Raw genomic sequence first — 57,671 nt, forward strand, 5'->3', positions numbered from 1 at the left:
GATAATTTATGTGTAATAGCATTTAATAAAGTATCAGGTTTCGTAAATAAGTCGAACCAGCTTAACCCTAATTTGTCCGCTTTTTTGGCTTGTTTTTCTGTATTTAAAAGTACCGAATTTCGAACCAAAAGTATAGGAAAAGTAATATTTACGGCTTCAAAGAAAGATTTTAATTCTAACCAATACGCAATTTCTCCGCCTCCGCCAATGTAGCATAAATTAGGAAGAATAATTTCCTGATACAAAGGTCGCATAATTACATTTGGACTAAATTTCTCTGGATTATTTTCTAACACTTTTAGAATTTCTTCTTTTGAAAAGGAGATTTTTGTGTTGTTGACCAAGTATTTATCATTTTCGAAAACGATTCTTTCTCTTAAATCATTTTCAATATAAAACAAATTGATTTCACGCGGATTTACCTGAACGGTATAATTTCCAAAATTTGCTATTGTTTCCTGAACCGCTTTAAATGAGGTTTGCTGCTCTAATTCTTCTTTTACAAAAGGAATAAAAGCACGTTTTAAATCCGCATCATCGGCATCCAAAATAACCAGACCATAATTTGCAAATAAGCTATTGGCCAGAAAACGAGTTGCATCGGCCAGGTTTTCATGTTTTAAATACGCTTCTTCAAAAAGCTTTTTAAGAACATTCGCATTCGTACTTGATCCTAATTCGGCAGCATAAATTTCTAAGAATTCGGCTAAACCTTCAGTTGAAAGTCTTCCAACCGGACCCGTACTTTCTTTATTCCATCTGAATTTTTTTCCTTTAAAATTAAAATAATTGATCTCTTCAAAATCATGATCTTCGGTCGCCATCCAATAAATGGGAACAAAATTATGAGATGGATATTTTAATTTTAATTCTTTGGTAAGATTAATGGTCGAGATGATTTTGTATAAAAAATACAACGGACCGCTAAATAAATTTAACTGGTGTCCTGTAGTAATCGTAAAAGTATTTGAAAGTGCTAAAAGCTCGATATTTTGTTTGGTCGAATCCGAAATATCGATGTTTTGATATTGCGTTTTTAGCGTTTCAACCAATGGAATTCGGTTTGCATGATCAAAATTCGCCTGCTTTTCGTTTATTTGTTTTTCGAAGTTTTCTATGGTGGGAAAATGATTGTACAGCGGTTTTAATTCTGATTTTTGATCTAAATAATCTTGCATTAACTTAGAAAAATATCCTGAGGTTTGGTAGCTGATACAGTCGGTAGGCATAATTTTGGAATTTATTTTTGATAGCTGTAAATTTAATCAAAATAAGTAGTTAAAAACGATTTTAACGATTGCTTATGATTTGATTTTTGTTCTTATATTTAAAATCTTTATAATCAAGTTTTTAATTTTTTTGATTGTAATGATGTATTAAATTGAAAATTTACAGAATTTGTTAAAAAGTATAACTGTTCGAAAACTAATTATTGTAAAACTGAATTATTAATAATGAAATTCTATTTTTGTAAACAAAAAAGTTATATCTATTTTACATGAAAACTAAATCTAGCAAGGAGAATTCTCTAAAACATGTTCTTTTTGGTTCCTTAATTGGTACCACAATCGAATTTTTTGACTTTTATATTTATGCTAATGCGGCGGTATTGGTTTTTCCGCAATTATTTTTTCCGGGAGCAAATAGCACCAATTCTACACTGGAATCATTGGCGACATTTTCTATAGCCTTTTTAGCCAGGCCTTTGGGATCTGCTGTTTTTGGACATTACGGAGATAAAATCGGACGTAAAGTTACCTTAGTTGTAGCCTTATTAACAATGGGATTATCGACAATAGCAATTGGTTTTTTACCGGGTTACGCCAGCATCGGAATTGCTGCGCCAATTTTATTAATGTTATGCCGATTTGGTCAGGGTGTAGGTTTAGGAGGCGAATGGGGCGGCGCTGTTTTATTAGCAATTGAAAATGCACCTCCAAATAAACGCGCCTGGTACGGAATGTTCCCGCAATTGGGAGCGCCTATAGGTTTGTTACTTTCTGGTGGAACTTTTTTGATTTTAACGGATAGTATGAGCAGCGAAGCTTTTATGGATTATGGTTGGAGAATTCCGTTTATAGCCAGTTCTCTTTTAGTAATTGTTGGGTTTTATATTCGTTTAAAAATTAGCGAAACGCCTGCATTTGAAAATTCTAAAGAAGAACAAAAAGAAGTTAAAATTCCATTTTTAACCTTAATAAAATCATATAAAAATCAGTTGATTTTTGGAACCTTATCTGCGGTTACGACCTTTTTGGTTTTTTATTTAATGACTGTTTTTACACTTAGCTGGGCAACTTCTGATTTAGGTTTTAGCAAAAGAGATGCTTTATTGATTCAACTGCTTTCAGTATTGTTTTTTGCATTTTTTATCCCTGTTTCTGCTTTGGTTGCTGATAAAATTGGACGTCGTAAAATATTAATTATAACCACATCTGCTATTGCTGTTTTTGGATTTTTCTTTTCTTACTTTCTAAATTCAGGAAATGCTGTGCTTGTAACAACTTTTGTCTGCATTGGAATGTCTTTGATGGGCTTTACATATGGACCGTTAGGAACTTTTTTATCCGAATTATTTCCTACTACAGTTCGTTATTCAGGTGCCTCATTGACTTTTAATATGGCAGGAATCCTTGGTGCTGCATTTGCGCCAATGATCGCTATTTGGCTTGCAAGTACGTATGGTTTGAGCCATGTAGGTTTTTATTTAACCGGAGCTGCATTAATATCTCTGGTTTCATTTTTAGTAATTTCTAAAAAGGTGCATCAATTTTAATTTTTAAAAAATAGAAAAAGGGCGTCTAAATTTTAGACACTTTTTTTTTATCGTTTTAAACTGAAATGTCCTCTAAATTCTGTTCCGTTTAATCGAATAACGGTAAACCAATAATCTGAAGAAGGTTCTTGTTTGCCCAAATAATTTCCGTCCCAAACGCCATTTTCATACAGTTGTTTAATGAATTTTCCGTAACGATCAAATATTTTTATTCCTGTTCTTGGTGCTAAATAAGCAAAATCAATAGTCCAGGTATCATTATAACCATCGTTGTTTGGTGTAAAGAATTTTGGATAAGGAAGCTCATCAACAAAATTAATACAATCGACAGTTGTAGCTTCAAAAACTTTTATAGTTACAGGAATTCGGTCACTTTCGCAATTATTAATAGTTTGTGAGGCATAATAAGTGATTCCGTTTTGAAGTTGAGTTGATTCTGATAAAATAATATTTGAAGCATTATTTTCAAACCATTTTATGTTTTCTCCTGATATTTTAATATCACTAATTGAGGCATTTTCTTGTACACAAAAATTTTGAGGAGTCTGAGCTAACGGGTTTTGTGTGTCTTGTATTTTTACAGTAACAGCAAGTCTTTCGCTTTCGCAATTATTTAGTGTTTGCGAAGCATAATAAATACCATTTTGTAATAAATCAGTTTCTGATAAACTATTTCCATTTACTGCTGTGTCGTACCACTTAAGAGATGTTCCCTGAATAGAAAGATTTTCAATTGTTGCAATCGCATCGATACAAAACTGTTGATTACTATTTCCAATTGGCAAAGCAGTATCATAAACGTGAATTAAAACTGGAGTCCTGTCACCTTCACATCCAATAGTTTGTGAAGCATAATATGTTTTATTATTTTCTAATAAAGTGGTATTTGGCAAAACAGTGGCGGCGAAGTTAGTATCGTACCATTTTATATTTTGTCCTGAAATTTGGACTTCGTTTAAGGTTGCATTTTCGCTTTTACAAAATGACTGAGTTGCATTTGCTGTTGGAACAGAAGGTGTATTTACAATCGAAACAGTAACTGCAAATCTAGGACTTTCACAATTATTGACAGTTTGTGATACATAATAGGTTTTTCCATCTTGTAGATTAGTCGTTTCTGCTAATAAAGCCCCATTATTTAAAGTATCGTACCATTTTAGCAAACTTCCTGTAACTTCAATATTAGCAATTGTTGGATTTTGACCAGAACAAATTGGCTGGTTTGTATTTCCTGTTGGAGGTAAAGTATTTTGAATCGTAATTGTTACAGCGACTCTTTCGCTTTCGCAACCGTTGATAGTTTGAGATGCATAATAAGTTATTCCGTTTTGAAGTAAGGTTGTATTTATTAAAAGCGTTCCGGCCGTTTGGGCGTTGTACCATTTTATGTTTTGTCCGTTAATGGCAACATCTGCAAGAGTTGGATTTTGAAGACTGCAGAAGTTTTGCGGGGTATTAGCAACAGGAAGAGGTTGACTTGTGATAATAACGGTTTGTTCTTGACTTGAATGATTTCCGTTTCCATCATTATAATTCCACACGATTGTATAAGTTCCCGGTAAACTATAATTTAAAGCATTTATAGTAGTTGCAATAATAGATCCTGCACAAACATCATTTGCGGTAGGAATTGTATTAATTACAGTATGACAATCACCAGTTATAGTTGGCAAATTGGTAATTTCAGGAACTGGAGCTTCGATATCTCCAACAACTACGTTAATTTTTTTAGTATCATCACAACCGCCAGTTCCTGTTATTAAGCAGCTGTACTCTCCACTATTAAGTGCTGCTGCATTTATAATAGTTGGGTTTTGATCAGTTGAAGTAAAACCGTTTGGTCCAGTCCATAAATAATTGGTTCCTCCGGATGCTTTAAGTTCTAAAGAGTTTCCACTACAAATAGGGGAATTACTTGTTACTAGGGCGCTTGATTCACAATCTTTAAATTTTATTAGAAAACTATCGAATGTGCCATTCAATTCTTTCTGGAAAGCATCTTGTGTCGCTATATCATTTATACTATAAGTCCAGCCAGAAATATAAAAATTCCCATTTTTATCGCATGAAATATCACCAGCATAATCTGATTTTAGTCCTCCATAATAAGTTCCCCAGATTTTTTCTCCAGAGGATTTAAATTTAATTATATATAAATCACTGGAACCAATGAAATTTTCCTGATAAGCATCAACGGTACTAATATTATTTGTACTTAGCCCACTGCTTAAAAAATAAATTGAGTTATTTTTATCTATATCAATTGAGTTCTTTCCTACCATTCCATCCTGTTCCTGACCTCCAAGAAATGTACTCCAAATTAGAGTTCCATTATTAGTAAATTTAGCCATATATGAATCCCAATCACCTGCGTTATTTGGCTGGAAAGAATTTGCTTTGCCGATACCATCAATACTTCTTGTACAACCAGTAATTATAAAATTATCTTCGTTATCGATTTTAATAGTATAATTAAAGTCATAATCTTTACCACCATAATATGTTCCAAATAATCTTTGACCATTTGTATTGAACTTCACAACAAAAGAATCATCCCAAATTACTGAATCGCTATTGAATACTTCATTATAAGCACCAACTGTTGAAATTCCATTAAAACTTTCGGTTATTCCTGAGCAAAAAATATTATTATTTGAATCAACATCAATAGAGGCAATGGAATCGTTTCCATCTCCTCCATAAAAAGTTGCCCAAATCCTTTGACCTTGTGATGTAAATTTAGCTAAGAAACCTTCTTGAGCGTTATTAAAATTTGCTCTATCTTTAAAGCTATTCGGAGTACTAATATCTTTCATGCTCTGGGAATATCCTCCAATAAGTATATTCTGATTATGATCGATCTTGATACAAAGTATTGAATCAAAACCTTCTCCTCCATAATAAGTTCCCCAAATTCTTTGGCCGTTAACATCAAATTTCACTATCATTCCATCAAACCAATCATTATAAGATTCCTGATGTATACCTGGACTGGAAATATTAGTTTTACTAGTGGTATCTCCAGCTAAATAAATATTATTATTTAAGTCAAAATCTATTGTTCTAAAAACATCGCTACCATCTCCTCCATAATAAGTACTCCAAACCCTTTGTCCTTTTGAATCGAATTTAGCAATGAAAGCATCATTAGAGGAATTAAAAGTTGATTGGTAACTGTCAGTAGTAGCGATATTTGTTGAGCTAGTAGTATAGCCTCCTAAATAGACAAATTGATCGTTTGTTTTGACTATTCCATTAAAATAATTCTCATCTCCTTCACCCCCATAATATGTTCCCCACAGTCGTATGGGTACAGGATCAATAATTAAAGTTTTATCAGAAACAATATTTGGATTTGTAAATCCATAAACGTTTTTCTTAATTTTTATATACTCAACAGCTATTTCTTTTTTGTTTGCATTTTCTTCTGTCCAGCTTGCGGGAAGTGTTTCTTCCATTTTTCCAAAACGTACATTCATCTGGATTTTGTTATCGACTAAATCCGTTTCAGCACCATTAAACTTTAATTGAATATCAGAGATTTTTCCTTTTGGATGAATCACAAAATTATATTCAACGGTTTTTTGAGGATTATTCGGAATTGAAAATACAACATCAATATTTGGGTAAATGTTTTTATACGTAATTTGTTTGTATTGATAAACGCCAATGATTCCATCAGGTTTATTAGGAACATTGTAGTAATTATCGAAATCTTTCGATTTTTCTTCTGCTATCAATTCAACTTTTGAATTTGAGTTTACAAAGTCAATATCAATTCGATGAAAAGTATATTTAAGATTGTAATCTGTTTGTTTTATATTTCTATTTGGTAGAGCAGGAAAATTTCTTTCATCTCTGGAAGGAGGAACAGGAATTTTCTTTACTTCATAAACATCATAAGAAAATCCATTTTTCTTAAGCTGAATATTTAGTCCATTAGTATTTAATAGATATTTTACAGTAGGATTTGATTTTCCTTTTTGGTCAATAATTTGCCCTTTATTTTCTTTGAATCCAATAGATTGAATTTTATTTTGAGAGAATAATTGGCACGTAATTATTAAAAAATATAAAAGTAATTTGTATTTCATCTGAATGATTGCGTTTTGGCAAATAGCAACTAAATTTAAGTTTTAAATATAATTTTGATATTGGACTTGTTCTTTTCTTACCTTTTCAGACTAAAATGTCCTCTAAACTCTGTTCCGTTTAATCGGATAACAGTAAACCAATAATCTGAACCAGGTTCCTGATTGCCAAGATAATTTCCATCCCAGGCACTACTACTATACAGTTCTTTAATGAATTTTCCGTAACGATCAAATATTTTTATTCCGGTTCCTGGTGCTAAATAAGCAAAATCAATAGTCCAGGTATCATTATAACCATCATTGTTTGGTGTAAATAATTTTGGATAAGGAAGCTCATCAACAAAATTAATACAATCGGCAGTTGTAGCTTCAAAAACTTTTATAGTTACAGGAATTCGGTCACTTTCGCAATTATTAATAGTTTGTGAGGCATAATAAGTGATTCCGTTTTGAAGTTGAGTTGATTCTGATAAAATAATATTTGAAGCATTATTTTCAAACCATTTTATGTTTTCTCCTGATATTTTAATATCACTAATTGAGGCATTTTCTTGTACACAAAAATTTTGAGGAGTCTGAGCTAACGGGTTTTGTGTGTCTTGTATTTTTACAGTAACAGCAAGTCTTTCGCTTTCGCAATTATTTAGTGTTTGCGAAGCATAATAAATACCATTTTGTAATAAATCAGTTTCTGATAAACTATTTCCATTTACTGCTGCATCATACCATTTTATCGCTGTTCCTTGAATAGAAAGACTTTCAATTGTTTCAATTGCATCGATACAAAATTGTTGATTACTATTTCCAATTGGCAAAGCAGTATCATAAACGTGAATTAAAACTGGAGTCCTGTCACCTTCACATCCAATAGTTTGAGAGGCATAATATGTTTTATTATTTTCTAATAAAGTAGTATTTGGCAAAACAGTGGCGGCGAAGTTAGTATCGTACCATTTTATATTTTGTCCTGAAATTTGGACTTCGTTTAAGGTTGCATTTTCGCTTTTACAAAATGACTGAGTTGCATTTGCTGTTGGAACAGAAGGTGTATTTACAATCGAAACAGTAACTCCAAATCTAGGACTTTCACAATTATTGACAGTTTGTGATACATAATAGGTTTTTCCATCTTGTAGATTAGTCGTTTCTGCTAATAAAGTCCCATTATTTAAAGCATCATACCATTTTAGCAAACTTCCTGTAACTTCAATATTAGCAATTGTTGGACTTTGACCAGAACAAAATGGCTGGTTTGTATTTCCTGTTGGAGGTAAAGTATTTTGAATCGTAATTGTTACAGCGACTCTTTCACTTTCGCAACCGCTAACAGTTTGTGAAGCATAATAGACAGCGTTATTTTGAAGTAAGGTTGTATTTGGTAAAAGTGTTCCGGTCGTTTGGGCGTTGTACCATTTTATGTTTTGACCGTTGATTGCAATATTGGCTAAAGTTGCATTTTGCTGGATACAGAAGATTTTAGAATTTACATTTTCAGGAGCTGGGATAGAACTAACAAAAGGGATTATTGTTGCTTTCATAGCTTCAGAAATACATCCTTTCGAATTTTTTGTTTTTAGATAATATTCACCTGGATTTAGAAATAATGATGTTGCGTTATTAGTCCAGTTTATACCATTATCAAAACTGTATTCTGATGCCGGAGAAGTTATAGTTATTTTTCCCTGACTATTAGTACAGTTTGGCTGAATAATGCTGTATGTGGGAACAGTTGGGTAATCTGTAGGCGTATTTATTTGAATTAAAACTGCTTCAGATTCACAACTAGCTGCATTTTGAATCTTAATCTTATAATTTCCAGCTGCTAAATTTCCAGAATCTGAATTTGTTTTCCAGGTTATACCATTATCAAAACTATATTTTGAAGCTATAGTTGTAATTGTAATAGTTCCAAAAGGATTCGTACAGCTAACAGGTTGAGAAACTATATAATTTGGCGTCATTACAGCGTCTAAAGGAGGATTAATTGTTGTTTTGACAGAAAGTGAAGGACAACCAGTAGCACTATTTTTAATTTTAATAAAATAAGTACCTGAAATCAAATTAGTTGCTATAGGATTTGTAGTCCAGGTAAGCCCGTCATCAAAGCTATATTGATAAGCATTTGTTGATACTGTAATAGTTCCTTTTGCAGCCGTACAACTACTTGGCTGTTGAACTGAAATAATAGGTTTTTCAGGTAATGGGTTTAAATTATTAAGAGAAATGTATTTGGAATTAGATTCGCATCCCAATTCGTTTTTTATTTTTAAATTATAATTTCCAGGTTTTAAATCTGAAAATGTAGAATTTAAAAACCAGGTAATTCCATTATCGATGCTATATTCTGAGGCAGAACTTGTTACTTTAATACTTCCTAAAACGTCACAATTAGGTTGAGTAACGGTAAATAAAGGATCATCAAGATAAAATTTAGGGATGTAAACAGCTACCGGATATGATTGACAGCCTAATTCATTTTTCCAAATTATAAAATAATTTCCTTCGTCTAAATCAGTAGCAGTTGGATTTGTACTCCACGTCATTCCGTTATCAAAACTATATTCAGCTCCAATTGTATTGATAGTAATACTGCCTCCTAGTCCGCATATAGGCTTTGTTGTTGTATAATCAGGAGGATCCAGATAAACGGCATAAATAGTTGCAATTGCCTGATAGGACTCACAACCTGATTCGTCTTTTATCATTATTCCATAGTTATTCGAATTAATTGATGCAGGTATGTTTAAAACCTTATTTGAAGTACTCCATGTTCTTCCTCCGTCAAAACTGTATTGTGTTGCAGGTGTATCAATTATAATACTTCCGGGACTTCCACATTTGGGTTGTGTTATACGATAACTGGGATAACTTAATTTAGGTTCATTAAAACGTATACTTGAAGATACCGAAATACAGCCAAATTCATTTCTTATTGTTGGGGCATAAAAACCCATAGGTAAATTTAAAGCTGTAGGGTTAGTGCCCCATGTTTCTCCACCATCAAAACTATAAAAAGGTGCGGGAGTTGTAATGGTAATGCTGCCACCTTTATCACAAGTTGGGTCAATGTATGTATATTCGGTATTTTTTAATTCAAAAGGTATAAAATTCACATAAATACTTTCTGAGACACATCCGCTACTGTTTTTTATTTTTAGACGATATTCAGAACCTACAGGTAAATTTGTGGCTGTTGGATTTGTACTCCATGTTGCTCCATCATTAAAACTATAAAATGCAGCTGGAGTGATTATTGTAATACTGCCAGTTGCGTTATCACCACAAACAGTTGGCTGGACAATACTGTAGTATGGATATTGGAAAAAAGTAGAATTAATATGAACATTCAAGGGTATACTCGTGCATCCTGCTGCATTTTTTAAAATAATTTCGTAATTGCCCTCTTCCAAATTAGATTTAATTGAGTTTGTTTCCCATGTCGCTCCACCATCAAAACTGTAAAAATCTGCTACGGTTTTAATGGTAATACTTCCTTTAGTATTACAGTCAGGCTGAATGACGGAATAAGTTGGGAAATCTAAATAAGGATAAAAAAGATAAATCCTTTTTGAATCAGTAAAACATCCATTGGCAGTTCTTGATTTTAAGTCATAAGCATTTGGTTCCAGATTTCCTGCAGTTGGATTTGCAGACCAGGTTTTACCATCATCAAAACTAAATTCGGACCCAGGCGATGTAATGGTTACACTGGCTCCAGAATCACACGTTACATTTTTATTTATTGTGTATGTCGTTTGTGCTCCTGAATAAAGGTTAGCATTTATATATGCATATTGATATTCTGATTTACAGCCAAATTCATTTTTGAGCACAATGTAAAACTGAGTAAAAACATTTGGAAATGTTACAGTTGGGTTTTTAGTCCAGGTCACACCATTATCAAAACTATATTCATACGCAGGTGTTGTAATCGTAAGACTTCCATTACTGCTACAGGAAGAAGGCTGAACAATTGTAAACTCAGCCGGCTGAAGGTAATAAGGATGTATAAAGACATAATTGGGCTCAGATTCACAGCCCAGCTCATTTTTTGTTTTTACAATATAATAACCTGATTCCAGATTAACAGCATTCGGATTAGTAGTCCACGTTGCCCCGCCATCAAAACTATATTGATCAGCAACTGTCACGATACGTATTGAACCTAATTTCTCGCAAGTAGGATCAACCTTTTTTACTTTAGGATAAGGAACATAAAAATTTTTCAAATAAACATATTCTAATGGTGTGTTAGATTCACATCCCGATTCGCTTTTAATTTTTATCGAGTAGTAACCAGGATCTAAATCCGTTGCAGTAGGATTTGTAGTCCAGGTTACCCCATTATCAAAACTATATTCAGATGCCGGTGTTGTAATAGTTATAGTTCCTCCTGAATTACAAGTAGGAATTGTGAAGGTATATGAAGGATAATCTAAATGAGGAGCAAAAAGAAAAATGCTGCGTGAATAAGATTCGCATCCTAAATTATTTTTAATTTTGATGTTATAATTTCCCGCAGGTAAATTATTTTTTGTTGAAGTCGTACTCCAGGTTAATCCATTGTCAAAACTATATTCTGATGCAGAGGATGTAATTGTAATACTGCCATTAGCACTACATGTTGGCTGTACAATTGAAAATAATGGCCTGTCTAATAATACAGGATCAATAATTGTTATAATAGCCGGGGTTGAAATACATCCTGAAGCAGATTTTGTTTTAACATAATATTTCCCTGGTCCTGCAGGAATATAAACAGGAGTAGTCTGCCATGATTTACCATTATCAAAACTATAATTTAGCCCTGTTTCCTTAACCGTTATGCTGCCTTTCGTTTCACTACAGCTAGGTTGAATTACAATGGTTTCCGGACTTGAAAGCGAATTGTTTATGGTTAAGTTTGAACTGACAAAACAATCATTTCCATTGGTAATTTTAACCGAATACGATCCTACATTTGATGGTATTGATGTTACCTTATACGTTTTATTTGTTGCGCCATTTATTGCAATTCCATCCTTATACCATTGATAAGTAGTACTTGAATTTAGGGTTTTTGTTAGATTAGCGGTTAACTCTAAATTACCATTACAAAAAGATCCGGTTTGAGAAATAGTTACGCCAAAATTCTCAACTGTGTTCAAAATTAATTTGTCATAAAGAAATGAAGGCGATTCCAGCGTATCAAATGAGGGAGGCAATTTTCCAGATGGAGCACCAAGCATAATTGAATTGATATCTACGCTTGGAGTAAAACTAATTGTTATTTCTCCCCACACAGATTGCGGCTGGTACGTAACATGACCTATTTCAATCCACGTTGGATCAAATGTATCCGGGCTCGAATTAGTATATAAGGGTAAATTATCACGATTATTGCACCCAAAAAGCGTAATGTTAACAGGCTCTAAATAATCAAAATCATATTCTGTATTACTGCTTTGAGAAATATCAATACTTGTTAAAGTAGCAATGTTTAATTTTAATTGATACTTTGTACCTGTAACCAAAGGAGTTGGTAGTTTAGTAGCAAGGTATTCTTTTTGGCTATTTTTACATACAGCTCTAATTATCCCATCACCATCAGGAAAATTCTCAAGTTTTTTATCATAGATCGCATAATTATTTTCACAACTCATATAGTCAGGTGAGGGCTGTGTACCTTTGACCCAAGAGAGTACCATACTTAAATCATCTGCACTATATGGACAATGCGTTTTTTCTTCAAAAGAAAAATTGGGTAAAATTGATGCAGTATTATTACAAATGCAATCACTATCATTTAAATCTATTTTTCCGTCGCCATCATCATCTATACCATTATTACAAATTTCCTGAGAATAACAAAATGAAGAAAATATAAAAAAAAGGAAGAGTAAAGTATGTTTCATAGATTGAATTAGTGGCAGCTAAATGTAATTAAAATTCTATTAAATAAGATTAAAATAAAACCTGAAAAAAGTATTTTACAGAGATTTAGAATTGAAAACTTAGAATCAAAATCTTTTCATAAAAAGTCCCTAAATATCCCTTATTTTTGCAAAAACATTTCTTTTGAAAACCAAACTTTTCGTCATTACGCCTCCTTTTACACAACTGAATACTCCGTATCCGGCGACGGCATATATAAAAGGATTTCTGCATACCAAAAATATCGAATCGGTTCAGGCTGATTTGGGTATTGATGTGATATTGGAATTGTTTTCGAAAAAGGGTTTAGTTAATTTGTTTCAGGTTTCAGGTTTCAGGTTTGAAACTCCAAATCAAGACGTTTCAGATAATTCAAAGCGTATTTTTGCTTTACAGGATGAATACATAAAAACAATTGATGCTGTAATTCAGTTTTTACAGGGAAAAAATCCAACATTGGCATTACAAATCTGTCAGGAAGATTTTCTGCCGGAAGCTTCTCGTTTTGCACAATTAGAAGAACTCGATTGGGCTTTCGGGACAATGGGAACACAGGATAAGGCCAAACATTTAGCAACTTTATATCTTGAGGATATCTCCGATTTTATTGTAGAATGTGTCGATGAAAATTTTGGCTTTAGCCGATATGCCGAACGTTTAGGCCGAAGTGCCAATTCTTTCGATGAATTATATGAAGCCTTACAGCAAGAACCAACGTATATAGATTCCATTTTAATTTCGCTTTTAAAAGTTAAAATAGAAATAATTCAACCCACTTTATTTCTAATTTCGGTTCCCTTTCCAGGGAATTTATACAGCGCTTTTCGATGCGCACAATGGGTAAAACAAAATCATCCCGAAATTAAAATTTCGATGGGAGGCGGTTTTCCAAATACAGAATTACGTTCACTTTCTGATGCTCGTGTTTTTGAATTCTTCGATTTTATTACTTTAGATGATGGAGAAGTGCCAATTGAAGAACTTGTTGAAAATTTGTCATCCCAAGCGGAGTCGAGGGACGAGAAGCGATACAAAAGAACTTTTTTATTAGAAGAAGGAAAAGTAGTTTATAAAAACAATTCATTAAAACACGATTACAAACAAGCTTACGTAGGAACGCCTGATTATTCAGATTTGCCTTTGGATAAATATATTTCGGTTATCGAAATTGTAAATCCAATGCACAGAATGTGGAGCGACGGACGTTGGAATAAACTCACAATGGCGCACGGATGTTATTGGGGAAAATGTACTTTCTGTGACATTTCACTCGATTATATAAAAGTGTATGAACCTGTTGCAGCCAATTTGTTATGTGACAGAATGGAAGATATGATGCTGCAAACCGGTCAAAATGGTTTTCATTTTGTCGATGAAGCAGCACCGCCAGCCTTAATGCGCGCTTTAGCCCTTGAAATTTTACGCCGAAAATTAGCCGTAACCTGGTGGACAAATATTCGATTCGAAAAAAGTTTTTCTAAAGATTTATGTTTGTTACTAAAAGCTTCTGGTTGTATTGCCGTTTCCGGAGGTTTAGAAGTGGCTTCTGACCGATTATTAAAATTAATTGACAAAGGTGTAACCGTTGAACAAGTAGCAAAAGTGACCCGAAATTTTACTGAAGCCGGAATTATGGTTCATGCGTATTTAATGTACGGATATCCCACACAAACCATTCAGGAAACAATTGATAGCCTCGAAATGGTGCGCCAATTGTTTGAAGCCGGAATCCTGCAATCCGGATTTTGGCATCAATTTGCCATGACAGCACATAGTCCGGTGGGTTTATATCCGGAGAAATTTGGCGTTACGAAAACAACAGAAGTTATTGGAACTTTTGCGAATAACGATATCGATTATACAGATGCTACGGGAATCAATCATGATAAATTTAGTTTTGGATTAAAGAAATCGCTCTTTAATTTCATGCACGGAATTTGCCTGGATTATGAACTTCAGGATTGGTTCGATTTTAAAATTCCAAAAACTAAAATTGATCCCTACTTTATATTTAATGCCCTCGAAGAAGAAAACGACTTTAATACAAAACCAAATGCAAAAGTGGTTTGGCTTGGAGGAAAACCTTCAACAGAGCATTTTACAAAGTCTAAAAAAGGACAAAGCTGGGAAATGATGACTTTTACTTTTCATGATAAAAAAGAAAGTTTCAACATTCAAACCAATAAAAATGAAGGCGAATGGTTAGTCGAAATCCTGCAGAAAATAGCCATTTCGAATACAAAAAACTATACTTTCCAAGAAGTAAAAGCCGATTTTGAAACTCAATTAGATGATTTCGAATTATTTTGGTATTCAAAACCTGTTAATACATTACGTGAATTTGGGTTATTGGTTTTGTAATCAATATTCCACAAAAGTTCCATCAGCAGGAATGGCAACTTTAGACAAAAGATCATTTTCTGATAATGCTTTTCTTAATTGCTCTCTGGTGGTCGGGCAATGATTTAAGGCTTCTAAATGATTGGCGAAAACTTTACCCGGAGCAAGCGCAGTAAATTTCAAAATATCATTCATTCGCATTAATAACGGCTGACCAATATCTAATCTCGCAGTGCCACAAGCGACCGTTGCAATATCAGGTTTAAATTCAACCAGAACTTTCTCCACATGTTGTGTCAAAATGGTGTCAGAGCTAATGTAAATTGATTTTTCGTTTTCTAATTCTATATAAAAACCCATTACATTACCCATTAATTTGGCGATAAATCCATAACCGTGAGTAGCTGGAATTCCTGTAATTGTTCCGTCTAAAAAAGGTTGAGGTTCCCAATAATTTAAAGTTTGAGTAATATTTAATCCACGTTTAGTCAGTTCTTTTTCATCTTTCACATTACAAGTTACCGGAATGCTTTTGCGTCTCAAAAAAACTTCGCCAGCTTTATCGATATGATCCGGATGCAAATGTGTGATGAGGCAATGTGTTACTCTGCTCAAAATTTCTCTGCTGTTTTTTGGCAAAGAAACCATTGGATTTCTATGGGGATTATAACGAAAGATTGTAAAGGGCGAAATCGTTTTTCTCTTGCCTAACATCGGATCAACTAATATGACATGTTGATCGGTTTCTATAACTAAAGTTGCGTTACGTAAATGATGTAATTTCATATCGGGGAAAATTAGATATTAAAAATACAAAAAGATTTTTATAATTTATTTACAGAATTTTCTTATTTTTATTGAAAAAGATTTTAAATTTATGTTTTTTCAAGAAGGTTATCACACTTATTATATCTACATCATTACTAATAAAGCAAAAACTGTTTTTTATACAGGTGTTACAAATAATTTAAAAATTAGGTTAAGCCAACATAAAGAGAATATTTTATTGAAAAATAAAACCTTTGCATCGAAGTATAATGTTGAGTTCTTACTGTATTATGAAAAATTTAATTGGATTCAGGAAGCAATCTCCAGAGAAAAAGAAATTAAAGGATGGAGAAGAGAGAAAAAATTAGGTCTCATAAAAATAATTAATCCTGACTTAGAAATTTTAAATCACTTTTTCGAATAGGATTGTGAAGATTCCTCCTCCGTCTGAAAGACAATCTTTGTGGTTATTTTGTTTAACTATAAAGTTAATCGGTCTAGTATGTCTTTCCGACGAAGGAGGAATCTCCGTAAGAAACTCGACAAAGATTAGATAATTTACATCGTAAACCGAAAACCAATTCCGTGCAGGTTTTCTATTAAAATACCTTTTTCGTTGATCAGTATTTTTCGCAAACGAGAAATAAAAACATCCAGACTGCGACCCATAAAATAATCATCGTCGCCCCAAAGCGAAGTCAGGATTTGTTCTCTTTTTAAAACCGAATTTTTATTATCAAGAAATAATTTCAGCAATTCGGCTTCACGCTGTGTAAGACTAATTTTCTCATTTTCATTAAAAAGAATAAAATTATTAATGTCAAACTGATACTTTCCAATCTCATAAATAGATTTTTCAGTCGGCGTACTTTTCTGCGAACGCTTCAGGAAAATTTCTATTTTCAATAATAATTCCTCAATACTAAAAGGCTTTACCAGATAATCATCGGCGCCCAGACGCAAACCTTTAATACGATCTTCTTTTAAAGTTTTTGCCGAAAGGAAGATAATCGGAATATCAGTATTCTTCTTTCTAATTTCAGTTGCCAGGTCAAATCCGTCCATTTTTGGCATCATGATATCAAGAATACAAATGTCGAAATTTTCTTTTTTAAAAGTTTCCAAACCCAATTTTCCATTACAGCAATGAACAACTTCATAATTATTTGATTCCAAATTATCTTTGGTTAAAAACGCTAATGTTTCGTCGTCTTCTGTATAAAGTATTTTGAATTGTTTCATTTTTTGTATGGAATTGACAAGGTTATAGTAATGCCTTTATCTGAATTATTTTCGGCATTGATTTTCCAGTTATGCAGGTTGCAAATTTCTTTTACATAATACAAACCAAGACCAAAACCATTAACTTCATTACTCTTTTCGTTTTGAATGCGATAGAATTTATCAAATATAAAGGATATTTTTTTCTGATTTACACCGATTCCGTTATCAACGAAAATTAATTTTAAAACCTGATTTTCAACAGCTATTTTAATTGTGATTTCTGGTTTTTCACTGCAATATTTCACCGCATTATCCAATAAATTATAAAGCAAATTGGTAAAGTGAAAAACATCAGTTTCTATTTGATAATCATCTGAAACAGTTTCAATTTTAATGTTTGCCTGAGGATATTTCAAAACAATATTCTGAATTGTTTCTTCGATAACCGGAATAATTAAAATACTTTCTTTCTTTAATTCCAAAGGCGCATAATCAGATTTGGCAACATTTAAAATCTTCTCAATATGATTGTTTAGCTTATTGCTTTGATTGATAATAATATCCGTATAAGTATGCAATTTTTTGTCTTCCTTAATCGGATCTTGCTGTATTAAGTATTTCGACGCTATTAAAATCGATGACAAAGGCGTTTTAAATTCATGCGTCATATTATTGATAAAATCGCGCTGTAATTCAGAATATTTCTTTTGCTGTAAAAGGGTAAAAATCGAATACACATAAATCAATAAAATAAAAATAAGTGCAAGGGAAAGCACAAACCAAAAACGCATAGAACTAAATAAGTAAGTAGTTTCGTTAGGGAAACGAACTGCAAAATAATAGACTAGATTTTTATGCTTGGGGAAAGAAACTTTCTTTTTTTCTTTTCCTTTTTCAGAAAACGAAATGTACTTTCCGTAAACCATTTCATCACTTTGGCAATTGTACACCGCGTATTCAAAGTCAGTCGTAATGTTCATTTTTTTGAATTCTGATCTCAAATAGAATTCTAAAACATCCGGTTCAAAAGCATTTTGAATGTTTACAATATAATAGTCGTTAGAAATTTTTTGAACGGGATTCTGGCAGGATGCCTCGTGATCCTTTCCTTCGTATAATTTTCTGGCGACTTCAAGTAAAGCGATGTTTGCTTTTTGGCTTAATTTTTTTTGTTCTAAAGTAAAAGCCTCTTTTGTCCACAATAATTGCGCAACCAATATGCTAATAATGGCTACAAGTCCCAGAACGATAATGCTATTTAGTTTGTTTATTTTCAAGAAAGCTAAAATTTGAGAGTGTAATATTAGTCAAAATTATAGTTAAAACCAGCGATTAACAAGTCGTTAACAAACATTTGAAACCACTTAACAGCGATTTGATTTTGTCTAAAGTACTTTTGAAATATAAAATTAGAACTATAAACTATTTAAATATATAACTATGAAAATTATTAAAATTTCGATGTTGGCTTTAGCACTAAGCTTAATGTCTTTTTCAGCAATTGCACCCGTAAAAGCTTTAGTTTCACAAACAGCAAAAACAATTCTTGAACCTTCTACAATTGCCTGGAAAGTAGAAACTATAGATGTTGGTCAAATTCCGCAAGGAACACCAAAAGCAATTGTCTACGAATTTAAAAACACAGGAAAAACAGCAGTTGTAATTACAAATGTTCAGGGATCTTGTGGATGTACAGCAACAGATTATACAAAAGAACCTATTCTTCCTGGAAAATCTGCCAAAGTAACTGCAACATATAATGCCGCGAACAAAGGTGCTTTTACAAAAACAGTAACAGTTACAACAAGTGCAGAAACAGCGCCAAAAATCCTGACATTAAAAGGAACTGTGATTTAAAATAAAGGTTGGTTATAAAGTAGAAGCTCCGGATATGCCATTTATCCGGAGTTTTTTTATGGCTTTAACTGAGTGAAATTCTGATTGTTTTGTGCATTGTAAAGTCATCATTAATTTTTTTATAAATGGGTTGTTTTAAGTAAAACTTTTCTATTTTTATTAAAAATATTTTTATGAAAATTTTGTATCCGCTTGTTGCAGCAGTCATTCTTTTTGCCGCTATTTCTTGTAATAAAAAATCAGAAAATAAAGAATCAAAAAAGACTTCAGAAAAAGTAATTCCGGAACTTAAAATAACGATTGACAGTTTAAAGATTGCTGCTTTTTATCAGGCATATCCAAAATTGGCAAAATTTCAAAATGAAGTTTTAACTTTATACAAAAAGAAAAATTCAACTCAATTATGGCTTGACAATAAAGGTGTTGTAGAGTTTGGAAATACTTTATTCAATAAATATAAAGGATTAGAGCAGGAAGGTTTGAAAGCTAACTTTCCGTATAACGAAAAAATCAATCCAATTTTTGAACATACATCCGAAAATAAGTTAACACAGCTCGATACCGATTTGATGATTACGAACTTGTATTTTTATTATGTTCAGAAAGTATCCGGAGTAGACGAAAAAACGACCCAATCATTAGAATGGCTTTTACCTCGAAAAAAAGTAAATTATCAGGTTTTTTCAGATTCGATTTATAAAAAATCTACCATTAATGATGATAAAAAGAGCAAAATGTTTAGCCAATATTACAAGCTTCGCGATGCACTTCATCAATATAGGGAAATAGAAAAAAAAGGCGGTTGGAAAACAATTGAAGTTGGAGAAGATTTTAAAAGTCTTAAAATTGGAGATTCAGTTGCTGCAATCGGGCAAATCAGAGAAAGACTTTATATCACCGGTGATCTTAAAGAAAACAGCAAAAGTAATGTATGCGATTCTACTTTGATAAAAGCCATTAAAAACTACGAATCACATCACGGATTAACACCAAAAAATATAATAATATCGGAACATATTGCCGAATTAAATGTTCCGGTTTCAGACCGAATCAAAACCATTATTGCCAATATGGAACGCTGCAGATGGATTGATCCTGAACTTGAAAAAGGGAAAGAATATATCGAAGTTAATATTCCGGAATTTAAATTGTATTTAATTCGTGATCACGAAATCGCTTTTACTTCGGCGGTTGTGGTTGGAAAAGCAATGACAAAAACCGTTATTTTCAGCGGAATGATGAATAATATTGTTTTTAGTCCGTATTGGAATGTTCCTACGAGTATTATCAATAAAGAAATAAAGCCCGGAATGGCGAAAAATAAAAATTATCTGGCTCAGAAAAATCTGGAATGGAATAATGGCGCCGTTCGTCAGTTGCCTGGAAAAAACAATTCGCTTGGTTTAGTGAAGTTTTTGTTTCCGAATTCAAACAATATTTATCTGCATGATACGCCTGCAAAAAGTTTGTTCGAAAGAGAAAATAGAGCTTTCAGTCACGGCTGTGTTCGTGTTGCAAAGCCAAGAGAATTAGCTATCGAACTTTTAAAACAAGATCCAGGTTGGAATCCTGCAAGAATTGATAAAGCGATGCATGCCGGTAAAGAAAACTGGGTGAGTTTAAAAAAGAAAGTTCCTGTTTATATTGGTTATTTTACTGCCTGGGTAGATAGAAAAGGAGAATTGAATTTCTATAAAGACATTTATCAAAGAGACGAAAGCCTGATAAAATTATTGACAGAAGAATAAACTTAAAAATTTGCTGTAATCCGGGGTGTTACAAGATATAAGCGTTTACAATTAATTAGTCTTAATTAGTGAAATTAGTGTTTAGGCAATACATTAATGCATTTATAATAGCGTTTGGTATATTGATCAGAATCTAATGGACTAATTGTCACACTTCCGGCTTTTCCCGAAGAAGCATGTATGAATTTAGATTTCATGCCATTGGCCTCGCAAATAATGCCCAAATGACCAATAATAGTGCTGTCTTTGTAACCGTAAAAAACCAAAACATCTCCAACTTTAAAATCTTTAGGTTTTAATGCTGTGCCTAAATTTTTATAACCACTTGAACTTCTGGGTAAGTCTACGTTAAAATGTTTGAAAACATAACTAACAAAACCAGAACAGTCGAACCCTTTTTTGGGATCATTTCCTGCGTATAAATAAGGCGTACCCATATATTGCTGCGCATAATCAATAACAGAATCGCGATCAATTTTAGTTTGTGTATTTTGAATTTGCGTTTGGGCAGGATCATTGTCTTTTTTTGTAAAAGAACAAGATAAAATAGCAATTGCTAATAATATATAGAGAGCTGTTTTCATTTTGAGAAGAGTAACTGTAGGATTTAATTCATAAAGATAGGCCGTTGCTTTTGAATATCAAAGGAATAGTTTGCGATGTGTTTTGTCAATGAATTATTATAGTTTAAAAAAGTGTAAAAAAAGTGGTGTTTTTTTATTGCCTTTTGATGTTTTAGTATCTTTTTGAATAACGTTTTTCAGATATATTTGTGAATTACATTTAGATTTTAACAAATAAATTATGTTTCTCAAAAAAATACCGTTTTTAATTTTGTTTTTGCTGATTTCGATAGTTTCAAGTTCGCAAACCCAAAACAATACTTTTCTGTATGCCGGAAGAGTTGACAAACTTCAGGATGATAAAATTATTTTAATCGGAACCGCATCTTCGGTTTCGTTTAATTTTACAGGAAATGAATGCTCGATTTCATTGCAAAGTGTTGATTCTTATGAACATCATAATTATGTTTCATTGGTTTTAGACGGAAAATATATTGGAAAATTAAGAATTGAAAAAGACGAAGCGCAATCTTTTCCAATAAAAATCACTTCAAATAAAAAAGAACATCGTCTTGAAATTTATAAAACTACAGAAGCACAAAGCGGAAATATTTTATTCTCAGGAACAACTGCAAAACTGACTTCAATTTCTGCCAAAAAGAAAAAGAAAATTGAATTTATTGGCGATTCCATTACATGCGGGGCAGCAAGTGATCCGTCTGATATTCCTTGTGATAAAGGCGAATATATGGATCATCACAATGGTTATTATGCTTATGGACCAGTACTTTCGAGAGAAATTGATGTTGATTATTTGATGAGTTGTGTTTCCGGAATCGGGATGTACAGAAACTGGAATGACGAAAACAAAGACGAAGCCATAATGCCCGATATTTATGAGAATTTGTATTTAACAAAAGATTTCTCTAAACCTAAATATGATTTTACTTTTCAGCCCAATATTATCAGTATTGCACTTGGAACAAATGATTTTTCTGGTGGAGACGGCAAAAAAGAACGTTTGCCTTTTAATGCCGAAAAGTATGTTTCGAATTACATCAACTTTATCAAAATGCTGTACAGTCACAACCCGAATGCACAAATTGTGATTACAAATAGCCCAATGGTAAACGGAGAAAGAGCAATTGTTTTTGAAGATTGCCTTAACAAAGTGAAAGCTGCATTTGACGCTGATAAAACCCATAAAGCAATTTTGATTTTTAAGTTTAAGCCTATGGCACCAAAAGGCTGTTCAGGTCATCCGGATATTGCAGATCATAAAATTTTGGCTGATGAATATGCTCCGTTTTTAAAAAAGTTACTAAATGAAAAATAATATATTTAAGTTTGCTTTCTTTCTATTGATTTCCAGTACTATGATGGCAAACGTTTCCCTTCCGAATATTTTTGGCGACAATATGGTTTTGCAGCGCAATGCTGAAGTTAAAATTTGGGGTTGGGCAAATCCAAAAGAAGAAATCAAATTGGTTTCAAGCTGGAACAATCAGGAATATAAAGTCGTTGCCAATAATCAGGCACAATGGGAATTGCATATAAAAACGCCAGAAGCCGGCGGACCTTACACGATTTCTATAAAAGGATATAATGAAGTTGTTCTGAAAAACATTCTGATTGGCGAAGTTTGGGTTTGTTCAGGACAATCAAACATGGAAATGTCTGCAAGTTGGGGAATCGATAATGGAGAAGAAGATGCTAAAAATGCTGCAAATCCGAATATTCGATTTTTTACCGTTCCGAAATTGACAGCAACGAGTCCTCAAAATAATTTATTAGGAAACTGGGTTGAATCGACTCCTGAAACCATGAAAAACTTTAGCGCGATTGGTTACTTTTTTGCCAAACGCCTGAGAGAAGATTTAAAAAATGTTCCTATCGGATTAATTTCTTCAAACTGGGGCGGAACTCCTGCTGAAATCTGGATGCCTGAAGAAGTCGTTCAAAACGATCCTGTTTTATTAGAAAATGCCAAAAAACTAAACGAACAAGAATACGGTCCACGTCAGCCCGGGCGTGCTTATAATGCGATGATTTATCCGTTTGTAGGTTTCAAAATTGCCGGAATACTTTGGTATCAGGGAGAATCAAATGTGGGTTCATTGGTTTATGACAAAACATTATCGGCTTTGATTACTTCGTGGAGAAAAGCCTGGCAAGACGAATTTCCTTTTTATTTTGTTCAAATCGCGCCGTATAAAACGGGCAGCAATAATTTCTCCAATGTTATTGTGAGAGATTCCCAGAGAAAAATCCTGAAAGAAGTTCCCAAAACCGGAATGGTTTTAACAAGTGATATTTCGGATACGATTGATATTCATCCAAAGAATAAAAAAGATGTTGGAATTCGTTTGGCAAATCTGGCTTTAGCCGAAATTTATAAAACGAATTCAAATTTGGTAAATGGACCACTTTTTAAAAGCCTTAAAATAGAGAAAAATAAAGCAATCGTGTCTTTTGATTTTGCTGAAGGATTACATTTTAAAAATAAAACCTCAAATCAATTTGAATTGGCTGGAGCCGATGGAACTTTTTATCCTGCAGAAGCTTCGATTAAAAATAATGAAGTGATTTTGACAAGTAAAAAAGTTGCTGTTCCTGCAAAAGTGAGATTTGCATGGGGAAATACAATTCAGTCAGATTTGTTTAATAAAGCGAATTTGCCGGCTTCTTGTTTTATTTCGGAATAGGAGGTAGAAGGTTATTGCCCACGGATTGTGCGGATTTCGCGGATTAACATTGGTTTTTTGGTGTTGTTTTTGTCAGACTGAGCGAAGTCGAAGTCTCGCAAAGTGAGTCTCCAAAGTAAATTGATAAAGAAGCCGCGCAAAGGGAGATACTCAAAGTTTGTCATTTCGAGAAACGCGAAATGACAAAATTGCATATAGAAAATAAGAAACCAAAAAGTTCTTTTTACCTGTTTGCGTGAGGGATAGAAGAGGAAAGCCCACAGCCTGACGAAGGAAGTGCGAGGACTTGAAATGGATAGCCCGATTCGCCGCGGCGAAACACGCCCAAAATATTAAACTCAGCATCTTAGCAACTTAGAACCTTAGCACCTTTAAAATAAACTATCTGACCACTATAAAACCATGAAAAATAAAATAATAACGATTGGGGTTTTTGCCCTGTTTACTGTTGGAAATATGAATGCACAGAAAAAGCCTTATCTGGATAAAAATAAAACGATTGAACAACGTATTGATTTGCTTTTGCCTTTGATGACTTTAGAGGAAAAAGTGGGACAAATGAACCAATATAACGGGTTTTGGGATGTGACAGGACCGGCTCCAAAAGGCGGAACGGCGGAGTTGAAATACGAACATTTGCGAAAAGGTTGGGTTGGAAGTATGTTGACCGTTCGAGGTGTAAAAGAAGTTAAGGCCGTACAGAAAATTGCGGTTGAAGAAACTCGCTTGGGAATTCCGCTGATTATAGGTTTTGATGTTATTCACGGTTATAAAACGTTAAGTCCAATTCCGTTGGCAGAAGCGGCGAGCTGGGATTTAGAAGCGATTAAAAAGTCGGCAGAAATTGCGGCTGATGAAGCTTCGGCATCTGGAATTAACTGGACTTTTGGGCCAAATGTAGACGTTGCAAATGATGCGCGTTGGGGCCGCGTAATGGAAGGTGCCGGCGAAGATCCGTATTTGGGAAGCAAAGTAGGTTACGCAAGAGTGAAAGGTTTTCAGGGTGAAACAATTGCAGATCTGGCTAAAGTAAACACGATTGCAGCTTGCGCGAAACACTTTGCAGCTTACGGTTATGTTGAAGCGGGATTGGAATATAATATTGTAGATATTAGTAATTCTAAATTGTATAATTCGGTTTTACCGCCTTTTAAAGCAACGGTTGATGCCGGAGTTCGTACGTTTATGAATTCTTTTAATACGCTGAACGGCGTTCCGGCAACTGGAAATTCATTTTTGCAAAGAGATATCTTAAAAGGAAAATGGAAGTTTGATGGTTTTGTGATTTCAGATTATGCTTCGATTCGCGAAATGATTGCGCATGGTTATGCAAAAGACGAAGCCGATGCGACTGCAAAAGCGGTCATTGCAGGTTCTGACATGGATATGGAATCGTATTTGTATGTGGCGAAATTAGCAGCTTTGGTTAAGGAAGGAAAAGTAAAAGAATCGTTGGTTGATGATGCCGTTCGCAGAATTTTGCGTGTGAAATTTGAATTAGGTTTGTTTGATGATCCGTACAGATATTGTGACGAAAAACGTGAAAAAGCTGTTATTGGAAGTAAAGCCAATAATGAAGGCGTTTTGGACATGGCGAAGAAGTCAATTGTTTTATTGAAGAATGCTTGTCCGCCGGGGAGGAATGAGAATTTGCTTCCGCTAAAAAAATCAGGACAGAAAATTGCTTTGATTGGCGCTTTGGCAAACGATAAAAATAGTCCGCTTGGAAGTTGGAGAATCGCTTCGGATAATAATACGGCGGTTTCGGTTTTAGAAGGAATGCAGCAATACAAAGACAATCAATTGACGTTTGAAAAAGGTGCCGATTTGATTGTTGGAAAAACGAGTTTCTTAGATGAGGTGATTTTTAATACAACTGATAAAAGCGGATTTGAAGCGGCAAAAACGGCTGCTAAAAATGCGGATGTTGTAGTAATGGTTTTGGGAGAACATGGTTTTCAAAGTGGCGAGGGCAGAAGCAGAACCGACCTTAATTTACCTGGTGTTCAACAAGAATTATTAGAAGAAATTTATAAAGTAAACCCGAATATTGTTTTGGTTTTAAATAATGGTCGTCCGTTGAGTATTCCGTGGGCTATAGAACATATTCCGTCAATTGTAGAAGCCTGGCAACTGGGAACGCAAACCGGAAATGCTGTGGCGCAGGTTTTATACGGAGATTATAACCCAAGTGGAAAATTGCCAATGTCTTTCCCGAGAAATGTAGGTCAGGTTCCAATTTACTACAATAAATACAGTACTGGAAGACCAACTGATGTGGATAAAAATGTGTTTTGGTCACATTATACAGATGTTGCAAAAACGCCTCAGTTTCCGTTTGGTTATGGTTTAAGTTACACTAAATTTGATTATAAAAACCTGAAATTAAACAAAGCGGCTTTCGCCAAAGGAGAAAATGTACAGGTTAGTGTTGCCGTTACGAACTCAGGAAATTATGACGGAAAAGAAGTCGTTCAGTTATACATTCATGATGAATTTGCCAGTATCATTCGCCCAATAAAAGAGTTGAAAGGTTTTGAATTAGTTGATTTGAAAAAAGGAGAAACTAAAACCATAACGTTTACTTTGACTGATAAGGAACTTGGTTTTTATGATAATGAAGGAAATTATTTAGTTGAACCGGGAACTTTTAAAATCATGGTTGGAGGAAGTTCTGATAAAGGTTTGGAAAGTGGTTTTGAGATAAAAGAATAAAGTTTTATCGCGGAAAGATGCAGATTCGCAAAGTTTTTTTTCGCCACGAATTCACGAATTAATTGTTTAAAAATTCGTGAATTCGTGGCGATTTTTAATTTATGAGATTTAATAGAAAAGGCTTTAGCCAAACTTTACTACTAGTTTGGCTAAAGCCTTTTCGCTTGTATTTATATATCCATCCAGCTAAAGCTGGACGCTATTTAAAGGAAAACTTAAAAAACTTTGCGACTCTACGACTTTGCGAGATTAAAAAAAATAACTTTTTTAAAAATATTAATAGATTTCTAAAATCAATAATTCATCATTTGAAACAAATGATTTAATGATTTCCTTTTTTAAAATTAAAAGTTCTGCAAGTTGTTTTGTGTTCTTATTGAAAGTTTTTAAAACTATTACTTTTGGAGGAGCTCCTTTTAAAAGTAATAATTTTTCAAAATCATCATCGTGTGTAAGTATTGTAAAATTATTTTGCCTGGCGAATTTCCAAATCTCAATATCTTTTGCTGGTTGGGTTACTTTAATTTCATTAGAATGCAAACAATCTGAAAAATCATTTGCAATAAGTTTGATTATCCTCCATGAAATATTGGCATCCAGAAGTAACTTCATTATGCAGCAATTATTTTTGTAATATTCTCTCTATTGGCAGCAAAAGCTAAAGCAGCAAGAATATGTTCCTTTTTTAATTCAGGAAAGTCTTCTATAATTTCATCAAAAGACATTCCAGTTGAAAGCCATGAAAGAATATCTGCAACACAAATTCGGGTTCCGGTAATAACCGGTTTACCAAATCGGATATCTGGATTTATTGAAATTAAATTTTGCCAGTTATTTTCCATAATTTTATAATTTAAACAAATTTACGAAATTAAAGACAAATTTGATTTTAATTAATTAGGATTGTTTTTATCTTTAAATCTATAAAACTACCAACCAATTAAACTAAAATAATGAAATATAACAGATGCGGAAAAAGCGGGTTATTACTGCCCGAAATTTCTTTAGGATTATGGCATAATTTCGGATCGGTAGATGATTTTGAGAATGCCGAAAGTATCGCAGTCGAAGCTTTTGATAAAGGAATTACACATTTTGATTTAGCAAATAATTACGGACCGGTTCCGGGTTCTGCAGAAACTAATTTTGGTAAAATTCTATGGCATAATTTTCAGGGAAACCTGCGCGATGAAATCATTATTTCGACTAAAGCAGGTTACACGATGTGGAACGGGCCTTACGGAGATTGGGGTTCACGAAAATATCTATTGTCAAGTTTAGATCAGAGTTTAAAGAGAATGAAAGTTGATTATGTAGATATTTTTTATTCGCATCGTCCGGATCCTGAAACGCCAATCGAAGAAACTATGATGGCACTTGATTATGCCGTAAGAAGCGGAAAAGCATTGTATGTTGGAATCAGCAATTATTCAGCAGAACAAACCCGCGTTGCGGTTGATGTTTTAAAACAATTAGGAACGCCATGCTTGATTCATCAAGCCAAATATTCGATGTTGGAACGTTGGGTGGAAAATGGTTTGCTGGATGTTCTGGAAGAAAAAGGAGTGGGATGCATTGCATTTTCGCCTTTGGCACAAGGACTTTTAACGGATAAATATCTTAACGGAATTCCGGAAAATTCAAGAGCGCATAATCCAAACGGACATTTAAAAGAAAATGAAGTTACGGCTGAAAGAATTCAGAAATTAGTTCAGTTGAATGAAATTGCACAAAACCGTAATCAATCTTTGGCGCAAATGGCTTTAGCATGGTTGCAAAAAGACAAACGAATTACATCGGTTTTAATTGGTGCAAGTTCTGTGAGACAATTAAATAATAATATTGATTGTTTGCAAAGTTTAGAATTTTCTCAAGACGAATTAAATGCGATTGAAAAGATATTGGCGTAAAATGTGAAATGTAAATTGTACACACGCATATCGTAGAGGCGCACAGCAGTGCGTCTTCGTCATGAATTAGACATACAGTAAACCCGACAGATTTTATCCCGAGGCTTTGGGATAAAAACCTGTCGGGTTTGGTATAAAAGTAAAGAATTTAAATTATTTCTTCAATTCCATATTATATTTCTTCACAATCTCCAAAGTCGATTTATCCGAAGAAAAAACAGAGTTTAAGCCTTGTGGTTCCTGCGGAGGATCTGTAGTTAAAGGATCTCCGGGACTCCATTTTCCAGTTGCATTAATGGCTTTTCCTTCACCGCCAAATCCCCAGAAATTTGCCGCCTGCAACGGGCCATTACTTTTACGGCTTTCAGCATCAGCAATTCGGCTAAAAATATAATTGTAAAAAACATCTCTATTGGCGACAGATGCCGATGCCAGTAAACTTTCATTTTCTCTGCCTAAACCAAATTCTTCAATAATAATGGGGCGTTTCAAATTATTGGCCACTTTTACATGTTCATCAATATATTTTCCTGCATTTTCCAGCGTTGTTGGCAACGTTTTTTCAGCATCATCAGCTTTAAACCAACCCCAGTTTTTTGGCCAAATGTGCATGGTCAAATAATCGATATTTGGGTTTTGATGTGTTCTTTCAAAAGTTTCCATACTATCATTCGAACTGTTTTTTCCTTCAGAACCCGTAGAAATCAAATGGTTTTTGTCTAAACTGTCAATTAAATCTACAATATTATTGAGCCAAACCGTAAATTTCACTTCGTTTTCTGCCGTAAAAGTTCGCGGTTCATTGCCAACTTGCCACGCCATAATCGTATTATCTTCCGTATATTTTTTATGCGAATAGGTATTGGTTCTTCCAATAATAAACTTTACATGATTTTCTAAACCTTTCATACAAGGCTCACAACTATGAAATTGTTCCGTATAAGCCATAAATTGCGGCCAGGTATTCGGAGCAATATTCGGAACCGGAATTGCACCTTTGCCATTCCATTCTAAATATTGTGACATTCCGCCGGACCATTCCCAGTTATTTGTCAAATATAAAACTGCATACATTTTACGTTTGCTCATTTCATTGATTAAAAAATCCAGTCCGTCCAGCAAATCGGCATCGTATTTTCCCTGTTCATACTGCAAAGCCGGACGAACGGTATAATCGTATTTTCCGCCATCGCCGCCAACGAGAATTCGTAGATTATCAATGCCATTTTTCTGCATTAAATCCAGTTCACGAAGCAATCTTTTTCGGTCACCCACTTTTTTCGAAGCCAGTAAACTTCCGTACCAATAATTGGTTCCAATGTATGCGTACGGTTTGTCGCCTTTGTAAAATTGCGTTCCTTTTACTGTAATTCTTTCCTGTGACTGACATGCAATTGTAGAAAAAATCAAAGCAAATAGCAGCGTTTTTAGAAGTATATTTTTCATTATTTATTTTTTTAGAAGCTATTTCCTGCTATCCGTTTCAATCTTTTGTTCCATTTCATTTCACAAAAGAATTTCCTCCCGAGGCTTCGGGACTATCAAGGCTAGGAATTTACGGTTTTATTGGTCATCGGTTTTTCAATTTTGCACAATCTTGTCATTTCGTAACTAGTGCGATTCTCCTGCATAGAAATGATATAAAAATGACTAAATCACAATCTATTTAGGCAATTCATACATTTTTGGCAAGGAATTCAACAATGCCGATTTTGGTTTTGCTGCAAATGTTTTAAAATCAGCAGCATTCGAAACAGAACCATTCGGAACATAATAGCCATCTTTTGTATTATTCCAAAACATTACATAACTAATTGATATAGTAGAATCATATCCCTGAACATTGTTTATTGCTGTGTAAAGATAATTCGAAAACCAATCTGTAACCGGAGGTTTTGTCGCTGTAACCTGATATCCGGTTTCGGTTAATGCCGAAATTTTCACTTTATCGGCTGCAAGAGATCCAATCATTATTAATTTGGCATTTGCTCTATTTGCACCGGTTTGACCTTGATTATCAAAATCGCCGTAATTGTCCATTCCAAGAACGTCGACGTATTTATCACCAGGATATCGGCTTAAATAATTTTCTGCAGTTGTATAGGAGTTGTCAGGCGAAAAAGCATATAAAATATTATGAACGCCTTTTGTATTTTTTAAATAATCAACTGTAAACTGATATACTTTTTTGTAATCATCGGCAGAACAGAAATTAGCGCCCCACCAAAACCAGCTTCCGTCAAATTCATGAAAAGGCCTGAAAATTATCGGAATCAATTCGCCATTTGAACCTTTTAAATTCGAAACTACGCTGGCAACCTTATCTAGTTTTTTCTTGTACCATTCGTGATTTGCTCCGCCAGGTAAAATACTTTTAAAAGCTGTTGCTTTTTGGTCTGCGGTCATATCGGCAGCATAAAAAGAATCTTCGTTATTAGGTTCTCTTAAATGCCAGCAAAATGTGTTAATCATGCCTTTTGCGTAAGCAGCTTTTGCATCGTTTACAATTTTTTGTTCTTGTTGATAAAACCAGTTATCAGCCTGATTGTTATTGTTTTTATCGGTAATGAACATAAAATCAGAACCTAAAAGAGCAGGATCAAAACTTGTGTTTTTTTTAATATCAGAATCTCCGGCCGCATCCTGATAAAAACTATTAAAAGCATCTTGCTGACCAATTGCTACTTTAGTTTTGGCAAGTTTTTTTAAGTTATAAAATAAAGCTACAGTTTCTTTGGTAGCATTTGCATCGACCATATAAGTGGTGATATTTTGCGTTGTCAGCGGATCAGTTTCTGCCGGCGGATTGATTATAACTTCGTCATCATCGTCATTTTCTTTGTCAGAAGAACAACTTACAAAAGTCAGAATTGATAAGCTTAAAAATGCTATTTTGAGAAAATTGATTTTCATTTTTTGTGGTTTAATTTGGTTAGTTAGTCTTTCTGTTTAATTAATTCCGATTGCTGGTTAATAAGTGTAGTCCCTGCGTACAATGTAATTAAGTTAAGATTCTTTCTCATTTTATGTCATTTCGACGAAGGAGAAATCTTCGCAAGTAACTCCGCAACCAGAGTCCAATCTTTGACGAGCTTCTCGCGAAGATTTCTCCTTTGTCATTGACAACAGAACTTTTGAGCGTTACATCGTGAGAGATTTGTCTGTTATTTAACTTTTTTTACAACTAATTTATTTATTAAACAACCAATTAAATTTTATAAAATTCTATTAATCAATTCCATACAAGCGCGGCTATTATGATACGGACATTTCCAGAATCCTGCTTTGTCTTTTTCAATCAAAGAATTATCACGATAGATTCCCCAAAACCATTCTCCGTTTTCCTTGTCTAAAATGTGTTTTTTTATAAACTCCCAGTTTTTAAAAACGATGTTTAAATAGTTTTCATCACCGGTTAATTGATAGGCATTATAAAATCCAATTAAAGCCTCGGCCTGAACCCACCAATGTTTTTCGGCTACTAAATCATTCTTTTCGGGATCAAATTCATACCATAAACCGCCATCGGTATCTAAACCTTCCTGCGTAACTTTTGCCATTTGAATGGCGTGTTTTTTATAATTGGCAATCAAAGTTTCGTTTTCAGAAATTTCGGCACATTGCAGCAAAAGCCAGGCCGCTTCAATGTCATGTCCGTAAGAGATAACATCTGGTTTTTCGACCCAGTTTTCATCAAAAAACAAATGTAAATGTCCTGTTTCAGTATTAATGAAATGCTTTTCTATCGTTTCTAATAATTCAATAATATCGTTTTGAAGTTTTTTATCTTTCCATACCTTAAACAAATTTGCATACGCTTCAACAATATGCAAATGCGTGTTCATCGTCTTTTTTTCGTTGGCATCTTTATCGCTTAAACGCAAATCTTCGATAGGATGCCAATCGCGCGTTAAGGCTTCAAAATAACCTTTGTTTACAGGATCGTAACTGTGTTGTTGTATTTTTAAATATAAATTAATCGCAATCGCTAAAGCTTTTTCATCCTTCGAAATCGCATAATATTCAGATAATCCATAAATGGCAAAAGCTAGAGCATAAATTTGATTTTTGGTGTCTTTTGGAGTTCGATCAGCATTAATACTCCAAAATAAACCTCCAAATTCCGCATCATAAAAGTTTTCCGAGAGAAACTCAAAAGCACGTTTTGCTGTGTTTTTATGACTTTCGTTTTTAGTAACTTTATAACTTGAAGAAAATGTCCATAAAATTCTGGCGTTTAAAACAGAACCTTTTTCGGTATTGGCGATTATATGTTCGTTAAAGTCAATCTGACCAATAAAACCACCATTTTGATTGTCAATAGTATGTTTTGACCAATACTTTAAAATGGAATCAAGTTCGGCTGATAATTCAGATTTAAGCTGCTTTAGTTGTATTGACACGATGAATTATATTGTGTTATTTTTTTCAATTTGATTGATAATAGTTTTTACTGAACCTGCAGAAATAAAAGTATCTGCGGGCGCATTTGTAACGTAATCAATTAATTTTTCGACAGATGAAACGGCAACGTGCATTCTCGTATCTGATGATGCATAATATACATAAACGGTTCCGTCAGGATCTTCAATCCATCCGTTTGAGAATAAAACATTCGATACATCACCAACTCTTTCAATTCCTTCAGGACCCATAAAATGTCCTGCCGGAACGTGCGTTACTTTGGTAATATCATTCAAATCGGTCATGAACATATAAAGTGTATAACGCAATCCAGCAGCGGTATTACGAACTCCGTGTGCGAGATGCAGCCAGCCTTTTTCTGTTTTAATTGGTGCAGGGCCAAGACCATTTTTCAATTCATAAATAGTATGATATTGTTTTCCGAAGATGATTTTTTCTTCTTTTACAACCGGATTTGTCATGTCTTCAACATATCCTAATCCAATTCCGCCACCAGCTCCAACATCAATAAAACCATCTTGCGGACGTGTGTATAAAGCATATTTTCCGTCAACAAATTCAGGATGCAAAACCACATTTCGCTGTTGTCCGGTATTCGAAATTAAATCCGGTAATCTTTCCCAGTTGATTAAATCTTTAGAACGAACAATTCCCGCATTGGCTACAGCCGAACTTGTATCGCCTTTTGGCGCTTTTGGATCTTTTCTTTCCGTACAAAAAATGCCATAAACCCAGCCATCTTCGTGATCAATCAAACGCATATCGTAAACATTTGTATCCGGTTCTTCAGTTTGCGGAATCACGCATGGTTTTTCCCAAAACTTAAAATTGTCCACTCCGTTTGGACTTTCCGCTATAGCGAAAAAAGATTTTCTGTCGATTCCTTCTACACGAACGGCAAGAAGATATTTTCCGTTCCATTTCATGGCGCCGGCATTAAAAGCGGCATTCATCCCGATTCTTTCCTGTAAAAACGGATTTGTTTTTTCGTTCAGGTCAAAACGCCAGTTTAAAGGTACGTGAGCTGCTGTAACAACCGGATTTTTATAGCGTTCGTATATGCCGTTTCCGGCTTCATCCTGAGGAACATTTTTTTGCTCGATCAGTGTTTTATGTTGTTTTTCTAATGCTACTTTTCTATCTTGAAATGTAGTTGAAGAGGCTATTGCTGTCATATAAATAGATTTCTGTATCGGTATAATTTTTAATTGGTATGGTCTCGTTTTTGGTCTAAATCCTGTTCGATTATTTGTAGTTTTTCTTCAGATAAAGGATAAAATAAAATGAATAGAACTGATATTATCGCTGCAATTGCAGGAAGTATGCTTAACATTAATTGAATTCCGTTTTGGGTTACAGCGGTTTGTTCAACATTGGCCTGAAAACCATAATAACCTAAAAGCCATCCGGTTCCTGCGCCGCCAATTGTCCAGCCAAATTTTTGTGACATGGATGATGCTGAAAAAACTAATCCTGTCGCTCTACGGCCTTGTTTCCATTCCGAATAATCGGCGCTGTCTGCATACATCGACCAGATTAACGGGAAGATACAGCCGGCACAAATACTGATTAAAACCTGAAAACTCATGATTAAGAAAACATCATTTTTTCCGAAGAAATAGAAAATCAAACTCAAAATTGCTGCTAATGCCATTGCGCCAAAAAAGGTTTTCTTTTTTCCAATCCTATTGGCAATTGGCGTTGCAGCAATAACTCCAATAATGTTTGCAGCTTGTCCCAAAACCAAATAAATAGAAGTTGGTGTCATGTGAAAATCTGTTCCGAAAACAGAAAAATCAAAGTTTACACTGCTGCTTACATAATATTTGAAATAATAAACGGCAGCTCCGTCCCTAATAGAATTAAATACTAAAGCGCCAATTCCGGCTCCGAGTAAAATCCACCAGGGTTTATTTTTTAATAGATCATTTAAGTCTTCTTTTAAATTGTTTTTTTCATCTGAAATTGGTTTTACCCTTTCTTTTGTAAAGAAGAAACAGCCCCAGAAAAATAATGTTGTGATAACTCCAAATACTGAAATTGTTGCCAGCCAGCCAGCTTTAGAATTCAGGCTTCCGCCGAAATAATTTACTAAAGGTTCAATTAGCCAAAGTGCCAAAAGACTTCCTCCAAAAGCAAAAACCATTCTGTAAGAGGATAAAGTAGTTCTTTCTTTTCTGTCAGAAGACATAACCCCTAAAAGCGATGCATACGGCACATTGATTAACGAATAAATCATCATCATGGCCGAATAGGTTACGTAAGCATAAATTATTTTTCCTTTTTCGTCAAAATCAGGTGTGTAAAAAGTCAAAACGCCAATCACGGCAAAAGGCACGGCAACCCATAACAAATAAGGCCTGAATTTTCCCCATTTCGTTTTTGTTCGGTCAGCGATGATTCCAACAATCGGATCAAAACAAGAATCCCAAATACGGGTAATCAAAAACATGGTTCCAACTACGGCCGGCGCCAATCCGAAAACATCGGTATAGAAAAAGAGAAGATACATGCTGAAGATTTTCCAGAACATGGATGATGCTGCATCTCCAAGACCGTATCCTATTTTTTCTTTTAAACTAATTTTGTCGTGCATTAGGTTTTTTTTAATGGTTGTGGTTTTTAGATTTGGATAGTTATTTTTATATTTCTATGTGTTGTTTTTGACGCGGATAAAACGGATTTACTTCGTAAAAACGCGGATAAAAACAGATTTTATTTTTTAATTCTTTAGCACGCAGATGACGCGGATTTTTAATTTTTAATTCTCAATTTTTAATTTTTTTTTAATGTCTTTTTCGAATAATGTTTTGTCGAGTTTATAAAAATCGACAAAATCTTTCTCGCTTACCTGACCGGAATATGGCGCGTAATAGTGCATTTTTTGTTCTTTTTCCTGCCAGCCGTGGTTTCTCCATAATAGCACATAGGAGATTTTATAATCGCCAATTGCTTTTTGAAGAGTTCCTGTCCACCATTTTGGATCTGGAATTGCTTCGTATCCGGCTTCGGCCAAAGCCATAATTTTATGTTGTTTGCTGGTAATTTCGTTTAATATTTTAAACTGATTCTGAACTTCTGCGATAAACTTTTTTCCGTCTTTATCATCGTTATTCTGATACGCATCAAAACTTAAAATATCAGCATAATTATCACCCGGATAATTGGCCAGAAAATCTTCTTTTGAATTGAAACTTCCGGTATTATAGATGTAAATTAAATTATGAACTCCTTTTTTCTGAAGATATTCTATTGTGAATTTCCATAAAGTTTTAAATTCTTCCGGTGTACAATTTCCTTTTCCCCACCAAAACCAACCGCCGGTAAGTTCATGATAAGGCCTGAAAAGAATTGGAATATTTTTTCCTTTTTTATCTTTTAAGGATAAAAAGAAATCAGCGGCTTTATCTAACCAGGTTGTGAACTTTTGATGATTTTCTCCTCCGGGTAAAACCGTTTTAAGTGAATTTGGAACATTATCCCAGGCACTTTTTCCCGTTGCAGGATTGTCAAAATGCCAGCTTATTGTGGAAATTCCGCCTCTTTCATTCGCTTCTTTAATATATTGTTTCATTTTATCGAAAGGAACTCCGTCTATATTATTAGGACTGTCTTTTTCAAGGCCTGCAATATCCCAGCCATACACGGCAGGATAATCACCCGCAACATCTTTTACATCGCTTCGGCCGGCTTCATATTTCCAATTTACTCCGTAAGCAAGGTCATCCTGATGGCCAAATAAATATCCTTTTTGGGTTAATTGAACAAGTTTTTTGTATAACGAAACAGTCTCAATTGTTGCTTTTTTATCTGAAAGTGACAAATTAGTATTAGTAACAATAGTTTTTGAAGAACAAGAAGTTCCTGTAATTATGGCTATTATTAGGATTAGTATGTTTTTTTTCATTAGAAATAGAGTTGTTTTTCAGTATGATAAGTGTAAAAGTAACAATTGAGAACGTATTATAAAACCTGCATTTTTTCAATCTGTAAATCAATATGCTTTTTGGATTAAAATTATCAAAACTTTAAAAAGATATTACATTAAAAATGATTAATGTTTATTATCCATAGAGTTTTTGTAAAAACGATAATTCTATTTTTCAAAGATAATCGGATGTTTATCGTATAATTAATATTATTTTATCAATTATATATCATATTATTGCAAATGAAAAAATCAAATATCACTTTCTAAATACGTTTTAAAGATGAGTAGTTCTAAAAATTTTTATAGAGAAATCGCTCCGTTATCAGCCGGAGATAGTTTTTTAGTTTTCGACAGAGTAAAAGACAGCTTTGATTTTCCGGTGCATTATCATCCGGAATTTGAGATTAATTTTATTCTGAACGGAAAAGGAGTAAAGCGTGTTGTAGGAGATAATATTGAAGAAATTGATAATGTTGAATTGGTTTTAATTGGTCCAAATTTATATCACGGCTGGGAATTAAGTAAATGTACGAGCAAGAAAATTCACGAAATTACAATTCAGTTTCATAATGATCTTTTTCATGAATCTTTGTTGTCCAGACGTATTATGAACCCGATTCGGGATATGTTTAACAGATCTATTCATGGTATTTTATTTTCGAAAAAAGTAGCCGAAGAATTAACGCCAAGATTGGTAAGGCTTTCTAAATTAGATGGTATGGACTATTTTCTGGAAATTACTTCTTTATTATATGACCTGGCAAATTCAAGAAACCAACGTTTGCTTTCTACTTATACAGTAGATTATGATACGTTTGATGATTATGATAAAATGAAACTGGTTTATGAATATGTACAAAAACATTTTGCTGAAAAAATCACTTTAGAAGATGTGGCAAATGTGGCGAGCATGTCTATTATTTCTTTTAATCGGTTTATAAAAAAACGTACCGGAAAAACTTTTGTCAATTATATTAATGATATCCGTATTGGATATGCTGCCCGCTGGCTTGTAGAAAAGGATATGAGTGTTTCTGAAGTTGCTTTTAAATCCGGCTTTAATAATATTGCGAACTTCAATCGTAGTTTTAAAGCTACTAAAAATTGTACGCCCAGTCAATACAGGGAAGATTTTTCTGGATTAAAACGTATTTTATAATGATACTTTTTTTGCACAAACAAATATTATTTTTAACGAAATCGTTTGCTTTTTTAAGGATTCGTTAAATTTTATTTATAATTCTATGTGCTTTACAGGATAGGTGTTGCGAATAATGTAATTTTTTTTCACTTTTATTTTCATATGTGTTTTTTTAAAACGATATAGTAAAAATATTATCATTAAATGATATAATACTATCGATTTAATGTTTTCTTCTGTTATAGATTTGTTAAAATAATTTAAGGAAATAATTACCATCCATTTTAATGACTTGAATTATGATTAAAACAAATTTAAACTAACCAAACATTTATTATGAAAAAACTAATGACTAACTTCATTCATTGGAATGCTAACCACAGAGCAGTTCCTTTGATTTTATTTTTGTTGCTGACCTGTAACTTTATTACGGCTCAGGTTAAAGTATCGGGAACAGTATCTGATGAAAAAGGACTTTCGATTCCGGGTGCAAATATTACAGTTGTTGGACTAAAAACAACTGCTTCAACTGATTTTGATGGAAAATATACGATTGATGTTCCGGCAAATGCGACTTTGGTATTCACGTTTATTGGATTTAATTCACAAAAAATAGCTGTCGACGGAAAAAGAACTATAAATGTGGTTTTGAAATCTAATGTTGAGGACTTAAAAGATGTTGTTGTAATTGGTTACGGAACTCAAAAAAGAAAGGACGTAAACAGTGCTATTTCTAGTATTAGCTCTAAAGATATCGAAAATTTAAAGGTTGTTTCATTCGACCAAATGATGCAGGGTAAAGCTGCCGGGGTTGTTGTAAACAGCAATTCTGGAGAACCTGGAAGTAATGTTTCTGTAAAAATTAGAGGAGTTTCATCTTTAACAGGTACAAATGAGCCTTTATATGTAATTGATGGTGTGCCAATTTCCGGAGATGCGAGAAACTCATCTACATCTGGAAGAAATGCTTCCGGGAATTCTAACTTTTCTAATGCAGGTAATATAACACAAAGTCCCTTGGCACTTATTAATCCTAGTGATATTGAGTCTATCGATATTTTGAAAGATGCTTCTGCAACTGCTATTTACGGTTCACGCGGAGCAAATGGAGTTGTTATCGTGACTACAAAATCAGGAAAAAAAGGAACTGGAAAACTATCTTTTGAGAATTCTTATTCGATAAGCAATTTGCCAAAAAGACTGCATTCGATGAATTTGCAGGAGTATGCAACACATCAAAATGCTTTGGCAGATGTATATGATCCTACGGCGAAACGTCCTGAATTTGCTCATCCTGAACTTTTAGGAAAAGGTACAGATTGGCAGGATGCAATTTATGAAACCGGAATTATGACTTCTAACCAATTGTCTTTTTCAGGTGGAAAAGAAGGTGTAAATTATTATGTATCCGGTGGTGTTTTAAATCAGGAAGGTATTGTAATCGAATCTGGTTTTAAAAGATATAATTTTAGAACAAACATCGATGCAAAAGTAAATAGCTTTATTAAAGTTGGTGTGAATGTAAGTGGTGCGATTACAGATGAAAAACTAACTTTAAACGGTCAGTTTAACGGAGTTGTTGCGACATCTTTATCTGCTACTCCGGATGTTGCCGTAAGAGAATTATCCGGTGCTTTTGCTGGCCCTCCGGCTGGTGGTCAAACCTCATTTGTAAATCCGGTTGCGACTTCTTTATTAGGATCGAATACATTGGTTAGAAAAAACTATTCGGGAAATTTTTATACTCAGATTAATTTATTCAAAGGTTTAGAATATCGTTTTGAGGCTGGCGGTTATATATCTGATAATTTAGGACAGCAATTTGACCCGATGTATTCTTTAGGAAATGCAGTAAAAAGTTATGCGAATTTATATTACAGACCATCTAGCGGAAATTCATGGAACTTAAAAAACATGCTTACTTATAGAAATACTATTGGTAAACACAACTTTACAATTTTGGCTGTACAAGAAGCAAACAGAGCACATTGGGAAGGATATTCTATAACAGGTTATGGCTATAAAGATAATAATGATAAATCGCTTGCGGCTTCAGATTTGTCTAAAGCGGTTACAAGCGGTGTATATTCAGGAACTCAAACTCTGGCTTCTTATTTAGGAAGGGTTGTTTATGATTATGGTGATAAATACGGAATTTCGGCTGCTGTAAGAACAGACGGATCTTCAAAATTTTTCGTAGGTAACAAATGGGGCGTTTTTAGTTCTGCATCCGGTTCCTGGAAAATTTCGAATGAGAGTTTTATGGAAAGCACTAAAAAATATGTTGATAATATCAAATTTAGAATAGGCTGGGGACAAACAGGAAACAATCAAATTGGTAATAACTTATACGATTCTAATTTGCATTTGGTTAACAGCACACTTGGAACTTCTTATTTGCCGTCTAATACACCAAATAAAGATTTGAAATGGGAAACTCAGGATCAAACTAACTTAGGATTAGATTTTACAATGTTCAAATCTAAACTTACAGCGTCTGTGGATTTATACAAAAAAGTTTCTAAAAATTTCTTGTATCAGGTTCCTTTGCCAAACTTCCTTTCTGGTGGTGGAGATTATGAAGGTGGTGTAAATCCTCCGTACTTTAACCTTGGAAGCATGCAGAATAAAGGTATTGAGATTACGCTTGGATACACAGAACAATTCTCTGATAAATTTTCATGGAATGCTAATTTAAACTTTACAAAGTATGAAAATAAGGTTACAGATATGGCAGGATTAAATATTGTGAAAACAATGAATACGCTTGCTTATAATACGGTAACCGTTTCAAGAACTCAGGAAGGTTTGCCAATTGGTTCCTTTTTAGGATATGAAGCTTTAGGGATTTACAGAACAGATGATGATTTGACAACTTACGGTCATACAGATGCTACAGGTAATAAAGTGGTGTTGAAAAACGGAACAAATTCGTTAATGCCAAATTTTCAAAAGGGAGATGTAATTTATAAAGATCAAAATAACGATGGTGTTATTGATTTGAATGACTTGAAAGCTATCGGAAATCCAAATCCAAAATTCACTTACGGATTCACAAATAACTTCAAATATAAAAATGTTGATTTATCTATTTTCGTTCAGGGAACTGCAGGAAATAAATTAATGAATTTAACGCGTTTGTCCGGTACAATGAATAGTTATATGGGAACAAATTATTTAACTGAAGCATCAGATTTTTATTCCGCTTCAAACATAAACGGTTCTTTGCCAAGACCATCGACTTATGACGATATCAATAATGCAATATCAACCCGTAATATCGAAAATGGTTCTTACTTAAGAATTCAGAACGTAACTTTAGGGTATTCACTGCCTTCTGATATAATTTCAAAACTAAAATTATCAAGATTGAGACTTTATGCTTCTGGACAAAACCTGTTCACTTTTACAAAATACAAAGGTTATGATCCTGAAGTAGGTTCTTTTAACCAGGATGCGTTGTTGACAGGTGTTGATAACGGACGTTACCCAACGCCTAGACAAATAACTTTTGGTTTTAATGTTGAATTTTAATACGTATTAATATGAAAAATATAATAAAAAGAAACAGTGTTATTGCTTTGACATTGTTGTTATTAATCTCATCGTCTTGTTCTCAGGACTTTCTGGATGTGCCTGCAGAAGGAACGCCTACAATAGGTAACTATTACGACTCAGATACAAAATTAGACAATGCAAGTAACGGATTATACGGTCTTGTGTGGTTTAATATGAATAAATCGGCTTTTTACGGTATTACCGATGTAATTTCTGGAAATATGTATGCAAGTCAATATAATGATTTTGGAAAATTCACCGATTTAAGCTTTACAAATTCACAGGCTTTTATTTCTGATGCCTGGAGATCTTGTTATGGAGCTGTTGCAAATTCAAACGCATACATTAATAATTTGCCTCAAAGTGTTGGGCCAAATGTGAGTAAAGAAGCCTTAAATAATGCGTTGGGAGAAGCCCATTTTATCAGAGCTTTTTCTTATTTCTTCTTAGTAAGATTATGGGGAAATGTGCCAATTATCGAAAACAATGCCGATTATTCTCAGAACTTTGTTGTTCCAAGTAATCCTGTTGAAGATGTTTACACTTTCATAGAAAATGATTTAAAATTTGCAATTGCCAATTTAAGATCTAAAAACAGAGGTTCTGATTATGCTGCAAATGCGCATGTTTCAAGCGGATCTGCAAAAGCTTTTTTAGCAAAAGTGTATTTGTATGAAAAAAAATATGAGCAATCAAGAGCATTAGCGCAGGAAGTTATCAATAGCGGAGAGTTTAAATTATTAGGAGGCGAAGAATTGCCAACAAAATCTTTTGCTGATTTATTCTTGCAGAAAAATAATAATAACGAAGAATCCATTTTTGCATGGCAATGGACAGGAGCCGGAACTTATTTTGAAGGTAACTTTTCAAATACATTATTTGCTCCTGAAAACAGATTGGTAGAAACTACTTATTCTGGTCAAATTGCGCCATCTCAGGATTTAATTCATAATGTTTTCGAAAATGGAGATAAAAGACGTGCAGAAACATTCATGTTACCGGGAGATTTTTATCCAAACTTAACATATGCACAAACGCTTGATGTAGATTCGCCACTAATTTTAGGATATACATTTGCTCTTGAAAATGAAGCCCAAAACTCAGGTGCAGGATTGAAAAAATATGTAATCGGAAAAGAAAATTTACCAATAACAGGACCGTTCAATGCACCGTTTAACGGAGAAAGCAGTATGAATAGTTATATGATGCGTTATGCCGAATTACTATTAATTCATGCCGAAGCCATATTAGGCTCACAAACAGGAAGTACGTCTGACCCAATGGCACTTAAATCGTATAATGCAGTTCGCAAAAGAGCAGGTTTAGCAGCAAAATCAACCATTTCTTTTGATGATATTTTCAGAGAAAGACGTGCAGAATTAGCTTGCGAAGGAGATTATTATTTCGACTTAGGGCGTTTGCCTTTCGATAAAGCAAAAGCAATATTAGAAGCACAAAACAGAGGAGATAAAGAAATAGAAAAACACATATCAATTTCGGCAACCAATCTTTTATTGCCTTACCCGGCAGACGATTTGATTAAAAATCCAAAATTGAAAGAAGTAGCACCGTATACTTTTAAATAATTTTTTAAAAATAAAAATATGAAAAATATAAAAATTGTTTCGTTAACGGCATGTATGGCATGGATGTTATCTTTAATGCTTTTTAGTTCATGCTCAAATGATGACAGTGCTTCGGTTTATTCTGGTGGTCCGGTTATTGAGTCAGTAATGCCTTCAGGTTATGATCTTGATGGAAATCTTAAACCGTTAACTCCGGTTACAATTGGAGATCCAAAGAATTATTATGTTATTCACGGAAAAGGTTTATTAGGTACAAAAAAGGTTTATTTTAATGATTTCGATACGTATTTCAGACCAACTTTTGTAACAGATACAGATATCATTGTATTAATTGATGAAAATACGCCTTATGCCAACGCATCAAATAAATTAAAAGTTGTAACAGATAAAGGAACCGTTCTTTATGATTTTATGGTTGCTCCTCCAGTACCAACATTTAGTGGTTTCAATTTTATAAATTGTGCCGAAGGAGATCAGGTTACCATAAAAGGAAAATATTTCCTGAATCCTGTAGTTACACTTGCAAAAACGGCAACACAACCAGAAGTTCCGGTAACGGTAATATCTTCTACTTTAGAAGAAATTGTGGTAAAAATACCGGCAAATGCAGATAAAAGATATTTAGCAGTAACCAATATTTCCGGAACTGCGACATCACTTGAAGCGATAGGAACTGCTCTTTATGACGATAAATTATACGGAATGGAATGGGGTGGACCTTGGTCTGGTAAAGGAGTTAATTTTGATTTTGGTGGAGATTCTTACCAGGGAGAAAAATCATGGCAGTGGGCTTTTGGTCAATGGGATGGAGGAAACTGGGGCTTTAATGTTGACATGACGCCATACAAAGCCATGAGAATTGCGGTAAAAGGCGGTAAAAATGGTCAGGTTAATTTTAGTGTAAACGGCGGACCAAACTATGTAATTCCTGTTACAACTACATGGGTTTATATGGAAATTCCGTTAAGCAAATTAGGAAATCCAACAAGTGTTACAATGCTTACATTTCAGGAATCAAATAATGACGGCGGTAATATCGTATTGTTTGATGATATAGGATTTGTATTAAAATAAAAAATATTGCTTTTTGAGTTAGTTTCAGATATTCCCTAATTGAAAAATTAGGGAATATCTTTTTACAATACACTTAAATATAATAATAATGAAGAAAATTATTTTAGGACTTGCTTTCTGCGTTTCAGGTTTTGGTTTTAGCCAGGGAAACACACATACCCAGGCAGCAGGTAAATTTGAAGGTTTAGCAATGACGCCGCCAATGGGCTGGAATTCATGGAATACGTTTGAAACCAATATCGACGAAAAATTAGTTAAAGAAACAGCAGATATTATGGTATCATCCGGAATGTCCGCCGCAGGATATACTTATATTGTACTTGATGATGGCTGGATGACAAAAGAACGTGATGCAAATGGAGATTTAGTTCCGGATCCGGTTAAATTTCCTAACGGAATGAAAACTGTAATTGATTATGTACACAGTAAAGGTTTAAAATTTGGATTGTACAATTGCGCAGGAACACAAACTTGTGCCGGTTATCCGGGAACACGTGGTTATGAATATCAGGATGCCCGTTTTTATGCGAAACTCGGAATAGATTTCTTGAAATACGATTGGTGCAATACGCAGGGAATTACGGCTAAAGAAGCTTATACAACAATGAGTAATGCGCTTAAAACTGCCGGAAAACCTATTGTGTTTAGTCTTTGCGAATGGGGAGATAATCAACCTTGGGAATGGGGAAAACCAGTTGGAAACCTTTGGAGGATTTCCGGAGATATTTATCCTTGTTTTGATTGTGAATTCAAACATGAAGAAGGAAACTGGTCGTCTTGGGGGTTTATGAAGATTATCGAAATGCGAAAAGATATTCGTAAATATTCAGGTCCGGATCATTGGAATGATTTTGATATGATGGAAGTTGGTGACGGAATGACAAACACGGAAGATAAAGCGCATTTTACAATGTGGTCTATGATGGCGTCGCCGTTAATTGCCGGAAATGATTTCAGAAAAATGTCAAAAGAAACTCTGGCAATTTTAACTAATAAGGAATTGATTGCCGTAAATCAGGATAAATTAGGCGTTCAGGGTTTTAAATATTCGGCAGAAGAAGGATTAGAAGTTTGGGTAAAGCCTTTGTCAGATGGAAATTGGGCGATTACTTTCTTAAACAGAAGCGATGTTGCTAAAAAGATTAACTTCGATTGGAAAAAACATACTATCAAAGATGCTGATTTTGGTTATGAAGCCGACTTCAATAAAACAGTTTTTAAATTAAAAGATCTTTGGAAAAATAAAGAAATCGGAAACACAAAAAAGAATTTTGTTGCTGATATTGCTTCTCATGATGTAATTACGCTTAAATTAATCCCTTAAATCTATTGTTATGAAATCACAAACTAAATTTTTCACTATTACCTTATTATTGATGTTTTGTATTTCAAAAGCACAATTTGTCAAAAATCATGGACAGCTTAGCGTCAGAGGAACTCAATTGGTAGACAAAAACAATAATCCAATAGTATTACGCGGATTGAGTTTTGGATGGCATAGCATGTGGCCGAGGTTTTATAATGAAAAAGCAGTTAGTTGGTTAAAAAAAGATTTTAATTGCAATATTGTGCGCGCTGCAATGGGTATTGAGTTAGGAGAATGGTCTTATATAAAGGATCCGCAATTTGCAAAAGATAAAATAGAGGCAGTTGTAAACGGCGCAATAAAATCGGATATATATGTAATCATAGATTGGCACAGTCATAATATTAATCTGAATGAAGCGAAAGACTTTTTTGGTGAGATGTCTAAAAAGTATGCGAAATATCCAAACATTATATATGAGGTTTTTAATGAGCCGGATTATGAGAGCTGGTCACAAGTTAAGGAATACGCCGAAGAAGTAATCAAGGTAATTAGGGAGAATGATCCAAATAATGTTATTTTGGTTGGTTGTCCGCATTGGGATCAGGATGTTGATCTTCCCGCAGAAGATCCAATCAGAGATTATGATAATTTAATGTATACCATGCATTTTTATGCAGCAACACACGGCAAAGAATTAAGAGACAGAACAGATGATGCTATAAAAAGCGGTTTGCCTATTTTTATTTCTGAATCTGCCGGAATGGAAGCTTCCGGAGACGGACCGCTTAATATGAAAGCATGGCAGGAATATATAGATTGGATGGAATCGAAAAAACTGAGTTGGATTACCTGGTCAGTTTCTGATAAAGACGAAACATGCTCTATTTTGCAAAAATCGGCAAAATCCGAAGGAAAGTGGAAAGATGAAGATTTAAAAGAATCTGGAATTAAAGTTCGTGAGTTTTTAAGAAAATACAATACACAAGAATAAACGAGTTATATTATGTATCAAAAAGCCTGTTCAGATTTGAACAGGCTTTTTTGTTTGAAATTGTAAAATTTATGCATTTATATATTGCTGTTATTAAAGTATAGAGTTTTTATTTTTGTAGGAATTTTGATGATTAATTTTTTCATTCTTATAATGGCTAATTCTTAAGTGCTGCTTTTTATTTATTTTATTTATTTTTATGATTACCCCTATTTTTTATAGGGGTATTTATTTTTAAAATGTTTTTTATGTGTGTTTTTTGGTTGTTTGTGTGATATTTTTCGATGTATGTTGATTTTTTAAGGCGTGTTTGATTAAAAACGTGTTATTGAATTTTCAAAAATAAATCCGATATAATGTCAAATCACGATTATTGTTAAAATAATTTTTGTAATCCATAATTCTCGCCGTAAAACGGCAAAAAAGTAGATTTGAATTCTTCTACTCATACAAAAGTTAATAAATTCGCTAATGAAAATGAAGAGGTTTTAGGGGGAGAATGAGAGGTTTTAGAAACGACTTATACTATTAAATAGATATATAAAAGATTAACTAACCAGAATCAATTAATAACTAAAAACCAATTAAAATGAAAAAAGTATTACACATTATTGCCGCGATGTTAACAAGTTCTTTTGCCTTTGCCCAGGATGATACTGAGACTCCGGTTTCACCAGCAACCACTTGGGGAGGGTCAGCAGATGCTTATTATAAATATGATTTTTCTAAACAAATGAACGGATTGACGAGCTTTACCAACTCTCAGGATTCATTTGAATTAGGAATGGCATCAGTTCAGGCAGCGCATACATTCGGAAAAGCTTCTGTTTTTGTAGATTTAGGTTTCGGAAAAAGAGCAGGAGAATTTTCATATAATGAAACAACAGATAAAGATATAAATGCTAAATTTTTAATAAAACAATTGTATTTCACATATCAAATTACAGATGAATTTAAAGTTGTTGCCGGTAGTTTTAGTACTCATATTGGCTATGAAGTAGTAGATGCCATTGGTAATAAAAACTACAGTATGTCATATGCGTTTTCATACGGGCCATTCTTTAATACCGGGGTAAAAGCACAGTATACATCTGGAAAATTCACAGCTATGTTTGGTATAACAAATCCAACTGATTTTAAATCGGCTATGGATGCAGGTTCTACTCAAAAAACATACATAGGACAAGTAGGATATGTTGGTGAAACAGGAAGTGCTTATTTGAATTTTACTTCAGGAAGCAGTAATCCATCTTCTACTGATAATAAATCACAATTTGATTTAGTGGCATCAAAAACAATAAGTGATGCTTTCGCAGTTGGATTTAATGCTACTTATGCTAAAACCAAAAACGACATTTCGAGTGTTGATGACGGAGAATGGTTTTCATTAGTAGGATATGCGAATTATTCATTTAAACCATCATTATCGTTGGCATACAGAATTGAATATTTCGATGCAAAAGATGCAGCTCCGAGCTTTGGAGTTTTAACAGGATCCAGCGTATTTGCTAATACTGTTTCATTAAATTACAAAGTAGGGAAATTAACTATAATCCCTGAGTTAAGATACGATGCTGCGTCAGAAGATATCTTTTTAGATAGTGATGCTAATCCAACAGGAGGATCATTCTTCGGATTAATTGCTACAACATACTCTTTCTAGAGATAAAGATTGATATTTTTTTTTTTTTGGAGCTGTCGAAACATATTAATGTTTTGGCAGCTTTTTTATTTGATTTTATTGTGGTTGTTTTTTGCCACTCCCAATAGCTATCGGGATAATGGATTTAAAAGATTATTCTAAGTGTTTCTTTTTGCCACAAATTGCTCGGATTGGCACAAATTAAATTCATATAGTTTGGCTTTAGATTCAAAGAATTAAAAATTATTCTAGGTTGTTTTTTTAACCACAAATTACACGAATTAGCGCAAATTAAAACACCACAGTTTAGATTATAAAAGGAAGAAGACTATAAATTTGTGAATTCATGGCTAAAAAAAATTCACGGGCAAACTTTTTAATATTCGATTTTGTTGGAATAAAAAAACGCGTTTCTAAATGTCTAGAAACGCGTTTTGTATTTTGTATGAATTCTTTCTTATTGAAGTTGTTTTTTATAAATCGAGTAGATTGTATCGATTGTTTTTCGGTCTAAAGTAGCAGTTACATCAGTCTGAATATAATGTAATTTAAATGCCATAATCGCCGCCGAGAGATTTTTTGTATTATAACCTATAATTCTCAAAGCCTGTTCAATTTTAAAATCAAACGGAGCTTCTTCTAAAACTTCATCCGGCCAGATTCCAAATCCTTTTTCTGCTAATGTTTTCCAAGGGAATAAAGCACTTGGATCTTGCTTTCTTCCCGGAGAAATATCAGCATGTCCTAATATGTTTTGAGTCGGAATATTATAATCTTTTTTCAGTTTTGTCAAAAGCGCTACTAAACTGCTAATTTGTGCTTCAGTAAAAGGTTTAAATCCATTGTTGTCAAGTTCAATCCCGATAGAAGATGAATTTAAATCCGTATTTTTCCCCCAGGTAGATGCGCCTGCGTGCCACGCTCTTAAGTAATCATTCAGCATCTGAACCACTTTTCCGTTTTCAGAAATCACATAATGAGCGCTTACCTGAGTTTTAGTCATAGTAAACGTTTTAATAGTCTGCTGTATAGAATCCTGTGCCGTATGGTGAATAATAATAAAGCTGGGTTTTCTTAAATTAAAATTTACAGTTCCAACCCATTCCGTATTAATGCCGTTTAATAAAGCTGTAGATCCGGTTTTTGATAAAGTATCTTTTATAATGCCTAATTGCTGTGCATAAGAAGTATCAATAACAACAGGACTAATTGGCGGAATTGGCTGAGGTTCTTTGCTGGTAATTTGATTCTCTAAATTTTTAAGCTGTTGGTCGTAAGCTTTTTCAGTATGTTTATAAGGATTTGTAGAGCAAGAGGTAATAATAATTGCTAAAATCAGATAACAAAAAAGTTTTTTTGCCATGGTTTTTTACATTTTTAATAGATGGAGTTTCAAAAAATTATTCTTTTGTTGCGTCCGTATCTTTGATTTCTTCTTTAGGTTCTTCCTTTTGATCTTTTTTCTTTTTTGATTTAGTTTTTTTGATTTCTTTAAAACTGGCCATAAAAGCAGTGTATTTTTCCACTTGGTCCGGATTCAAAAAAGCAGTTATTTTTTTATTAGTACTTTCTCTCAAAGCTTTAATTTGCTCAATTTTTTGATCCTGATTACTGCTTTCGTTTTTTAATAGAATACCTTGTTCTCTTAAACTGTCAGCCAAAACATTTGTAATTGCAATTGCTTGCAGTTCATCAAGCTTAACCTCAGGCGTCATTTGTTCTACAATTTTCCCGGCAGTTTCTTCTGCTGGTATTTCTTTAGGCTTTTGGGCACCTTGTGGTTGTTGACCTGGAACCATGCTTCTGTCCATTCCGCTGCCGCCTCTTCCGCCGTAACCTCCGCCGCCATAACCTCCGCCTCCGTAACCATTATTATATCCGTTTCCGTATTGAGCCGAAACAGAATTGAAACAGAATAGGGTGAAAACCAAAAGGAATAAAAATTGTGTAGGTTTCATAATGTCTTTATCTAAAATTGATTTGTTTAGCGTAAATTTAAGCAGGTTCTCCGTATAAATCAAATTCTGTTGCTTCTATTATTCTAATATTAACAAAATCACCTGTTTTTACGTAATGTTTAGAGGCATCTATTAAAACTTCGTTATCAACATCAGGGCTATCAAACTCAGTTCTGCCCACAAAATGTGCACCTTCTTTTCTGTCAATAATACATTTATATACTTGACCAACTTTTTCCTGATTCAAATCCCATGAAATTTGAGATTGTAACTCCATGATTTCATTAGCTCTTGCTTGTTTTACATCGTCCGGAACATCATCTTCCAATAAATAAGCATGTGTATTTTCTTCATGAGAATAAGCGAAACATCCCATTCTGTCAAATTTCATTTCCTGAACGAAATCTTTCAAAATTTCAAAATCTTCCTGAGTTTCTCCGGGATATCCAACGATTAAAGTAGTTCTGATGGCCATTCCGGGAACAGCAGCACGAAAATCTTTCAACAGTTGAGTTGTTTTAGCCTGAGTTGTACCACGACGCATAGATTTCAAAATAGAATCTGAAATATGCTGCAACGGAATATCAATATAATTACAAATTTTTGGCTCGCGTTTCATTACTTCCAAAACATCCATTGGAAAACCAGTAGGGAAGGCATAATGCAAACGAATCCATTCAATACCTTCAACTTTTACCAAAGCTTCTAAAAGTTCAGCAAGATTTCTCTTTTTATAAAGATCAAGTCCGTAATACGTTAAATCCTGCGCGATTAAGATTAATTCTTTAACGCCATTTTTAGCTAAACCTTCAGCTTCTTTAACTAATTTCTCGATAGATTGAGAAACGTGTTTGCCACGCATTAACGGAATCGCACAAAAACTGCAAGGTCTGTCGCATCCTTCGGCAATTTTTAAATAAGCATAGTTTTTTGGAGTAGTCGTTAAACGCTCTCCTAATAATTCATGTTTATAATCGGCTCCTAAAGCTTTCAATAATTGAGGTAATTCAGTTGTACCAAAATATTGATCTACGTTCGGAATTTCTTTTTCTAAATCTGGTCTGTAACGTTCAGATAAACATCCTGTTACAAAAACCTTGTCCACAAGTCCTTTGTCTTTTTTATCAGCATATTCCAAAATCATATTTACTGATTCTGCTTTGGCATTGTCAATAAAACCGCAAGTGTTGATTACGATAATGTTTCCTTCTCTTTCTGCAGGAGCTTCATGTTCAACTTCTTTTCCGTTTGCACGAAGCTGACCCATAAGGACTTCACTATCATATACATTTTTCGAACACCCAAGAGTGATTACGTTAATTTTGTTCTTTTTTAAAGACTTGGTTCTCATACTTTTATAAATTGGAGTGCAAAATTACACTTTTTTATTCAAACAGCGCTTGTTTCCGTTTCTTTTAGATGTTTTTTATGAAGCTTCCTGATAGCTTTTGGAACTGTCTGTTCGTTATATCTTTTGTATCTGCCGTTGGCGGACACAAAAGGATGTCACTTCCATCAGGGCTAAAAAAAATCCGTCAGGCAGAAACCTGACGGAAATTCAATTCATATATTTATTCTTAATTACAATTCAAATAATAAAGTCAAAGTAACATTGTTTAGTTTTGATGTAATATTAGCTCCATCAGTAAATCCGGTAGCAAAAAATCCTTGATTTGATTTTCTTTCCAGATAAGAATATGCTAAATCTACTTTTGTTCCTCCAAAATTATATCCTAAACCTCCGGAATAACTGTTTAAATCCCCAATCGTAGTTCCGTTTTTATAAGGACTGCCTTCAAAACGATAACCGCCACGTAGGCTTAATCGGTTTATTTTATATTCAGCACCAACTCTTAATTCTCCATTGCTGGTCAGTTGATTGCTCATATCGTTATTAACTCCTCTGAAACCTGCGTCACTTGTAGGTTTATATTTTGTGTTTCCGTAATCTTTAATAGAATAATCAACGCTAATTAATCCTGATTTTCCAAATACATAAGCACCGCTAAAAGTAAATTTACCTGGAGTTTGCAAAGTATAAGGCTCATATACATTTATAATATTTGGATTTACATCTGCAAAAAGTTCAGGGCTATTTGCAGCTTGTCTGGTTGTATAAACACTTTGTGAAACTTCATCATATAGTTCATACCAAGTGTTTGATTCGTAAGCTAATCCAAGTCTGAAAGCTTCAGTAACTTTGGCGATTGCTCCTAATTGAAAAGAGAAGCCATTACCATATGTATATAGTTCATTATTGAATCTTAAATCAGAAATCGTTTCTTGCGAAGTAAGATCATTGTTGTTGTATTCATAAAAGCTGCTTGATCTTCTATAATCTGTAATGTGTACATTTAAGTTTGCCCCCAGAAAAATGCGGTCTTTGTATGAAGTTGCAATGTTAAAGCTTAATTTACTATTGTATCCCCTGGCGTAAATTTCATTTTCCTGATAGTAATTCCCTCCTGTAGGGACGTTAGAGTTATATTGTGTGTTACTGTTATTATCAATGGCAGGATTTATTATAAAACCATTATAACCCAGATAAGCCTGTTGCTCATCATAAAATTGATCTCTGTAAGGTATATTTTTAATGTCGCCCAAAGGAATTCCGTTAGCATAAGCTAAAAAATAGTTTGCTACAGAATTTGGATTACTTCCAACAGAGAAGGTATTGCTGTCAAAATTATTGGTATTTTCATAAGTTGCCCCAATTACAACTTTATTCCATCCATTATTCGGGTTTCTGTCTTTGAAAACAAAAATACCACCAGCCTGATTCAGGATGAACGAATTGTCTTTGTTTTGAGTTTGGTTTCCATTAAGATAAATAGAGTTATTAGCAAGATTTTGATTGCTTAATGTTAAACCAACCTGATTGTTGTTGAATACAGCAGATCCTGCAGGGTTTACAGTTATAGAAGATAAATCTCCTCCAACAGCTCCAAAAGCACCACTCATGGCTCTGAATCTTGCAGTTCCTGTTAAATTGTCCTGCGAGTAGCGAACAGCATCTGACACTTCTTGTGAATGTGAGACGCTAAAAGTTAGTCCTGTAATAAATAGGAAGAATATTTTTTTCATTAGGTAAGTTTTTTAATGTGATTTTTGATTTGCAAAGAAGTGGTTATCTTCTTCCGCCTCCTCCGCCACCGCCATATGATCTTCCTCCGCCACCGCCACCGCCGCCAGACGATCTCATGCTTCCGCCACCACCGCTATTCATAGAACGAGATGGGCTAGGAGAGTAGCTTCTTGATGAGTTGCTGTTACCGTTGTTGTAGTTGTAACTTCTGTTGGTAGTAGCTGCGCTTGATCTTCCGCCAGAATAGTCATAACCATTACTTGCGGTACCTCTTCTATTAGTAAAAGTTGGGCTAGTGTTGTATGTTCTTCCATTTACAGAAGAATTTCTTCTGTAATCTGAGTAACCGTTTGATCTGTTAGTGTAGCTTCTGTTGGTAGTATAGTTTCTATTGGTGTAATTTCTGTTTGTGTAAGATCCTCTATTGGTGTAGTTTCTGTTGTAAGCATAATTTCTTCCGCCGTAGTAAGCTGCAGATCCTCTTCTGCCATAGTTGTAAGCGTAATTGTTATATCCGTAGTAACCTCCACCCCAATATCCGGGATATCCCCATCCAGGTCCCCAATATCCCGGGTATCCCCAAGCATATCCTGGGTAACCCCAATAACCTCCGTAACCCCATCCATAATAAGGGTATCCAAATCCTAAACCAAATGACCATGAAGGGTTAGAGTAAACATTTACGGCAACGTCTGAATTTGCACTTCCCCAAGCTGGGTAAGCTGCTGTGGCAGTTTGTGTGCTGTCATTTTCAGCATAATTACCATAACTGTCAACATCTGTAAAAATTTCAGTTGGCTGATTGTCGTCTTGTAATGATTTAAAGTAATCCTTATATTGATTATTAGTGTTTGTGGTATTTGTTTGAGCGTACGTTCTTTGTGAACCACCATATACTCCATCATTATCCTGATACGATGTATTTTGGTAAGAACCACATGACGTTACTAGAAAACTCAATAATCCAAATAGGTATAGATAACTTGAGTTTTGGCGAAGAGAAATAGAAGTTTTCATATCTGTGGTGTTTTTTATTGTTGCACATTACAAAAATAGTTAGTTTTGTGGAACTATTTAGTTAAAATTATTAAAACAAAATTTGTGCCAAACTATTCAATATGAGTAAGAACCTCACTACAAGATCAGAAGATTATTCAAAGTGGTATAACGAGCTGGTTGTTAAAGCAGATCTAGCCGAAAATTCAGGAGTTAGAGGATGTATGGTTATTAAACCATACGGATATGCTATTTGGGAAAAAATGCAAGCTGAGTTAGATCGAATGTTTAAAGAAACAGGGCATCAAAATGCGTACTTCCCTTTATTTGTGCCTAAAAGCATGTTTGAAGCTGAGGAAAAAAATGCAGAAGGATTTGCGAAAGAATGTGCTATTGTAACACATTACAGATTAAAAAATGATCCAGATAAACCCGGAAAACTGATGGTTGATCCGAATGCTAAATTAGAGGAAGAACTTATTGTTCGTCCAACAAGTGAAGCAATTATTTGGTCTACATATAAAGGATGGGTGCAATCTTATAGAGATTTGCCTTTATTGATTAACCAATGGGCAAATGTGGTGCGCTGGGAAATGCGTACGCGTTTGTTTTTAAGAACTGCTGAGTTTTTATGGCAGGAAGGGCACACCGCTCATGCTACAAAGGCAGAAGCTTTGGAGGAATCTGAAAAAATGATGAATGTTTATGCCGATTTTGCAGAAAACTTTATGGCGATTCCTGTGGTAAAAGGTATAAAAACCGAAACAGAACGTTTTGCTGGTGCAGATGAAACGTATTGTATTGAAGCATTGATGCAGGACGGAAAAGCATTACAAGCCGGAACTTCTCACTTTTTAGGTCAGAATTTTGCAAAAGCATTTGATGTGAAGTTTGCCAACGCCGAAGGAAAACAAGAACACGTTTGGGGAACTTCATGGGGAGTTTCTACTCGTTTGATGGGGGCTTTGGTTATGACACATTCTGATGATCAGGGATTGGTTTTGCCTCCTAATTTGGCGCCAATACAAGTTGTGATTGTTCCGATTTATAAAACAGATGAACAATTGGCAGAAATTACTGTTGCGGTTAATGAATTAACTGCCAAGTTGAAAAAATTGAAGATTTCAGTTAAATATGATGACAGAACGACTCAAAAACCAGGATTCAAATTTGCTGAATGGGAATTGAAAGGAGTTCCTGTTCGAATTGCTGTTGGTCCAAAAGATTTAGAAAACGGAACTTTTGAGGTTGCAAGACGTGATACTTTGACAAAAGAGGTTGTTTCAGCAGAAGGAATTATAAATTATGTAAACGATCTGTTAGAACAGATTCAAAGCGATTTATTTAATAAAGCATTAGAGTATCGTAATACTCATATTACCGAAGTAAATAGTTTTGAGGAGTTTAAAGAAGTTTTAGAAGGTAAAGCAGGTTTTGTGTCGGCTCATTGGGATGGTACTGCTGCTACCGAAGAGAAGATAAAAGACTTGACAAAAGCGACAATTCGCTGCATACCTTTAGATAGCAAAGAAGAGGCGGGAACCTGTGTATTTACTGGGAATCCTTCTTCAAAAAGAGTGCTGTTTGCAAAGGCATATTAATTTTTTTTAATTTTTTTTACATCAGGTATTGTACATCTTAAAAATAGTTGTATTTTTGCATCCGCATTAGAGAAGCAGGCCCGTTCGTCTATCGGTTAGGACGCATGGTTTTCATCCATGTAAGAGCGGTTCGATTCCGCTACGGGCTACTACTTTTTTACTGCAAATTGTTCTTGAAATACTGAGAATTAAAATGGCCCGTTCGTCTATCGGTTAGGACGCATGGTTTTCATCCATGTAAGAGCGGTTCGATTCCGCTACGGGCTACAATAATACCTCTATTTAAATATAGAAAAACTTAGAAGAATGTTGGTCTGTTCGTCTAGGGGTTAGGACTCCAGGCTTTCGTCCTGGTAACAGGGGTTCGATTCCCTTACAGACTACAAATTAGTTGTAAATAAGTTTTGTAAAATAAAAATTGGTGTCTCGATTTTTGTTTTATTAGTTAAAACCAAAGTGATTGTTTTGCAATTGTGGGAGGTTTTTCTTTTTTAACTAGTATTTATAATAATTATTACATCTAAAATTAAAAGAAAATGGCAAATCATAAGTCAGCATTAAAAAGAATCAGAAGTAACGAAAAAAGAAGAGTTCTTAACAGATATCAACATAAAACTACTCGTAACGCTATTAAAGCATTAAGATTAGCTACTGATAAAGCTGATGCTTCTTCAAAATTATCAACTGTTATTTCTATGATTGATAAATTAGCTAAAAAGAACATTATTCATGATAATAAAGCTTCTAACCTGAAGTCTAAATTAACGAAACATGTTGCTAAATTGTAATTAATTACAATTTCCTAATATATAAAAAAAAGTCCTCTTTTAGAGGACTTTTTTTGTTTTATAGCAGAGTAAAACTCCAGTTTTTAAAATCCCAAACTCCAGGATTAGAAACTTTATCCAGTTTTGTATTATTTAAAATTATGAATTTTTGAATCAATCCTAAAACTTGTAGAGAAAAAATACCACAGAGAACGCAAATTTTTTTAATATGCTAAGTTTAGTAAAACACAAAATTCACAAAGCTTTGCGGACTTAGATTGTGTGAACACAACTTAAATCTTAGTGAACTCTGCAAAAAAAACCTTAGCGTTCTCTGCGTTAAATATATGGAGTTAATTTTTTAATGTTTCCCTACAACATTTAGCGTACAGTCCGACCCGAAGGGAAACGCCATTATTAATATTATGAAAAGAAATGATTTCTGAATAGATTTCTTCTAGATTTCGATTTTCTTTTTAAGATATTCCAACATAGGTTGTGTAATTGGTTTAGACAGGAAATCGATAATTATAGGGTATTTTTTTGCTTTGGCAAGATCATCAGGATCAATTGTTGATGATAATACGATTACACTAGCTTTGTTAAATTCAGCGTAATCTACAGAAGTAAAATGATCTAAAAATTCCCAACCTCCCATTACAGGCATATTTAAATCTAAAAAAATCAGCTCCGGTTTTTTGTTTACCTTGTTTTTATTGTTGGTATATTTTAAGGTGTTAAAATGATGCAATGCTTCTTCGCCATTTTGTGCCGTAATAATTTCGTTTGAAAATAAAGATTTCGAAATTACTTTTTTGCACAACATTAACGTGATTGGGTCGTCGTCAATGCATAAAATTTGCTGAAGCATATATTAATTTTTAAAAATTATTGTAAATGTTGTTCCTTTATTGACTTCGCTGTCAATACTAATAGTTCCTCCCATGGTTTCTACCTGTGATTTTACAAGATATAAGCCTAAACCTTTGCTGTC

At 33.9% G+C, this 57,671-nt stretch carries 40 protein-coding genes and 3 tRNA genes (2 of these 43 only partly in view); 21 read left to right on the plus strand and 22 right to left on the minus strand.

What is annotated here, in order from left to right:
- Positions 1-1,229 carry the 5' portion of a bacillithiol biosynthesis cysteine-adding enzyme BshC gene (gene bshC / locus ACZ0AH_RS06040; protein ID WP_463474919.1) on the minus strand. Its footprint begins 361 nt before the window's first position, so only the first 1,229 of its 1,590 coding nucleotides appear in the window; the start codon lies at positions 1,227-1,229; the stop codon falls past the left edge of the window.
- A 269-nt stretch (positions 1,230-1,498) separates the two neighbouring features.
- Here bshC and ACZ0AH_RS06045 point away from each other — a divergent pair, with 269 nt between their 5' ends.
- A complete protein-coding gene (locus ACZ0AH_RS06045; protein WP_463474920.1) occupies positions 1,499-2,776 on the plus strand; it encodes an MFS transporter in 1,278 nt (425 codons plus the stop codon).
- 47 nt (positions 2,777-2,823) lie between these two features.
- Here ACZ0AH_RS06045 and ACZ0AH_RS06050 read toward each other — a convergent pair whose 3' ends face one another.
- Positions 2,824-6,870, minus strand: a complete 4,047-nt coding sequence (locus tag ACZ0AH_RS06050) for a DUF7948 domain-containing protein (protein WP_463474921.1) — start codon at positions 6,868-6,870, stop codon at positions 2,824-2,826.
- A 77-nt stretch (positions 6,871-6,947) separates the two neighbouring features.
- A complete protein-coding gene (locus ACZ0AH_RS06055; RefSeq protein WP_463474922.1) occupies positions 6,948-12,764 on the minus strand; it encodes an Ig-like domain-containing protein in 5,817 nt (1,938 codons plus the stop codon).
- Positions 12,765-12,927: 163 nt separating this feature from the next.
- On the opposite strand from ACZ0AH_RS06055, the gene ACZ0AH_RS06060 reads away from it, so the two are divergent.
- Positions 12,928-15,144, plus strand: a complete 2,217-nt coding sequence (locus tag ACZ0AH_RS06060; protein ID WP_463474923.1) for a B12-binding domain-containing radical SAM protein — start codon at positions 12,928-12,930, stop codon at positions 15,142-15,144.
- On the opposite strand, the gene ACZ0AH_RS06065 is transcribed toward ACZ0AH_RS06060, so the two are convergent.
- Positions 15,145-15,909, minus strand: coding sequence for an MBL fold metallo-hydrolase (locus ACZ0AH_RS06065; RefSeq protein WP_463474924.1), 765 nt, complete (start codon positions 15,907-15,909; stop codon positions 15,145-15,147).
- 91 nt (positions 15,910-16,000) lie between these two features.
- Between ACZ0AH_RS06065 and ACZ0AH_RS06070 the strand changes: the two genes are divergently transcribed.
- Positions 16,001-16,315 carry a GIY-YIG nuclease family protein gene (locus tag ACZ0AH_RS06070; protein ID WP_463474925.1) on the plus strand — a complete coding sequence of 105 codons (315 nt, stop codon included), beginning with the start codon at positions 16,001-16,003 and terminating at the stop codon, positions 16,313-16,315.
- 134 nt (positions 16,316-16,449) lie between these two features.
- Here the strand turns inward: ACZ0AH_RS06070 and ACZ0AH_RS06075 are convergent, their stop codons facing one another.
- Both ACZ0AH_RS06075 and ACZ0AH_RS06080 read right to left on the minus strand, forming a co-directional pair.
- Positions 16,450-17,133, minus strand: a complete 684-nt coding sequence (locus ACZ0AH_RS06075; protein WP_463474926.1) for a response regulator transcription factor — start codon at positions 17,131-17,133, stop codon at positions 16,450-16,452.
- Entirely contained in the window at positions 17,130-18,392 is a 1,263-nt protein-coding gene (locus tag ACZ0AH_RS06080; RefSeq protein ID WP_463474927.1) for a sensor histidine kinase, read from the minus strand. The genes ACZ0AH_RS06075 and ACZ0AH_RS06080 overlap by 4 nt, the downstream gene beginning before the upstream one ends.
- Before the next feature lie 163 nt (positions 18,393-18,555).
- Here ACZ0AH_RS06080 and ACZ0AH_RS06085 point away from each other — a divergent pair, with 163 nt between their 5' ends.
- Both ACZ0AH_RS06085 and ACZ0AH_RS06090 read left to right on the plus strand, forming a co-directional pair.
- A complete protein-coding gene (locus ACZ0AH_RS06085; protein WP_463474928.1) occupies positions 18,556-18,972 on the plus strand; it encodes a DUF1573 domain-containing protein in 417 nt (138 codons plus the stop codon).
- Between the two features lie 173 nt (positions 18,973-19,145).
- Positions 19,146-20,720, plus strand: coding sequence for a L,D-transpeptidase family protein (locus ACZ0AH_RS06090; protein WP_463474929.1), 1,575 nt, complete (start codon positions 19,146-19,148; stop codon positions 20,718-20,720).
- A 74-nt stretch (positions 20,721-20,794) separates the two neighbouring features.
- Here ACZ0AH_RS06090 and ACZ0AH_RS06095 read toward each other — a convergent pair whose 3' ends face one another.
- Positions 20,795-21,304, minus strand: a complete 510-nt coding sequence (locus tag ACZ0AH_RS06095; RefSeq protein WP_463474930.1) for a C40 family peptidase — start codon at positions 21,302-21,304, stop codon at positions 20,795-20,797.
- Positions 21,305-21,524: 220 nt separating this feature from the next.
- On the opposite strand from ACZ0AH_RS06095, the gene ACZ0AH_RS06100 reads away from it, so the two are divergent.
- The 3 genes from ACZ0AH_RS06100 (at position 21,525) to bglX (ending at position 26,703) form a co-directional block, all read left to right on the plus strand.
- Positions 21,525-22,619, plus strand: a complete 1,095-nt coding sequence (locus ACZ0AH_RS06100) for an SGNH/GDSL hydrolase family protein (protein ID WP_463474931.1) — start codon at positions 21,525-21,527, stop codon at positions 22,617-22,619.
- Positions 22,609-23,988, plus strand: a complete 1,380-nt coding sequence (locus ACZ0AH_RS06105; protein WP_463474932.1) for a sialate O-acetylesterase — start codon at positions 22,609-22,611, stop codon at positions 23,986-23,988. Before ACZ0AH_RS06100 ends, ACZ0AH_RS06105 begins: the two co-directional genes overlap by 11 nt.
- 402 nt (positions 23,989-24,390) lie before the next feature.
- Complete coding sequence (bglX, locus tag ACZ0AH_RS06110) at positions 24,391-26,703, plus strand: beta-glucosidase BglX (RefSeq protein WP_463474933.1); 2,313 nt, start codon at positions 24,391-24,393, stop codon at positions 26,701-26,703.
- 276 nt (positions 26,704-26,979) lie between these two features.
- Here bglX and ACZ0AH_RS06115 read toward each other — a convergent pair whose 3' ends face one another.
- Both ACZ0AH_RS06115 and ACZ0AH_RS06120 read right to left on the minus strand, forming a co-directional pair.
- Positions 26,980-27,315 (minus strand): DUF5615 family PIN-like protein, encoded by a 336-nt coding sequence (locus ACZ0AH_RS06115; RefSeq protein ID WP_463474934.1) that lies wholly within the window; start codon positions 27,313-27,315, stop codon positions 26,980-26,982.
- Positions 27,315-27,545, minus strand: coding sequence for a DUF433 domain-containing protein (locus ACZ0AH_RS06120; RefSeq protein ID WP_463474935.1), 231 nt, complete (start codon positions 27,543-27,545; stop codon positions 27,315-27,317). Before ACZ0AH_RS06120 ends, ACZ0AH_RS06115 begins: the two co-directional genes overlap by 1 nt.
- A gap of 111 nt (positions 27,546-27,656) precedes the next feature.
- On the opposite strand from ACZ0AH_RS06120, the gene mgrA reads away from it, so the two are divergent.
- A complete protein-coding gene (mgrA, locus tag ACZ0AH_RS06125) occupies positions 27,657-28,613 on the plus strand; it encodes an L-glyceraldehyde 3-phosphate reductase (RefSeq protein ID WP_463474936.1) in 957 nt (318 codons plus the stop codon).
- A 153-nt stretch (positions 28,614-28,766) separates the two neighbouring features.
- Here the strand turns inward: mgrA and ACZ0AH_RS06130 are convergent, their stop codons facing one another.
- From ACZ0AH_RS06130 to ACZ0AH_RS06155, 6 genes are all read right to left on the minus strand, one after another.
- The gene (locus tag ACZ0AH_RS06130) at positions 28,767-30,059 is read right to left on the minus strand and encodes a glycoside hydrolase 5 family protein (RefSeq protein WP_463474937.1); all 1,293 of its coding nucleotides are present in this window, start codon (positions 30,057-30,059) and stop codon (positions 28,767-28,769) included.
- Between the two features lie 216 nt (positions 30,060-30,275).
- The gene (locus tag ACZ0AH_RS06135; protein WP_463474938.1) at positions 30,276-31,526 is read right to left on the minus strand and encodes a glycoside hydrolase family 26 protein; all 1,251 of its coding nucleotides are present in this window, start codon (positions 31,524-31,526) and stop codon (positions 30,276-30,278) included.
- Positions 31,527-31,828: 302 nt separating this feature from the next.
- On the minus strand, positions 31,829-33,016 hold the full coding sequence (locus tag ACZ0AH_RS06140; RefSeq protein WP_463474939.1) for an AGE family epimerase/isomerase: 1,188 nt from the start codon (positions 33,014-33,016) through the stop codon (positions 31,829-31,831).
- A 6-nt stretch (positions 33,017-33,022) separates the two neighbouring features.
- Positions 33,023-34,213, minus strand: a complete 1,191-nt coding sequence (locus ACZ0AH_RS06145) for a glycoside hydrolase family 130 protein (protein ID WP_463474940.1) — start codon at positions 34,211-34,213, stop codon at positions 33,023-33,025.
- 29 nt (positions 34,214-34,242) lie between these two features.
- Positions 34,243-35,634, minus strand: coding sequence for an MFS transporter (locus tag ACZ0AH_RS06150; protein WP_463474941.1), 1,392 nt, complete (start codon positions 35,632-35,634; stop codon positions 34,243-34,245).
- A 165-nt stretch (positions 35,635-35,799) separates the two neighbouring features.
- Positions 35,800-36,945 (minus strand): glycoside hydrolase family 26 protein, encoded by a 1,146-nt coding sequence (locus ACZ0AH_RS06155; protein WP_463474942.1) that lies wholly within the window; start codon positions 36,943-36,945, stop codon positions 35,800-35,802.
- A gap of 304 nt (positions 36,946-37,249) precedes the next feature.
- Between ACZ0AH_RS06155 and ACZ0AH_RS06160 the strand changes: the two genes are divergently transcribed.
- The 7 genes from ACZ0AH_RS06160 (at position 37,250) to ACZ0AH_RS06190 (ending at position 48,291) form a co-directional block, all read left to right on the plus strand.
- The gene (locus ACZ0AH_RS06160; protein WP_463474943.1) at positions 37,250-38,128 is read left to right on the plus strand and encodes a helix-turn-helix domain-containing protein; all 879 of its coding nucleotides are present in this window, start codon (positions 37,250-37,252) and stop codon (positions 38,126-38,128) included.
- A gap of 318 nt (positions 38,129-38,446) precedes the next feature.
- The gene (locus tag ACZ0AH_RS06165) at positions 38,447-41,644 is read left to right on the plus strand and encodes a SusC/RagA family TonB-linked outer membrane protein (protein WP_463474944.1); all 3,198 of its coding nucleotides are present in this window, start codon (positions 38,447-38,449) and stop codon (positions 41,642-41,644) included.
- An 11-nt stretch (positions 41,645-41,655) separates the two neighbouring features.
- A complete protein-coding gene (locus ACZ0AH_RS06170) occupies positions 41,656-43,254 on the plus strand; it encodes a RagB/SusD family nutrient uptake outer membrane protein (RefSeq protein WP_463474945.1) in 1,599 nt (532 codons plus the stop codon).
- A gap of 18 nt (positions 43,255-43,272) precedes the next feature.
- Positions 43,273-44,328 carry an IPT/TIG domain-containing protein gene (locus tag ACZ0AH_RS06175; RefSeq protein ID WP_463474946.1) on the plus strand — a complete coding sequence of 352 codons (1,056 nt, stop codon included), beginning with the start codon at positions 43,273-43,275 and terminating at the stop codon, positions 44,326-44,328.
- Positions 44,329-44,416: 88 nt separating this feature from the next.
- Positions 44,417-45,652, plus strand: coding sequence for a glycoside hydrolase family 27 protein (locus ACZ0AH_RS06180; RefSeq protein ID WP_463474947.1), 1,236 nt, complete (start codon positions 44,417-44,419; stop codon positions 45,650-45,652).
- Between the two features lie 10 nt (positions 45,653-45,662).
- Entirely contained in the window at positions 45,663-46,628 is a 966-nt protein-coding gene (locus ACZ0AH_RS06185; protein WP_463474948.1) for a glycoside hydrolase family 5 protein, read from the plus strand.
- Between the two features lie 589 nt (positions 46,629-47,217).
- Complete coding sequence (locus ACZ0AH_RS06190; protein WP_463474949.1) at positions 47,218-48,291, plus strand: outer membrane beta-barrel protein; 1,074 nt, start codon at positions 47,218-47,220, stop codon at positions 48,289-48,291.
- 436 nt (positions 48,292-48,727) lie between these two features.
- Here the strand turns inward: ACZ0AH_RS06190 and ACZ0AH_RS06195 are convergent, their stop codons facing one another.
- The 5 genes from ACZ0AH_RS06195 to ACZ0AH_RS06215 all read right to left on the minus strand — a co-directional run bounded on the left by ACZ0AH_RS06195 (position 48,728) and on the right by ACZ0AH_RS06215 (position 54,330).
- Positions 48,728-49,633 carry an N-acetylmuramoyl-L-alanine amidase gene (locus ACZ0AH_RS06195; protein WP_463474950.1) on the minus strand — a complete coding sequence of 302 codons (906 nt, stop codon included), beginning with the start codon at positions 49,631-49,633 and terminating at the stop codon, positions 48,728-48,730.
- Positions 49,634-49,670: 37 nt separating this feature from the next.
- On the minus strand, positions 49,671-50,228 hold the full coding sequence (locus ACZ0AH_RS06200) for a hypothetical protein (protein ID WP_463474951.1): 558 nt from the start codon (positions 50,226-50,228) through the stop codon (positions 49,671-49,673).
- 37 nt (positions 50,229-50,265) lie between these two features.
- Positions 50,266-51,579, minus strand: a complete 1,314-nt coding sequence (gene rimO / locus ACZ0AH_RS06205; RefSeq protein WP_463474952.1) for a 30S ribosomal protein S12 methylthiotransferase RimO — start codon at positions 51,577-51,579, stop codon at positions 50,266-50,268.
- Positions 51,580-51,809: 230 nt separating this feature from the next.
- The gene (locus ACZ0AH_RS06210; protein WP_463474953.1) at positions 51,810-53,312 is read right to left on the minus strand and encodes an OmpP1/FadL family transporter; all 1,503 of its coding nucleotides are present in this window, start codon (positions 53,310-53,312) and stop codon (positions 51,810-51,812) included.
- Positions 53,313-53,355: 43 nt separating this feature from the next.
- Positions 53,356-54,330, minus strand: a complete 975-nt coding sequence (locus tag ACZ0AH_RS06215) for a hypothetical protein (RefSeq protein WP_463474954.1) — start codon at positions 54,328-54,330, stop codon at positions 53,356-53,358.
- A 101-nt stretch (positions 54,331-54,431) separates the two neighbouring features.
- On the opposite strand from ACZ0AH_RS06215, the gene proS reads away from it, so the two are divergent.
- From proS to rpsT, 5 genes are all read left to right on the plus strand, one after another.
- A complete protein-coding gene (proS, locus tag ACZ0AH_RS06220) occupies positions 54,432-55,910 on the plus strand; it encodes a proline--tRNA ligase (RefSeq protein WP_463474955.1) in 1,479 nt (492 codons plus the stop codon).
- A 77-nt stretch (positions 55,911-55,987) separates the two neighbouring features.
- Positions 55,988-56,059, plus strand: a tRNA-Glu gene (locus tag ACZ0AH_RS06225).
- Between the two features lie 46 nt (positions 56,060-56,105).
- Positions 56,106-56,177: transfer RNA gene (locus tag ACZ0AH_RS06230), tRNA-Glu, on the plus strand.
- A 44-nt stretch (positions 56,178-56,221) separates the two neighbouring features.
- A tRNA-Glu gene (locus ACZ0AH_RS06235) sits at positions 56,222-56,293 on the plus strand.
- Between the two features lie 153 nt (positions 56,294-56,446).
- Positions 56,447-56,698, plus strand: a complete 252-nt coding sequence (rpsT, locus tag ACZ0AH_RS06240) for a 30S ribosomal protein S20 (protein ID WP_017495211.1) — start codon at positions 56,447-56,449, stop codon at positions 56,696-56,698.
- A 436-nt stretch (positions 56,699-57,134) separates the two neighbouring features.
- On the opposite strand, the gene ACZ0AH_RS06245 is transcribed toward rpsT, so the two are convergent.
- Positions 57,135-57,548 (minus strand): response regulator, encoded by a 414-nt coding sequence (locus tag ACZ0AH_RS06245; protein WP_463474956.1) that lies wholly within the window; start codon positions 57,546-57,548, stop codon positions 57,135-57,137.
- Positions 57,549-57,551: 3 nt separating this feature from the next.
- Positions 57,552-57,671: the 3' end of a PAS domain-containing sensor histidine kinase gene (locus ACZ0AH_RS06250; RefSeq protein WP_463474957.1), read on the minus strand. The gene runs 1,590 nt beyond the window's last position; the window shows 120 of its 1,710 coding nt (coding positions 1,591-1,710); its start codon lies off the right edge, out of view — the gene reads right to left on this strand; it ends in the stop codon at positions 57,552-57,554.

This window comes from Flavobacterium sp. AC105 (assembly GCF_979258495.1).

Coding starts and splice junctions, on each gene's coding strand:
- ACZ0AH_RS06045 (WP_463474920.1), top strand. CDS start 1,499: ATGAAAACTAAATCTAGCAAGGAGAATTCTCTAAAACATGTTCTTTTT.
- ACZ0AH_RS06050 (WP_463474921.1), bottom strand. CDS start 6,870: ATGAAATACAAATTACTTTTATATTTTTTAATAATTACGTGCCAATTA.
- ACZ0AH_RS06055 (WP_463474922.1), bottom strand. CDS start 12,764: ATGAAACATACTTTACTCTTCCTTTTTTTTATATTTTCTTCATTTTGT.
- ACZ0AH_RS06065 (WP_463474924.1), bottom strand. CDS start 15,909: ATGAAATTACATCATTTACGTAACGCAACTTTAGTTATAGAAACCGAT.
- ACZ0AH_RS06070 (WP_463474925.1), top strand. CDS start 16,001: ATGTTTTTTCAAGAAGGTTATCACACTTATTATATCTACATCATTACT.
- ACZ0AH_RS06075 (WP_463474926.1), bottom strand. CDS start 17,133: ATGAAACAATTCAAAATACTTTATACAGAAGACGACGAAACATTAGCG.
- ACZ0AH_RS06085 (WP_463474928.1), top strand. CDS start 18,556: ATGAAAATTATTAAAATTTCGATGTTGGCTTTAGCACTAAGCTTAATG.
- ACZ0AH_RS06090 (WP_463474929.1), top strand. CDS start 19,146: ATGAAAATTTTGTATCCGCTTGTTGCAGCAGTCATTCTTTTTGCCGCT.
- ACZ0AH_RS06095 (WP_463474930.1), bottom strand. CDS start 21,304: ATGAAAACAGCTCTCTATATATTATTAGCAATTGCTATTTTATCTTGT.
- ACZ0AH_RS06100 (WP_463474931.1), top strand. CDS start 21,525: ATGTTTCTCAAAAAAATACCGTTTTTAATTTTGTTTTTGCTGATTTCG.
- ACZ0AH_RS06105 (WP_463474932.1), top strand. CDS start 22,609: ATGAAAAATAATATATTTAAGTTTGCTTTCTTTCTATTGATTTCCAGT.
- bglX (WP_463474933.1), top strand. CDS start 24,391: ATGAAAAATAAAATAATAACGATTGGGGTTTTTGCCCTGTTTACTGTT.
- ACZ0AH_RS06115 (WP_463474934.1), bottom strand. CDS start 27,315: ATGAAGTTACTTCTGGATGCCAATATTTCATGGAGGATAATCAAACTT.
- ACZ0AH_RS06120 (WP_463474935.1), bottom strand. CDS start 27,545: ATGGAAAATAACTGGCAAAATTTAATTTCAATAAATCCAGATATCCGA.
- mgrA (WP_463474936.1), top strand. CDS start 27,657: ATGAAATATAACAGATGCGGAAAAAGCGGGTTATTACTGCCCGAAATT.
- ACZ0AH_RS06130 (WP_463474937.1), bottom strand. CDS start 30,059: ATGAAAAATATACTTCTAAAAACGCTGCTATTTGCTTTGATTTTTTCT.
- ACZ0AH_RS06135 (WP_463474938.1), bottom strand. CDS start 31,526: ATGAAAATCAATTTTCTCAAAATAGCATTTTTAAGCTTATCAATTCTG.
- ACZ0AH_RS06145 (WP_463474940.1), bottom strand. CDS start 34,213: ATGACAGCAATAGCCTCTTCAACTACATTTCAAGATAGAAAAGTAGCA.
- ACZ0AH_RS06150 (WP_463474941.1), bottom strand. CDS start 35,634: ATGCACGACAAAATTAGTTTAAAAGAAAAAATAGGATACGGTCTTGGA.
- ACZ0AH_RS06155 (WP_463474942.1), bottom strand. CDS start 36,945: ATGAAAAAAAACATACTAATCCTAATAATAGCCATAATTACAGGAACT.
- ACZ0AH_RS06160 (WP_463474943.1), top strand. CDS start 37,250: ATGAGTAGTTCTAAAAATTTTTATAGAGAAATCGCTCCGTTATCAGCC.
- ACZ0AH_RS06165 (WP_463474944.1), top strand. CDS start 38,447: ATGAAAAAACTAATGACTAACTTCATTCATTGGAATGCTAACCACAGA.
- ACZ0AH_RS06170 (WP_463474945.1), top strand. CDS start 41,656: ATGAAAAATATAATAAAAAGAAACAGTGTTATTGCTTTGACATTGTTG.
- ACZ0AH_RS06175 (WP_463474946.1), top strand. CDS start 43,273: ATGAAAAATATAAAAATTGTTTCGTTAACGGCATGTATGGCATGGATG.
- ACZ0AH_RS06180 (WP_463474947.1), top strand. CDS start 44,417: ATGAAGAAAATTATTTTAGGACTTGCTTTCTGCGTTTCAGGTTTTGGT.
- ACZ0AH_RS06185 (WP_463474948.1), top strand. CDS start 45,663: ATGAAATCACAAACTAAATTTTTCACTATTACCTTATTATTGATGTTT.
- ACZ0AH_RS06190 (WP_463474949.1), top strand. CDS start 47,218: ATGAAAAAAGTATTACACATTATTGCCGCGATGTTAACAAGTTCTTTT.
- ACZ0AH_RS06195 (WP_463474950.1), bottom strand. CDS start 49,633: ATGGCAAAAAAACTTTTTTGTTATCTGATTTTAGCAATTATTATTACC.
- ACZ0AH_RS06200 (WP_463474951.1), bottom strand. CDS start 50,228: ATGAAACCTACACAATTTTTATTCCTTTTGGTTTTCACCCTATTCTGT.
- rimO (WP_463474952.1), bottom strand. CDS start 51,579: ATGAGAACCAAGTCTTTAAAAAAGAACAAAATTAACGTAATCACTCTT.
- ACZ0AH_RS06210 (WP_463474953.1), bottom strand. CDS start 53,312: ATGAAAAAAATATTCTTCCTATTTATTACAGGACTAACTTTTAGCGTC.
- ACZ0AH_RS06215 (WP_463474954.1), bottom strand. CDS start 54,330: ATGAAAACTTCTATTTCTCTTCGCCAAAACTCAAGTTATCTATACCTA.
- proS (WP_463474955.1), top strand. CDS start 54,432: ATGAGTAAGAACCTCACTACAAGATCAGAAGATTATTCAAAGTGGTAT.
- rpsT (WP_017495211.1), top strand. CDS start 56,447: ATGGCAAATCATAAGTCAGCATTAAAAAGAATCAGAAGTAACGAAAAA.
- ACZ0AH_RS06245 (WP_463474956.1), bottom strand. CDS start 57,548: ATGCTTCAGCAAATTTTATGCATTGACGACGACCCAATCACGTTAATG.